At 49.9% G+C, this 57,671-nt stretch carries 41 protein-coding genes and 2 pseudogenes (2 of these 43 only partly in view); 12 read left to right on the top strand and 31 right to left on the bottom strand.

Annotated features, from left to right (window positions below):
* Nucleotides 1-524, top strand: partial view of an ABC transporter substrate-binding protein gene (locus Q3H59_RS07200; RefSeq protein ID WP_309834031.1) — the 3' portion only. Its footprint begins 274 nt before the window's first position; the window shows 524 of its 798 coding nt (coding positions 275-798); the start codon falls outside the window, past its left edge; its stop codon occupies nucleotides 522-524.
* Nucleotides 525-636: 112 nt separating this feature from the next.
* Entirely contained in the window at nucleotides 637-1,752 is a 1,116-nt protein-coding gene (locus Q3H59_RS07195; RefSeq protein ID WP_309834029.1) for a M14 family metallopeptidase, read from the top strand.
* 1,261 nt (nucleotides 1,753-3,013) lie between these two features.
* Here the strand turns inward: Q3H59_RS07195 and Q3H59_RS07190 are convergent.
* The 26 genes and pseudogenes from Q3H59_RS07190 to wbaP form a co-directional block, all read right to left on the bottom strand.
* Nucleotides 3,014-4,405 (bottom strand): glycosyltransferase family 2 protein, encoded by a 1,392-nt coding sequence (locus Q3H59_RS07190; protein WP_309834028.1) that lies wholly within the window; start codon nucleotides 4,403-4,405, stop codon nucleotides 3,014-3,016.
* A 93-nt stretch (nucleotides 4,406-4,498) separates the two neighbouring features.
* Nucleotides 4,499-5,836 (bottom strand): glycosyltransferase, encoded by a 1,338-nt coding sequence (locus Q3H59_RS07185; RefSeq protein WP_309834026.1) that lies wholly within the window; start codon nucleotides 5,834-5,836, stop codon nucleotides 4,499-4,501.
* Nucleotides 5,837-5,883: 47 nt separating this feature from the next.
* Complete coding sequence (locus tag Q3H59_RS07180; protein ID WP_309834024.1) at nucleotides 5,884-6,984, bottom strand: acyltransferase; 1,101 nt, start codon at nucleotides 6,982-6,984, stop codon at nucleotides 5,884-5,886.
* Between the two features lie 127 nt (nucleotides 6,985-7,111).
* Nucleotides 7,112-8,524, bottom strand: a complete 1,413-nt coding sequence (gene gndA / locus Q3H59_RS07175) for an NADP-dependent phosphogluconate dehydrogenase (RefSeq protein WP_309834023.1) — start codon at nucleotides 8,522-8,524, stop codon at nucleotides 7,112-7,114.
* A gap of 252 nt (nucleotides 8,525-8,776) precedes the next feature.
* Nucleotides 8,777-9,913 carry a glycosyltransferase family 4 protein gene (locus tag Q3H59_RS07170; protein WP_309834021.1) on the bottom strand — a complete coding sequence of 379 codons (1,137 nt, stop codon included), beginning with the start codon at nucleotides 9,911-9,913 and terminating at the stop codon, nucleotides 8,777-8,779.
* Nucleotides 9,910-10,815, bottom strand: a complete 906-nt coding sequence (locus Q3H59_RS07165) for a glycosyltransferase (RefSeq protein ID WP_309834019.1) — start codon at nucleotides 10,813-10,815, stop codon at nucleotides 9,910-9,912. Before Q3H59_RS07165 ends, Q3H59_RS07170 begins: the two co-directional genes overlap by 4 nt.
* The gene (gene glf / locus Q3H59_RS07160; RefSeq protein WP_309834017.1) at nucleotides 10,812-11,963 is read right to left on the bottom strand and encodes a UDP-galactopyranose mutase; all 1,152 of its coding nucleotides are present in this window, start codon (nucleotides 11,961-11,963) and stop codon (nucleotides 10,812-10,814) included. Before glf ends, Q3H59_RS07165 begins: the two co-directional genes overlap by 4 nt.
* Before the next feature lie 5 nt (nucleotides 11,964-11,968).
* The gene (locus tag Q3H59_RS07155; protein WP_309834015.1) at nucleotides 11,969-13,873 is read right to left on the bottom strand and encodes a DUF4422 domain-containing protein; all 1,905 of its coding nucleotides are present in this window, start codon (nucleotides 13,871-13,873) and stop codon (nucleotides 11,969-11,971) included.
* Nucleotides 13,874-13,884: 11 nt separating this feature from the next.
* Complete coding sequence (locus Q3H59_RS07150; RefSeq protein WP_309834013.1) at nucleotides 13,885-14,622, bottom strand: ABC transporter ATP-binding protein; 738 nt, start codon at nucleotides 14,620-14,622, stop codon at nucleotides 13,885-13,887.
* A complete protein-coding gene (locus Q3H59_RS07145; protein ID WP_064739220.1) occupies nucleotides 14,622-15,389 on the bottom strand; it encodes an ABC transporter permease in 768 nt (255 codons plus the stop codon). Before Q3H59_RS07145 ends, Q3H59_RS07150 begins: the two co-directional genes overlap by 1 nt.
* 309 nt (nucleotides 15,390-15,698) lie before the next feature.
* Complete coding sequence (galE, locus tag Q3H59_RS07140; RefSeq protein WP_222212083.1) at nucleotides 15,699-16,712, bottom strand: UDP-glucose 4-epimerase GalE; 1,014 nt, start codon at nucleotides 16,710-16,712, stop codon at nucleotides 15,699-15,701.
* Nucleotides 16,713-16,760: 48 nt separating this feature from the next.
* Nucleotides 16,761-17,654, bottom strand: coding sequence for a UTP--glucose-1-phosphate uridylyltransferase GalF (gene galF / locus Q3H59_RS07135; protein ID WP_101763372.1), 894 nt, complete (start codon nucleotides 17,652-17,654; stop codon nucleotides 16,761-16,763).
* Between the two features lie 326 nt (nucleotides 17,655-17,980).
* Complete coding sequence (locus Q3H59_RS07130; protein ID WP_008104858.1) at nucleotides 17,981-19,321, bottom strand: MOP flippase family protein; 1,341 nt, start codon at nucleotides 19,319-19,321, stop codon at nucleotides 17,981-17,983.
* Nucleotides 19,318-20,541, bottom strand: coding sequence for a glycosyltransferase (locus Q3H59_RS07125; RefSeq protein WP_192411955.1), 1,224 nt, complete (start codon nucleotides 20,539-20,541; stop codon nucleotides 19,318-19,320). Before Q3H59_RS07125 ends, Q3H59_RS07130 begins: the two co-directional genes overlap by 4 nt.
* Before the next feature lie 4 nt (nucleotides 20,542-20,545).
* Entirely contained in the window at nucleotides 20,546-21,808 is a 1,263-nt protein-coding gene (wcaK, locus tag Q3H59_RS07120) for a colanic acid biosynthesis pyruvyl transferase WcaK (protein ID WP_101763371.1), read from the bottom strand.
* Nucleotides 21,809-22,040: 232 nt separating this feature from the next.
* Entirely contained in the window at nucleotides 22,041-24,251 is a 2,211-nt protein-coding gene (locus Q3H59_RS07115; protein WP_192411531.1) for a phage tailspike protein, read from the bottom strand.
* A gap of 57 nt (nucleotides 24,252-24,308) precedes the next feature.
* Complete coding sequence (locus tag Q3H59_RS07110) at nucleotides 24,309-25,343, bottom strand: glycosyltransferase (RefSeq protein WP_101763369.1); 1,035 nt, start codon at nucleotides 25,341-25,343, stop codon at nucleotides 24,309-24,311.
* A gap of 50 nt (nucleotides 25,344-25,393) precedes the next feature.
* Nucleotides 25,394-26,146, bottom strand: coding sequence for a glycosyltransferase family 2 protein (locus Q3H59_RS07105; protein ID WP_110866651.1), 753 nt, complete (start codon nucleotides 26,144-26,146; stop codon nucleotides 25,394-25,396).
* A 73-nt stretch (nucleotides 26,147-26,219) separates the two neighbouring features.
* Nucleotides 26,220-27,137, bottom strand: a complete 918-nt coding sequence (locus tag Q3H59_RS07100; RefSeq protein WP_101763367.1) for a glycosyltransferase family 2 protein — start codon at nucleotides 27,135-27,137, stop codon at nucleotides 26,220-26,222.
* Nucleotides 27,138-27,211: 74 nt separating this feature from the next.
* Complete coding sequence (locus Q3H59_RS07095; protein ID WP_101763366.1) at nucleotides 27,212-28,390, bottom strand: acyltransferase; 1,179 nt, start codon at nucleotides 28,388-28,390, stop codon at nucleotides 27,212-27,214.
* 24 nt (nucleotides 28,391-28,414) lie between these two features.
* On the bottom strand, nucleotides 28,415-29,137 hold the full coding sequence (locus tag Q3H59_RS07090) for an SGNH/GDSL hydrolase family protein (protein ID WP_192411529.1): 723 nt from the start codon (nucleotides 29,135-29,137) through the stop codon (nucleotides 28,415-28,417).
* Between the two features lie 15 nt (nucleotides 29,138-29,152).
* Nucleotides 29,153-30,289: an EpsG family protein gene (locus Q3H59_RS07085; RefSeq protein WP_137386120.1), complete on the bottom strand. Its 1,137-nt coding sequence runs from the start codon at nucleotides 30,287-30,289 to the stop codon at nucleotides 29,153-29,155.
* A 181-nt stretch (nucleotides 30,290-30,470) separates the two neighbouring features.
* Nucleotides 30,471-32,649: pseudogene (gene wzc / locus Q3H59_RS07080) on the bottom strand (tyrosine-protein kinase Wzc).
* Nucleotides 32,650-32,661: 12 nt separating this feature from the next.
* Nucleotides 32,662-33,096, bottom strand: coding sequence for a protein tyrosine phosphatase (locus tag Q3H59_RS07075; protein ID WP_101763362.1), 435 nt, complete (start codon nucleotides 33,094-33,096; stop codon nucleotides 32,662-32,664).
* 9 nt (nucleotides 33,097-33,105) lie between these two features.
* Complete coding sequence (locus Q3H59_RS07070) at nucleotides 33,106-34,236, bottom strand: polysaccharide export protein (RefSeq protein ID WP_101763361.1); 1,131 nt, start codon at nucleotides 34,234-34,236, stop codon at nucleotides 33,106-33,108.
* Between the two features lie 273 nt (nucleotides 34,237-34,509).
* Nucleotides 34,510-35,943, bottom strand: coding sequence for an undecaprenyl-phosphate galactose phosphotransferase WbaP (gene wbaP / locus Q3H59_RS07065; protein WP_101763360.1), 1,434 nt, complete (start codon nucleotides 35,941-35,943; stop codon nucleotides 34,510-34,512).
* Nucleotides 35,944-36,729: 786 nt separating this feature from the next.
* Between wbaP and Q3H59_RS07060 the strand changes: the two genes are divergently transcribed.
* On the top strand, nucleotides 36,730-38,286 hold the full coding sequence (locus Q3H59_RS07060; protein WP_110866646.1) for a TerC family protein: 1,557 nt from the start codon (nucleotides 36,730-36,732) through the stop codon (nucleotides 38,284-38,286).
* 36 nt (nucleotides 38,287-38,322) lie between these two features.
* Here Q3H59_RS07060 and asmA read toward each other — a convergent pair whose 3' ends face one another.
* The 3 genes from asmA to udk form a co-directional block, all read right to left on the bottom strand.
* Nucleotides 38,323-40,122 carry an outer membrane assembly protein AsmA gene (gene asmA, locus Q3H59_RS07055; protein WP_309833997.1) on the bottom strand — a complete coding sequence of 600 codons (1,800 nt, stop codon included), beginning with the start codon at nucleotides 40,120-40,122 and terminating at the stop codon, nucleotides 38,323-38,325.
* A gap of 76 nt (nucleotides 40,123-40,198) precedes the next feature.
* Nucleotides 40,199-40,780 (bottom strand): dCTP deaminase, encoded by a 582-nt coding sequence (gene dcd, locus Q3H59_RS07050; protein ID WP_007888946.1) that lies wholly within the window; start codon nucleotides 40,778-40,780, stop codon nucleotides 40,199-40,201.
* Nucleotides 40,781-40,852: 72 nt separating this feature from the next.
* Entirely contained in the window at nucleotides 40,853-41,491 is a 639-nt protein-coding gene (gene udk, locus Q3H59_RS07045) for a uridine kinase (RefSeq protein WP_008104883.1), read from the bottom strand.
* 230 nt (nucleotides 41,492-41,721) lie between these two features.
* Between udk and Q3H59_RS07040 the strand changes: the two genes are divergently transcribed.
* The 3 genes from Q3H59_RS07040 to yegD all read left to right on the top strand — a co-directional run bounded on the left by Q3H59_RS07040 (nucleotide 41,722) and on the right by yegD (nucleotide 46,489).
* Nucleotides 41,722-42,333, top strand: coding sequence for a phosphatase PAP2 family protein (locus Q3H59_RS07040; RefSeq protein ID WP_101763357.1), 612 nt, complete (start codon nucleotides 41,722-41,724; stop codon nucleotides 42,331-42,333).
* Between the two features lie 161 nt (nucleotides 42,334-42,494).
* The gene (locus Q3H59_RS07035) at nucleotides 42,495-45,059 is read left to right on the top strand and encodes a diguanylate cyclase (RefSeq protein ID WP_280171867.1); all 2,565 of its coding nucleotides are present in this window, start codon (nucleotides 42,495-42,497) and stop codon (nucleotides 45,057-45,059) included.
* 77 nt (nucleotides 45,060-45,136) lie between these two features.
* On the top strand, nucleotides 45,137-46,489 hold the full coding sequence (yegD, locus tag Q3H59_RS07030) for a molecular chaperone (protein ID WP_309833989.1): 1,353 nt from the start codon (nucleotides 45,137-45,139) through the stop codon (nucleotides 46,487-46,489).
* 56 nt (nucleotides 46,490-46,545) lie between these two features.
* Here the strand turns inward: yegD and Q3H59_RS07025 are convergent, their stop codons facing one another.
* Nucleotides 46,546-47,880: a carbohydrate porin gene (locus tag Q3H59_RS07025; RefSeq protein WP_309833987.1), complete on the bottom strand. Its 1,335-nt coding sequence runs from the start codon at nucleotides 47,878-47,880 to the stop codon at nucleotides 46,546-46,548.
* 218 nt (nucleotides 47,881-48,098) lie between these two features.
* A complete protein-coding gene (locus tag Q3H59_RS07020) occupies nucleotides 48,099-49,061 on the bottom strand; it encodes an aldo/keto reductase (protein ID WP_309833985.1) in 963 nt (320 codons plus the stop codon).
* A gap of 240 nt (nucleotides 49,062-49,301) precedes the next feature.
* On the opposite strand from Q3H59_RS07020, the gene Q3H59_RS07015 reads away from it, so the two are divergent.
* The 6 genes and pseudogenes from Q3H59_RS07015 to mdtD form a co-directional block, all read left to right on the top strand.
* Nucleotides 49,302-50,522, top strand: a complete 1,221-nt coding sequence (locus Q3H59_RS07015) for an MdtA/MuxA family multidrug efflux RND transporter periplasmic adaptor subunit (protein ID WP_222212064.1) — start codon at nucleotides 49,302-49,304, stop codon at nucleotides 50,520-50,522.
* Nucleotides 50,522-53,645, top strand: a pseudogene (locus Q3H59_RS07010) (MdtB/MuxB family multidrug efflux RND transporter permease subunit). Before Q3H59_RS07015 ends, Q3H59_RS07010 begins: the two are co-directional and overlap by 1 nt.
* On the top strand, nucleotides 53,642-56,713 hold the full coding sequence (gene mdtC / locus Q3H59_RS07005; RefSeq protein ID WP_309833982.1) for a multidrug efflux RND transporter permease subunit MdtC: 3,072 nt from the start codon (nucleotides 53,642-53,644) through the stop codon (nucleotides 56,711-56,713). Before Q3H59_RS07010 ends, mdtC begins: the two are co-directional and overlap by 4 nt.
* A gap of 71 nt (nucleotides 56,714-56,784) precedes the next feature.
* Nucleotides 56,785-57,018, top strand: coding sequence for a type II toxin-antitoxin system VapB family antitoxin (gene vapB / locus Q3H59_RS07000; RefSeq protein WP_217548658.1), 234 nt, complete (start codon nucleotides 56,785-56,787; stop codon nucleotides 57,016-57,018).
* Nucleotides 57,018-57,416, top strand: coding sequence for a tRNA(fMet)-specific endonuclease VapC (vapC, locus tag Q3H59_RS06995; RefSeq protein ID WP_217548660.1), 399 nt, complete (start codon nucleotides 57,018-57,020; stop codon nucleotides 57,414-57,416). Before vapB ends, vapC begins: the two co-directional genes overlap by 1 nt.
* Nucleotides 57,417-57,432: 16 nt before the next feature.
* Nucleotides 57,433-57,671, top strand: partial view of a multidrug transporter subunit MdtD gene (mdtD, locus tag Q3H59_RS06990; protein WP_309833978.1) — the beginning only. 1,168 nt of this gene lie beyond the right edge of the window; only the first 239 of its 1,407 coding nucleotides appear in the window; the start codon lies at nucleotides 57,433-57,435; the stop codon falls past the right edge of the window.

The following is a 57,671-nucleotide window of genomic DNA, read 5'->3' as shown; positions in this document are numbered from 1 at the left end:
ACGCCATCTTGTCGGATATGGGTATCACCGAAGAACGTCTGAAGCAGATTGATTTCACCGTGCCGCTCTACGACACCCATACCCAGCTGATTGCGCGTAAAGGTTCTGGCCTGCTGCCAACTGCTGAATCGCTGAAAGGCAAAACCGTGGGCGTTGAGCAAGGCACCGTGCAGGAGCGTTATGCGTTGGCCAAATGGCAGCCGCATGGCGTGCAGGTTGTACCTTATGGCGATCAGGCACAAGTTGAGAGCGATTTGATTTCGGGTCGTCTTGATGTGGTGTTTACCGATGCTGCTCAAGCCGCCAATGGTTTCCTGAAACATCCGCAGGGCAAAGATTTCGAACTGGCCGGCCCGATTGTACAGGATCCGATTATCGGTCCGGGCACCGCGATTGGTCTGCGTAAAGGCGACACCGAACTGAAAACCGCACTGGATAACGCGTTTGCCGAACTGAAGAAGAACGGCACTTTCGATAAAATTCAGAAACAGTACTTCGCGACGGACATCTCCATCCAGCAGTAATCTTTTGGGCGGCTTTTTTGCCGCCCTTTTTGCACTCAGCACTATAATTCCATCAGAAAATGCATCTGGCGTCGCTGAAAGCGTGCCACGAATAAAGGACATCGATAGCGTTATGCAACAACAACATCATCCTCTATTAAGCGCCTCGCTGGGCACGCAACGCGAAATTGTTAGCTTCCACTTCGGTACGGATTCACAGCAACGCGTCTACATTCAGGCTGCATTGCACGGCGATGAGCTGCCGGGCATGGCGGTGGCATGGTACTTGAAACAGAAACTGCTGGCGCTGGAATCTGCCGGACAACTCAAATCCAAAATCACGCTGGTTCCGGTGGCGAATCCTTTAGCCATGGGACAGCATTGGCATGGTAGCCATTTGGGGCGTTTCCACACGTTATCAGGACAAGACTTTAACCGCCGCTTCCCGGCATTGGGTGAAGCGCTGGTTGAAGAGCTCGCTGGCTCACTGACGCAAAGTGAATATGAAAACAAGCGCCTGATCAGGGAAGCGATTGATCGCCATTATCGTGACCGCATTGCCCGCACCGAACTGGATGCCCAGCGCTTTACGCTGATGCGTATGGCGAGCCAGGCCGATTTGATGATTGATCTGCATTGTGACTGGGATGCGCTGCCGCACCTCTACACCACGCCGCACGCGTGGCCGGACATTGAACCTTTGGCGCGTTGGTTAGGCAGTGAAGTGCAGTTGTTGGCGCAGATATCTGGCGGTGAACCGTTTGATGAGGCTTGCTGTGAGCCGTGGCTGACGCTGGCAGAACGCTTTGGTGATGAGTATCCAATGCCGCGCGGCTTGCTGCCGGTGACGCTGGAACTGCGTGGTGTGGCGGATGTATCGCCTGAGATGGCGGAGAAAGATGCCGACGCGATTATCAATGCGCTGATTGAGGGCGGATATATTGCCGGTGAAGTGGGTGAATCCCCTGCCCTGATTCATCTAGCGACGGCGCTGGCGGGATGTGAGTATATTCATGCGGCGCAATCTGGATTGGTGTTTTACCGACGTAATTTGGGCGAGTGGATTAAGGCTGGGGAAGTGGTGGCTGAGGTTGTTGATCCGATCACTGACCAGGTGATGCCGCTGGTGGCAGAGTTTGGTGGCGTGTTGTATGCGAGGAATTTGACCAAGTTTGTGACGGCGGGGATGTTGGTGGTGAGGCTGGCTGGGGGGAATGCTGGGAGACGGGGGGAGTTGTTGGTGGGTTGAAGCTAACGCGTATGAATTAACAAGTGAGAACTAATCGTTAAAAAACTGCTGCAAAATAGCCATAACACTTGCTTAATTTACAAAAGTATCTTACAGAACCTTTTCAATTTATTGACGATTACTGGTTATAAATTTTTGGGGTTTGACGAAACAAAGATTACTTGAGCTTGATGGTTGTAGCTGGACACTGATTAGGGAGTAGATTTGGATGGGGGGACGTTAACTTTTCACATCCATATATATCCGTGGATGCTTTCTTTGTATAATTAGGAATTGTTCTAAGTTATATAGTGAAAAAATAAAAAAATCATCTTCACCTTTCAAGGCGTATATTCTTCATGGAATAGCTAGATTATATCCTTTACATGTATTAACAATGTTTTTAACTTTCTTAATCTATTTCTTTCTTTTCCCAACAGTCCCTTTTGAAAACCCGTAGGAAACTGCTTTTTATAACATATTTTTTATACACGGTCTTGGATTTGCGAATTCCTAGAACTGGAACGACCCAGGCTGGCCGATTTCAGTTGAATTTTACACTTGTTTATTATTTTTCCCAATATTGATTCAAATGAAGAACGTGCAATTATTTATATTATCTATTATGGGTTATGGCTTAGTTTATTTTAAGCACAATTCTTTACAAGCAGCAACGGATTTAAATCTACTTATTTTTTTCTTTAGATTTTTTCAAAATGCATAGCAGGCATGTCTTTGGGGGTAATAATATACAACTTTAGCAACATAAAGAATGAACTTAAGAATACACATGTAATATTTTCCTTTCAGCTATTATCCCAGCGATAATAAGTTATTTCATATATACATCAAAAAAAAACAAACATCCATACATCATCATTATTGCGGCATTTCTTTCCTGTTTTATTCTTTAATTAGATATACCCCCCCCTTGAGCGACTTTTTTAACAATGTATTCCTTACTTATTTTGGCGCTATAAGTTTCTCTATGTATCTCATACACACTCCACTTATGCTTTCATTAGATCATATTAGTGCATTAAGAGCGCAAAGTGTTCTTACACAAACAATGATATTTTCTTTAAAATTAATTGTATTATCGCCATTTTCATATGAAATCTTTGAGAAGCAAGTTTATAAGAAATTAAATAATTAGCGGACAATAAGCACCTTGTTCCTGCAAATAAAAAATAAAAAAATCTTTTGCATTTATATATATAAAAGAGACTCATAATTGTATGCGTCTCTATTCATTGATAAAAGTAAAAGACTATTTCCTTTATTACTTTAACAATCTATTTTTGCTAGCATATGCATTGAGAGACTTTAAAGTAAGCATAATTTCTTTCTCCAAAAAAATTAGTGTGCGATCTAAACTGTCAAATCGCTCATAGTCAGTACTTTCTAAAGAAATTTGACCCTCACACTCTTTTTCAGGTTTTTTGAAAAAATCTGATTTTTTTGATACAGTCAATTCTTCGAATGTCTGAATATCTTCTTGAACAATTGATTTTTTACATTGATATAAAAAAGTGCTCATTTCAGAGAGTTTTGCAGATAAAAACTCAAATTTCAAATCATAATTATTTAGCCTGCTGGCAAAATCTTCATTGACTATCGAAAGATTATCCAACAAAATCAACCTCTCATTTTTGTTGGAAAGTTCTGCCTGTAACCTTTTTTTCAGATCAAATAAATAATCTTCAGAATCAAAATGTGATATACGTTCAAAAGCTTCTTTTAGGAAATGGTCATTGAAACAAGAATCATCAACTTCAAATGATAATAGAAAAGCCTTCACATCATCATACAAGTTGTGAAAAACTTTATTGTTTAAACTGTTGATGTTCCATTCCAAGAAAAAAATGTCGTTTCTGCAATAGTTAAAAAAATCCTTACGGTACTTATCGAATAAATCTTTTTCGATCAAAAAAGAGAGAAGTTTTTTTATTGCTAGCAACGCACATTCGTATGAAAATTGTCTGGAGTTTTCTAAAGAACTCCCTCTCATTACGGTATGGTGAATTAAAACATCATTTACTACTGATATTCTATTTGCAAGAAGTAACTGGGCACAAATAAAAAACAAATCATTGCTAGTGCGTATTTCTTGAAAAAGAACATGATTAGACAATACATATTCACGCTTAAAAAGCTTATCCCACGGCCACCAAGTAAAAGCCCTAAAATAGTCTCTATTTATTTCATTGCCAGAAAAAACATCAGTATTTGGCAATAAATCATCTCTAATAGTCCATGGGGTCTCAGTGATATTTTTTGTGCTAAAATTTATAAAATCAGAACGACATACGACAACTTCCGCGTCTAGTTTTTCGGCGTGATGATAAAGTTTAAAAATCATATCTTTTTCAATATGATCATCATCATCTAAAAAAATAACGTATTTACCTGTTGCTAAAGAAAGACCTATGTTTCTGGATGCTCCTGCTCCTAGATTTTGATCATTAGATATAAGCTTTATTCTACTATCGAAAATAATATTATTTTTGATAATTTCTTTTGAATTATCTGTGGAATTATCATTGATAATAATTAATTCAATTTCACGTAAAGATTGCTGAGTTATTTGATTAATGGTCTCTAATAAATAGCCCTCCGCATTAAAGACAGGCATTACAATTGAAACTAAAATACTTGAATTAATCTCTGACATTATAACTCACCTAAGTTAAATCATTAAAGCTCAGACTTTTCAAAACAGTCAACCTTTGTTTCAAATTAAAACATAAAAAACAATATGCTTATTTTAATCCAACTTATTAATTTTCTCACTAAGTTTCATAAAGCTAAAATTAATATCTGAATAAATATTATAATTTTCTATATTAGAATTTAAAATTCTGACGTCCAACTCATTTAACTTACTTTTTATTTCAACCAATTGTTCATTCATAGTATTAATTTGGGAGGATAATTCATTGGCTTTATCTAAGAGAAGATCGCTTCTCTTTTCTGTTCTTTTAAAAGAAAACAACTTCACTTTGATCTTATAATAAATAATCCTAACAACCATTTTTATAAGACCATTCATTCCCAACTTGTAATAATTGAAAATGATCTTTTCAAAAAAAGATGATGACTGTCTGCCATGCAAGACATCAACAAATAAATCAGGTTTTTCACGAACTATTGCGATAATTAATTCTAGGTTTTTTCTATCATGATATCTTGTTGCAATATTTTTTCGTATATCATGCCGTGAATATTTTTTAAAATGAGGTAGTATAACCTCATAAAAATCTCGTTCAAATTCATGAGAAATACTATGCTGTATCCAGGCAACATGCGAACATAACCAAATAAGTGAATAGTCTTTATAATCATTACATAAATTATTTTTTTCTAAATAGTTATAAATAACTTCATGTTGATGGAAGGCTCCAAGAAGACTCGCCCCTCCGGATGATGTTGTCTGGCCTGCCCGTTTTTTTCTGTGCCAGCAAAGGATCTCATTGACGAATGCAACTTTTTTAGCATTCATAGTTATAAACCAATGAAAACCATTATCTTCGAAGAAATATGGACCTACTGGAAATCTGATTCCATTTTCTTTAAAAAGATTATTTTTATATAATTTTCTCCAAGGTACAGGCAGTAAATCTAGAATTTTTTTCTTGTTACCTGGTGTTTCTATTTTAAATGAAGTTATCCCCTCAAAATCACTCCATGATGGTTCATAGGGAAGCTTATTGTTTTTAATAGTATCTTCAAACTCTTTGTAAGCACACAGTGTAATATCTGCAGAGTTTTCCACTGCCGCGTTATATAGTTTTTCAAACATTGTTTCTTCATAGAGATCATCACCGTCTGCAAATCCAATAAAGTCTCCAGTTGCTCTTTCTATACCAATATTTGCTGCAGTTGCTACTCCACCGATACTATTATGCTGATTCAGTATTGTAATAATTCTTTCATCGTTTGAGGCGAAATTTTTTATTATTTGTTGTGTATTATCTGTTGAACCATCATCTACAATAATAATTTCGATTTCTTTTAAAGACTGATTTATTATGCCATTCAAACACGCTTCAATATAATCCTCAATATTATACGATGTTACAATTACAGAAACTTTAGGGTTCATCTCAATACCTTATAAAATCTTAGAATTTTAAAAATTTAATTGACATTTCATTTAAATTTATTCGCAATTATATTAGCAATCTTAATTGAAGGTAAGTCAACAAATCTTTCAAAGATTGCTGCCACTACCAAGCATGTAATAATAGTTAAAAAAGTAACTGCAACGAATATAGTAAAGCTGACTTCTGGGTTAAATCTATGCAATACATAAGCAAATACATTAATAAATATTGAATGTGTTATATAAAGGGGGAATGATATTTTCCCTAAAAATCGGAAATATTTATAGTCTGCAAAACTTTCAAATAAACCAGAGCCGAGTATTGCGGAAAAAATGAATATACTACCAGTAAGCATTAAATATCGATATACATCTTTATATTCTAAAAAACTAAATATTTGTATGTACTCATATAGCCCACCATAGACTTCAACCCCACTGCGTGGGTAAGGTGAAGTGGCTAGTATTAATCCTACGATAAATAATATTAATCTTTTTGTCTTAGATATATGATATTTACCGCGTGAAAATATATCGCTAAAAATCATTCCAGCAATAAAAAGGCAATAATATGAACCTTGTAAGTATAAAAAAATTAAAACAATAGAATATATCCACAATTTTGTTTCCTTAACACTTACTGAAGCTAACAAACCAAAAACAAGAAAAGAACCATATACTTCAAATGAGATTGTCCACATAGCATAATTAGTAAGAACAACATGTTCGAATGGCACAAAGTATAGTGATTCTTTAATTACATTTGCTATAGTAAGATTACTTCTATAATCAGTGAACAAATTAAAGAGACTGAAAACAGCGTACATCAATATCATTGATGCTAAGACAGGAAGAACGAGCCGTGGGTACCTTTTTATAATACCCTTAAATATGACATCATGCTCATTTACACTGTTAAATTTCAAGCTCAAAACAAAACCGCTCAATATAAAAAAAATGCATACAGGAGCAATTCCGCTATAAATTAAATTTAAAGGACCCCAACCTATTATCCTTCTTATTTCCCCACCGAAACTCGTTAAACTTGTGAATCTTAGATCTGGTTTGAAAGAATTTACGCAATGATCGATTAAAACTATAAAGCAACACATGCCTCTCAATCCTTCGAGGTAATCTATTTTTTTCATTAAGGTCATTACCAGCTAAATATACAAGAGAAAGCAATAGTGCTTCACATGATTAGATTGCCATGCCCGCATTACGCATAAATAAAGCCTCCAAAAGGAGGCTTATCATTATTAAATCAAAGATAATTTATTTTTCAATCCACTCTGTGTGGAAAATACCGTCTTTATCAATTCGCTTATAAGTATGTGCACCGAAGTAGTCACGCTGAGCCTGAATCAGGTTAGCAGGAAGAACTTCCGAGCGATAACTATCGTAATAAGCAATCGCCGCAGAGAAGGTCGGAGTCGGGATACCGTTCTGAATAGCGTAAGACACTACATCACGCAGCGCCTGCTGATACTTATCAGCGATATTCTTGAAGTAAGGATCCAGAAGCAGGTTTGCGATGTTTGCATCGGTAGCATACGCATCAGTGATTTTCTGCAAGAACTGAGCACGAATAATGCAACCAGCACGGAAGATCTTAGCAATCTCACCGTAGTGCAAATCCCAGTCGTTTTCTTCAGACGCCGCACGCAACTGAGAAAAGCCCTGTGCATATGAAACGATTTTTCCTAAGTACAACGCACGGCGCACTTTTTCTACGAACTCAGCTTTATCACCAGTGAAGGCCTTCGCCTGTGGACCTCTTAATACTTTGGAAGCTGCAACACGCTGAGTTTTCAGTGAAGATAAATAGCGGGCAAACACAGATTCGGTGATAAGTGACAGTGGTTCGCCCAGATCTAATGAGCTCTGGCTGGTCCATTTACCAGTGCCTTTGTTAGCTGCTTCATCCAGAATCACATCAACTAGATATTTACCGCCTTCATCTTTCTTATTGAAGATATCTTTGGTGATGTCGATCAGATAGCTACTTAACTCACCGTTGTTCCAATCTGTGAAGGTTTTAGCCAGCTCTTCGTTGTTCAGAGCCAGTGCGCCTTTCAGCAGCGCATAGGCCTCTGCGATCAGCTGCATGTCGCCATATTCGATGCCGTTGTGCACCATCTTCACATAGTGGCCGGCACCATTAGGACCGATGTAAGCAACGCAAGCTTCGCCATCTTCAGCGCGCGCAGCGATCTTATCAAGGATTGGAGCAACCAGTTCGTACGCTTCTTTCTGGCCGCCAGGCATGATTGATGGGCCTTTCAGTGCGCCCTCTTCACCACCGGAAACGCCGGTACCGATGAAGTTGAAGCCTTGATCGGACAGCTCTTTGTTACGACGGATGGTGTCTTTATAGAAGGTGTTACCACCATCGATCAGAATATCACCTTTATCCAGATGAGGAGTAAGGGAAGCTATAGTTTTATCAGTTGCCTCACCTGCTTGTACCATCAGAAGGATTCGACGTGGTTTTTCCAGCGATTGAACAAACTCTTCAACAGTATAGAAAGGCGCAAGTTTTTTACCCTGGTTCTCAGCGATGACTTCATCAGTCTTTTCACGTGAACGGTTGAAGATAGAAACAGTGTAACCGCGGCTCTCAATGTTAAGAGCCAAATTGCGCCCCATAACTGCCATACCTACAACACCGATTTGCTGCTTTGACATTTATCTACTCCTGTCTGTTTGTAAACCGTATATAAACTGTTCATTAAATGTAAACTGAAATATCTTACATCATGATACGGGTAACTTTAAACAATTAAAAATCGCAAGCACTCAAAGCTAAACTATAGTTTAGCTGGAGGAAGGTGCAATAGAAGCAAATGAATTGGTAAATCATTATTAAATCATCATCATAATCACTTACAAAAAAACATCAAACACTAATATAAATTATATTTTCAGCCAATTATGAACTTAATAATTAGCTATTAAATTCTTATAAATCCCCAGCGTAGTTTCAATTACTTTCTTTGAAGAGAAACCATCTACAGCTTTTATACTTGCTCTTTTTCCAAATTCTTTTCTCAGCTCAATATCAACTAGCAAAACTTGTAATTTATCAAGTAATTCTGGAAAGTTACTTTTCTCAATTAAGTACCCAGTTTCATTATTTTTAATTATGCTGCCACAGCCTCCGGTATCGTAAGCTATTGTAGCTCTACCTATAGCTGCTGCCTCAATTAAAATTCTTGGAACGCCCTCCGCATAAACAGAAGGTAAAGCTATAATATTTGATTTTTTTATTAATTCACTCACATTATTTGATTTACCCAACCATCTAATAATGCCTTTACACGACCAATCTTCAATTAAACTTTGCGGGATTGAATCTGGGTCATTTTTAACTATAAAACCAGCCACATCTAATACAAAATCCACGCCCTGCTCGCGGAGAGCAATCTTTGCATCAATAAGATCTTTTAAACCTTTACTCCATATGAGACGACCTGCAAACAGCACGACTGGAATTTCTCTATCATCTTCCTCAACATAATTAAAATCTGATAGATTGACACCCGCACCATTTATTACAAAAGTCTTATTGATATCAATACCAGTTCTATTTACTATTTCACATCTGTCATTTTCATGTTCAAATATGAAGAAAACATTTTTTTTCTTAGAAATCCATGCGTAAAGCTTAGTTACTATTTTCTTTAGAAGCTTGTAAACAATAACTTCTGAAGAAAAGACTCTACCTAACCCAACAAAACTTAGAACTAAATTTTTGTTATATATTTTTGAATATAAGCCGCCAATGATGCATGCTTTGATTGTGATACAGTGAATAATATCAGGGCTAATTTCTTTAAGTATTTTACAAGAGCGATAGACATCCTTCATTAAAAAAAAAGGATTTAATGATTGCTCAGACATATTGGAATTATGTGTGATTAGTCCTAATAGTTCTAATGAGCGTCTTTCATCATCACTTGAAAAATTGCATATTACGTGAACTTGATAGCCACTATCGATAGCAGCTACCGCTCGTTCCTTCCAGTGCAAACTAAAATACCAATCAGAATTTATATAGAAACATAATTTTTTCATTTAATGACACCATCTTTAGATATTTTACTTTTATTCAAAACCCCATCCCATACCCCCATTATAATTGCTTTGAAATATTTCAACTTACTTTCTGAATGAATTGTTTGCAATAAATAACTAAATATCCTAATTAGAATGGAAGTATATCCAAATGGCTTCTTCTTTCCAAAGATGTGCACAGACCAAATAAGATTCCTGACAAGATAATATATTTTCCACGGACTCATCACTGTTTGCCTGTCAGCTATGTCATGTATGAAACTAAGCGTGGGTTCGTATTTTATTTTATATCCCTGCCTGACTAAAAACCATGAATAGTATACATCATCAAAGTAGATAAATAGGCGTTTATCTATATTTTGGTAAGTATTCCTGAGAACGTTTGAGTTAATAAAAACCCCTACAAATGAAAATGAAATTATGCTACAACATTCTTCGCCAACTGCAGTAAATAAATTAGGTTCGGCACGATATTTATTAACATCTCTTATCGTATTCGGAAACTTAATCCACGGTATATTCATCTTGCAACGAATACCTTGTTTATCTACGACTTTTGTTGCTATAGCATCTACGTCAGTCTTATTGGTCAACGCAAAATTGTTAAGCAATTCTATATCTGGATATGCGTCATCATCAAAGAAAAGAACCCAATCTGTAATACAATTTTCAGAAATCCATTTAGCTCCTTTATAGAATCCCCCAGCGCCACCATCATTGGTATCACTATTCAATATATTTATATTAGGTTCGTCAATGGACTCTAGCCAACACTGCGTATCATCAGTTGATGCATTGTTTACTATAACAATCTGGTGAAAAGATAGCAGCCTCGCGGCCGCTACACATTTTTTTAACTTTTCAAGTCGATTGTAAGTGACAATCAACGCAGTAATCTTCATCTCGGATTAACCACAAATGATGGCATTTTTTGATTATCTAATAGTGCCTGACGATATGAACGTACTACTGACAGTGCCTCGGCTATTGTCACATCCATATCGAGGTAACGATAAGTTCCAAGACGACCAATAAATGTAATGTTACTTTCTGATTCTGCTTGATCTAGATACTTTTGAAGCAATGACATTTCACCCATTTGTCTAATTGGGTAATAAGGAATGTCATTCTCATTACAAGAGCGACTATATTCTCTATAGCATACAGTTGAGTCATGCTTTTCCCATGGCGCAAAATACTTGTGTTCAGTAATCCTGGTATAGGGCACATTTACCTCACAATAATTCATTACTGCACAACCTTGATAATCTCCATTGGCAGTAAATTTATCAAAGTCTAGAGTTCTGTATCCTAAGCGCCCTAAACTATAACCGAAGTATCCATCCAACTGACCACTATAAAACACATGGTCATAATTTTCTTTTTCTTGTGGGTTATAATCAGTGTTTAATTCAACAGTAATATTTTCGTGATTTAGAATCGATTCAACAATTGGGGTATAACCCTCTTTTGGCATGCCTTGATACTTATGATTGAAATAGTTGTCATCATAATTAAAACGTATCGGGAGCCTTTTTAAGATAGAAGCTGGCAACTCTTTTGGCTCCATCCCCCATTGTTTAATGGTATAGCCCTTAAAGAATGACTCATATAATTCTTTACCAACAAATCTCAACGCTTGATCTTCAAATGTTTTAGGATCAAGGATTGTTGCATCACCTTTTGATTCAATGAGCTTTTTAGCTTCTTCAGGATTACATGTAGTTTTAAAAAACTGATTGATCGTGTGTAAGTTGATCGGTAAAGAGAAAACCTGTCCATTTACAGTTGCTTTAACTCTATTTACGTATGGCATCATCTCGCAATGCGAACTGATATAATTCCAGACTTCTTCATTATCGGTATGAAATATATGAGGCCCATATGTATGAATCATTACATGAGTTTTTTCGTCTCGCTCGCTATAGCAATTTCCAGCGATATGGGCACGAGAATCAATGATTCTTACATTGTGCCCGTCCTCAGCCAGTTCACGCCCAATCACTGCACCCGAAAAACCAGCACCTACAATTAAAATATTTTTTCTCATTGATATTAACCTAAAATCATCCGACGAATTTTATAATACGTTTTTGCTATATGCTGCCGACGCTTACTACCAACTGGAGCATAGCGATTTAAATATGGCATAAATTTACGCTTTACTTTTGTCTGGAATAACATTTGGTTACTACCTTTATTATTCGCAATTACATTAGCCTTGCCGTATAAGCGGTTAATAACTTCTTGTTGCCAAGGTGTTCCATCAATATATGACATGAAGTTATCAAAGAAATCAACGTGGGGAGCATCCCAGGGCTTGTTTTCACCTGCAAAATGAATCATTTTTGGTTTTTTTCTGGAAGCCAAAAACTGCATGTATGAGGCAAATTTTAGATTTGGGAAGAAATCATCTGTATTGCCATTACCATGATATACATTCCACTCAAATGGCAGATAATGCACCCGGTCGTAAAAAACCTTGTTCATAATGTCTTGGTCTAAAAACCAAAACGATCTGGATTTCATAGTAGCCATTAGCTGAGTGTATGTATTCTCAGCATTCATCTGCGCAACATTGAACAGAATTAAGCCAGCCTGAAAATAACGCTCTGTATCCTTCATTGCCAGAACATTATTTAAGTATTCTTTTGCTGTTTCGTTTTGGCCTTCCTCAGAATGAGCAATAGCGCCGAACTTTACAAAACCTTCCATGACAATATCTTTCACAGCTGCCACAAGGTTATTCTTCATATCAATATGAACTAATTCTGCTACATCACTTTCAACTATAGTATCAGCATCGATAAACAGGACTTTTTCGAAATTTGAAAACAAAGAAGGAATAAATAATCTAGCATAAGTCGCAGCGCTAAAATGCGCACGCGTATAAACACTTTTCATTTCACTGAATGCGTTAACATCAAAAAAGCGTATTGAAAAGTTATTTTTGTTTTTTATTAGCGAAATTAAACGCGACTTATTTCTAGCCGAAACACCATTTTCTAATACAACAATATCGTAGTTATCTTTTTCAGTGCTATTTTTAACTATGGAGTTTATTAATGCTCCACCACTTAATGAGTAATTATCATCAAAACAAATGACAATAGGGATATTTTTTGATTCAAAATTCTGTTTTAACTTCCCGTTAAATGTTTCATTTTTAACAAAAGTTCTTTGAATTTCTTTTTTATTTAACCCGCTAGTTTTTTCTTTATGAATCAGATATATATTGAACAGCCTTTCTGAGATATGGCCTACAACTCTTTTTTCTTGTGCATCATAATTACGGAGCGCGAAATTATTTTCAAGATCTTCAAGTATTGAAAATAACCATTCTGAATAATCTGAAAATAATTCAGATTTCATAACGAACATATTCGTATAATATCCATCGTGCGCAGTATTAAATTCTTTTACTGCTGCAGCATATTCAGGATATAGATACAATAAGCTGTCTATTGCTGACTGGTAATCTTCAATATGTAAATGCTGAGATACTTTATAATGTTCATAATTATTCTTGCTCCCCGCCTGCTTTACACTCCATTTTTTAGGCAACAAGATATCATAATCGGCAATTGCACTAATGATGCTGCTTTCATCTAACCCAAACTTTTTTTCATATTCAGGAGATATAACGTCTTCATTAATTACGCCCCAAATATCTTCATCATAGCTTTGATCTGATGAAAAATTTAAATGCCTCCTATAATGCATAAAGCCGACATAATCTGATGAGAGATCATTCTTCCACACCCAATATTGAGCTGTAAGTTCGCAATAAAATGGATTCTTAAAAGAAATATTTTCTCCAGTATTATCACCTATACAGCAAATATCATTATAGCTATTGGCTTTTCCTACATGTATTGGTTTTATTACATTTGATGATAAAAAGGCGCTGGGCTTATGGTGGCTGGTATATATTTTTACTTTTTCATTGCTAATATTCATTCATTGTTTCCTTACATTGAAGATCGATATTGTTCTAAAATTACAGCCGCATTGCCACTCGCCTTTAATCGGTGGTTCTCAATCCATATAACTCTGTCACAAATCTTTTCAATATCGGTTAAATTATGGCTAACAAAAAGTATCGTTACGCCTTTCTCTTTAAATTTATTAATGGTCTCAATGCACTTTTTTTGAAACGCATAATCACCTACAGCTAAAACCTCATCAATAATCAAAATATCCGGATCGACTTGAGTAATAACCGAGAAACCCAGTTTTGCTAACATGCCACTTGAATAAACACGAATCGGTTCATCAATGAATTCACCAAGCTCAGAAAATTCAATGATCTTATCAATTCGTTCATTTAATTGCTTACGTCTCAAGCCGAGTAGAGTGGCATTTAATCTAATATTTTCTCTACCAGTGAGTTCAGGATGAAAGCCGCCTCCCAATTCTAGCATCGAAGCTACTCGGCCTTTGGTGGTCACACTTCCTGCCGTAGGCTTAATTACACCAGCAACTAAACCTAAAGAAGTGCTTTTACCAGCACCATTTCTGCCTATCAAAGCAACAGATTCCCCTTTATTAACTGTGAAGTTGATATCCTCAATAGCCAGATAGCTTCTACCTGATAAAAGGGTTAATGCTCTTTTCGGGTTAAAAATCAGCTCTTTAATTCCTGAGCCAATATGATGATATAAGGGATAACTTTTAGTTACCGCTTTAAATTCAATTGCGACTTCCATTATAAAATCTCTGCGAAACGGTATTTTAATTTGTTGAAAACCCATGCACCAATGGTAAGCGTCACGATTCCCATACCATAAAGTGAAAGAATTTTTTCATAATCAACATGACCATTCATGAATAATTCTCTCCAGCTTAAAACCATATCTGCGAGAGGATTATAGGTTATTAACCATTGATATTTTTCAGGTATCATATCACTGGCATAAAGTATTGGCGTGCAATAGAACAGCAGCATAATACCCAATGTAATAAACCTTTCTAAATCACGGAAGAAGAGATTCAATGTTGAAAGGAAAAGAGCAATACCATAGGAGAAAATTAATTGTGCAATGCCAATCAATGGGATGCCATAGATCCAATTCCAATGAGGCGTCATGTCATATATCAAAAGGAACACAATGATAACAGGAATGGTACATAGGAAATGCAAGCACTCCATCATGACATTACTGAAAGGAATCACTGATCTTGGAAAAACTGTTTTCTTTATTATTTGTGCATTAGCTATGAACGAAAACAGCGAGTTAGAGGTTGTGCTTGCAAACCACTGCCAGGGAAACAATCCTGTGATAATAAAGATTGTGTAATTCGGGATTTGGACTCGCATGATTAACTTAAAGATAAAGTAGTAAATCATGGCAAAGAGAAGTGGATTAGCTATTGACCATAAATAACCTAGAAAACTGCTTTTATAGCGAACTTTAAGTTCCTTCTCAGTGATTACTGTTATTAAATCAATGAGATATCCCAAACTAAACTTCATACTTTACGCTCTAATTTTAAGCTTACGCTAATGATTATTTAATGTTCGATGATTAGTTCTGCAGACGCTACCGCCCCTGGCTCTATAGCTACCAGTACACTACTAATCAATCCATGTTTCGAAAGTTCGTGCTGCTATTTCCGATAACAAGCTAAACACATAACTTAAATTTTATAATGACCATCCGCACTTTTTGATAAGCGCAGAATGTTATCATTTCCGATAACTACTTAAAAGCCTGTAAAACTCCATGATTTATAAAGCAAAAAAGCCTGTCCGTAGACAGGCTTTGAGCTATAAACAGTATAACTAGCGGAATCCATTCGGATTCTTCGACTGCCAGTTCCACGTATCACGCATCATGGCATCGATCCCGCGCGTCACACGCCAGTCCAACTCAGTATTTGCGAGACTTGCATCTGCCCAGAACGCTGGCAAATCGCCGTCACGGCGTGGCTTAAACTCAAACGGAATCGGCTTACCGGACGCTTTCTCAAACGCCTTGATCATCTCCAGCACGGAGAAGCCCACGCCGCCGCCGAGATTGTAGGCTTTGTAGCCTTCAACTTTGGCTAAGTGGTCCAGCGCTTTTAGGTGCCCTTCTGCCAGGTCGACAACGTGAATGTAGTCGCGCTGTGCGGTGCCATCCGGCGTGTCGTAATCATCGCCAAACACGCCCAGCTTCTCCAGACGGCCAATCGCCACCTGCGCGATGTACGGCAGCAGGTTATTAGGAATGCCGGTTGGATCTTCACCGATTTCACCAGACTCATGCGCCCCAACCGGGTTGAAGTAGCGCAGTGCGATGGCTTTGAAATTCGGATCGGCTTTCGCGAAATCGCGCATCACGAATTCGATCATCAGCTTTGAAGTACCGTACGGGCTAGTGGTACCGCCAATTGGCGTGGTTTCCACGTAAGGAACCGGCGCATCGGCGCCATAAACCGTCGCAGATGAGCTGAAGATGAAGTTCCACACGCCAGCAGCGCGCATCTCTTCCAGCAGCACCACGGTGCCAGCCACGTTGTTTTCGTAGTATTCCAGTGGCATGCGCGTGGACTCACCAACGGCTTTCAGTGCGGCGAAGTGAATCACAGCGCTGATATCGTTAGTGGCAAACAGGTCACGCAGGCAGGCGCGATCGCGGATATCGCCTTCGACGAACACCGCTTTTTTGCCTGAGAGCTTTTCCACGCGGTTGATGGCTTCGCGGGAAGCATTGCAAAGGTTATCCAGGACCACAACGTCGTCGCCGCGCTCTAACAGCGCCAGCACCGTATGGGAGCCGATGTAACCCGCTCCGCCCGTTACCAAAATAGCCATGTGTACTCCTTTAAACCGCGCTAAAGGCGCGGTAGAGAATGAGAAAGCTTATTTCGCCAGTATTTTCTGAATAGATTCGCGGAAATCGCGGCCCTGATCGTTGTTACGCAAGCCGTAAGAGACGAATGCCTGCATATAACCGAGTTTACGACCGCAGTCGTAGCTGGTACCGGTCAGCAGCTGCACATCAACTGGCTTCTTCTTGCTCAGAGAGGCGATAGCATCGGTCAGCTGAATGCGGCCCCATGCGCCCGGCTCAGTGCGCTCCAGCTCTTCCCAGATATCCGCAGAGAGCACATAACGGCCAACTGCAGTCAGGTCAGAGTCGGTAGAACCCGCTTCTGGCTTCTCAACAAAGCTGGTGATGGTGCTGATATCGCCTGGGTTATCAATCGGCTCTTCGGTAGTCAGCACGCCATATTCAGTAAGATCTTCGCCCGGCATGTGTTTCGCCAGCACCTGGCTGTGGCCGGTGTCTTCGAAACGCGCAACCATTGAGGCAAGGTTATAACGCAGGTGGTCAGCGGTGGAGTCATCCAGCAGCACGTCTGGCAGCACCACCACAAATGGGTTGTCGCCAATCATTGGACGCGCGCACAGCACAGAGTGGCCCAAGCCTAACGGGTTGGCCTGACGCACGTTCATGATGGTCACGCCCGGCGGACAGATTGACTGCACTTCGCTCAGCAGCTGACGTTTAACGCGCGCTTCTAGCAGCGCTTCCAGCTCGTAAGTGGTATCGAAGTGGTTTTCCACTGCATTTTTGGAAGCATGGGTGACCAGCACAATCTCCTTGATGCCAGCCGCGACGCATTCGTCAACAATGTATTGAATCATTGGTTTGTCGACAATTGGCAGCATCTCTTTCGGAATGGCTTTCGTCGCAGGAAGCATATGCATACCGAGACCCGCAACGGGGATTACTGCTTTAAGCTTGGTCATATTTATTCCATTTCATGAAGTGAATACGTGGGGTCGATTATGCAGGATCGGCCGGTCGAGCAAGTATAATCTTTATCTGAAAAACCGGCACTAACTCTCTGTCACACCATCAAAAATCGCCAATTTGGCCGGTAAAAACGCCGAAATGCCGATGAGGAACCGATGCGCTAAACCGCTGAAAAATCGTGAAAGGATTTGAGATGACGAGACCAGAGATTGACTGAAAGCTGAGTTGATAATGCGCCATAAATGGCGCCGCTACGGACCGTGTAAACATTGAGTCATCTGTAGCGGCGCGATTCATCACGCGGGTTGGATGTTGATGTCTACAGCCAGCCCTCAAACCATTCCGGCATCACGAACAGGTTGAAGTGGTTTACCAGCATCATCAGCGCAACAAACACCACCGACACCGAAACCCACTGACGTGCATACGGCATAAAGCGGATGCCAATCACCGGCTTGATGAAGAACGGATGGGCAAAGGCCGAAATCAGCACCTGCGAGATCGAGAGCGTCAGCGCCACATACAGCACGTTCGGCCAGATGTAGGTCGTCGCCAGCACCGCAACCACCACCAGGCTCGCCACAATGTTCCAGTAGAACTCAACATTGGTGCGGCCGTTGGCCTGCGAAATCGCGCCGGTTAAGCCGCCCATCGGACGCAGCATGCCAAACAGCAGCATCAGCGGAATCAGATGGTAAACCTGCTCATGTGAAGCGCCGTACAGCACGCGCACAATGACCGGGGAAAGAATGCCAATCGCCAGATACATCGCGCTACTGAACAGCATGATGACGAAAGTGCCTTTCAGGAACAGCTTTTTCAGCTGCTCTGGATCGTGCTGCTTCTCAGCGAAGCGCGGCAATGCCAGGCGGTTAATCACCGGCGAAACCAGCTTCAGCGGTTGCAGAATGAGCTCTTTTGCCAGCGAGTAAATCCCCAGCATCTCCGCACCCATCACTTTACCGACGATCAGCGCATCGGCCTGGGTACGCAGCTGATTGATGGTCTGCGAACCAAGCTGATATACGCCATAACGCACGGCGCTGACGAAGGTTTTGCCGTCGAACTCCCAGGTCGGACGCCAGGATTTCTCGCCGAAGTAGATCATGCAAAGAATGCGCGTGAAGGCGTTGATGAACAGACCAAGAATCGCCGCGGCCACGGTAAGCGAGGTGTAATACAGCATCGCCACGGTACACAGGAACGCAAACAGCTTGGTGGCCATCTCAATCTTCGCCAGCGTTACCATGCGTTTGGTTTTCACATAGTGCGCCTGATACTGCGACAGATGTCCCAGCACCAGGAAGTTGAGGCTGGTGAGCATGATCAGGCCCACCAGCTCCGGCAAGTGATAGAACCACGCCACCGGATAGGCAATCGCCAGCATAATTAAGCCGGTGCAGAAACTGAGCGACACGTTCACCCAGTAAATGGTGCTCTGCTCACGGCGATTAATATCCTGGCGATGCACGATATAGCTGCTCATGCCCATATCCTGCAGCACGGTCGCCACCGCCAGAATCGCATTGATGATCGCCAGTAAACCCAGCTCGTGCGTTTCCAGTTTGCGCGCCAGCACGGCGAGCTGTAACACCTGGAGCAATGCGGCAAAACAGGTACTACCAAACAGCCAAACGGCCTGTTTTTTTAATCCGCTCACACCATGCGCTCCAGAATTTTCGCCAGCTCACCGTAAGCGATGTGCTGATTGAACTCAGTTTCGACTTTCTGCCGCGCAGCGGCGACCACCGGTGCCACATCCACGTCGCCACGCGACAGGCGCAGCAACGTCGCTGCCAGCTCGTCAGGATCGTTTTCGGCCACCAGCCATCCGCTGACGTCATTCTCAATCAGTTCAGGAATGCCGCTGTGATAGGTCGACACCACCGGCAAGCCAACTGCCATCGCTTCCATCAGCGCCACCGGAATGCCTTCCATATCGCCATCTGCGGCGGTTTTAGACGGCAGCAGGAAGATGTCCGCCTCGTTCAGCGCCTGACGAATCTCATCCTGCGGCTTGAAGCCCGGCATGGTGACGTAATCCTGCAATCCAGCGCGCGCGATGTGCTCGCGCATCATGCCATCCTGCTCGCCGTTACCGATGATGGTGAACTGGAACTGGCCGCCATTATTGCGCAGGATTTCGCTGGCTTTCACCGCCACATCCAACCCTTTCTTCTCGGTCAGACGCGCCACTGAGACGATGCGCAGCGGTTGATGGAACGCCTCGCGCGGACGGAAGTTAAACTTCTCCGGCTCGATGCCCATACGCGTGACATGCACCTTGGCACGCGGACAACCCATCTCAATCAGCTTGTTCTCCCACAAGTGGCTGATAGGCAGCATCAGTTCGCTCTGTTTGAACAGGTTGACGTAGTCGAGCTTATGCTCTTCGAGGATGTGACGACGCGAAATATCCGCGCCGTGGAACACCGTCGCCTGCTTGCCTTTCAGCACGCCGAGTTCGCGCAGCTTGTTAGCCAGTGCGCCGGCATAGCCAAAGTGCACAAGAAACACATCGGCGGTGTAAGGCTGTTTAGTGTTGGCGACAATCGCCGGCAGCAGCAGTTTGCTGGCCTGTGCGCCGTAGCGACGCACATTCAGCGACTTGAGCAGCGCGCCTTTGGTGATTTTCGGCAGTATCAACCCGATACGCTGCGTCAGCTTATCAAGGTTGGATACTTTCTCTTCCGGCAGTAAATAGTGGGTTTTCGCTGCCAAATTGTAGTCATCGAACGCGGCGTGGCGATTAATCATATCGCCCGGAAACACGGAGATAATCTCCACGTCGTAGCCTGCATCGATGAAATGCGTCACCTGATTGAGCACAAAGGTCTCAGAGGCAACAGGAAAACGCATGGTGAAAAAGGTCAGCTTCATCACTTCACCCCAGGACGTTGAGAATTTCTGCTGTAATGCGGTTACCAATCTCACGCTCCTGCGCCACCGCGGTATCAACTTTGTGTTTCACGTTGTCGTAGTCGGCCAGCACCGTCTGCACTTTATCAATGAGCGAACCGTCCATCAGGCTCTGCACATCGGTGGCCATCTGCGGCAGGCCAAGCTGTTTCATCACGCCGAGCGACTTGTGCTCGTAGTTGATGGCCACGGCTGGCGTACCAAAGTTCATGGAGATGATGGCGGAGTGCAGGCGGGTACCAATGGTCAGATGACAATGGCTGAGGAGGATGCCGAGTTCGAGGTCGTTGAACTCGTCCATGATGACATGGTAATGCTCGGGATGCTCGACATGATCGCGCAACGTCAGCGCCACCATGCGGTCGTCTTTGGCGTAGCTATCAATACCGGTACAGGTAGAGAAGGCAACCACCTGATAACCTTCGGCAATCATCGCGTTAATCACGCGGCCAAAGGCAGCTTCATACTCTTTCTGTGTTACGCCAAGACGTTTGTCGAACGGCGCCAGTTCACGCACGGTAATCGCAATGGTTTTGCGTGCGCTAATAATCGCCTGCCAGTGCAGCAGGTTATGGCTTGGATTAGCCACTTCACGCGCTTCAACCAGGAACGCGGTATCAACGCCCTTCTTCACTTTGCTGGTGGTCACGCCATCTTGCTTCAGGCGGTCGTAGCTCACCTCTTCGCGCAGCACCAGGCTGTCAACGCGATCAAAGACAAAGTTCGCCAGCGCATTAACGCGCGGGTTCTCGAACGGACCGACCGAGTGACCGACCATATGCAGCGGCTTTTTCGCCATCAGCGCACAGAGCGCGTGATCGAATTGGGTCACGCCGTAGAGATCGACGAAGAACGAGCCGCCAACCTGAATAATCGCGTCATATTGTGCAAGGCTTTGGGTGAACGCCGCCAGATGCGGTGGCACCGAGAAGGATTTGTACACGCCGCCTTTGCCAAGGTGCGCCATCATGATGTCCGGCATCAGGCGGTTCGCCACCTTGCGTTTCAGGCTGCCCACTAACCCTTTGCCCGACTTGCTGTTGTGCAGGAACAGGGAATCCTGCTGGATATCCTGCTGCAGTAAATAGCCAGAGCTTGTTGGATAACGGCTGATCACATCGATATCCAAATCCGCGCGCGCGGATTTCAGTGAATCAATCAGCCCACGTAAAATCGCGCCATCCCCACGATTTCCACAGGTATGGTTTCCTACCAATAAAATCTTCATAAAAAAACTCCGGAAAAATTTTTGTAATTTTTACAAGCCGCCAATAGCTGCACTGGCAAAGTGAACTCTGATTCAAAGGACTGCAATGGGAGTAAACCCCAAAAAAGTGGTGCTAATTGCATTTCTATTCAGTACTGCTTAAAAACTATGCACATTCCGTAGCGGCGCGATGCATCGCGCGTACCTGACATTGGCATTGCGCAATACATTGCGCCGCTACGATCGGTGTGCGTTATGACTTCACGGCGAAATACGGCATAGCCACCTGCTCGCCATTGATCACTACCGAGATGAAACCTTTGGGTTCGCGTGTATCCACCTGTTCCGGCTTCAGCGCGCGCGAGGCCAGTAGCAGATCGCCCTGCTCGTTACCGCCGATGCCAGCTTTGCCGTTGTGCAGGCTAAAACGCTGCGGGGCCTGTTGCGCTGCGCTGCCCGGCGCGCCTTTGTCCATCACGGCGTCAACGCGCGCACAGCGACCGGTCAGGAAGCGATCCTTGGCGGTGCTTTTGATCAGCACAGCGGTGGTCGGCGTCCAGCCCGCTAACTTCACGAACACTTTGGTGTCGGTATCGGTGCGCGGTTCGAAACGTACCTCCACCACCGGCGAGCTACCTTCCGCTGACCAGCTGGCTTCCGCTTTGTTTTTCTTGCGCTGCAGATGAATCACCGCGCGACCGCCGGTGCCTTTACCGTCGATGACATCCATCAGCGGCTGATTGGCGGTGCCGTTATTAAACTGCGACTGACCAAATACCTCGATCTCCCAGCTATCGCCCACCGTTGGCGAGTAGAAGTTGCCGAGTTCAAACCAGGTTTGCTGATCGCTGTTGTTGGTCAGGCGGAAGCGCGAGGTGATGTAGTTGTATTTCAGACTGCCATCAATGGCGACGCCGTAGGATTCAACGCGCGTTGAGCCCATTTCCCAGATGTTCAGCCAGCGCTCGCCTTCCAGCGAGTTATCAATCCAGCTGCCCGACTGCAGATTGGTCTGGCGCATATTAAGGCGCGAGTTACGCGCGTTAAGCGGGTTCTTACAATCCTCAATGCTTAGCGCATCGACAATCCACTGGCCGTTCGAGATGTCGCCAGGGAAATCGCTGTGCTCAATCCAGCCGTTGTGGATGATGGATTGGCTGCAGCGCGGCAGATTCAACACCATGCCGCCTTTACAGTGCTGGGCGTTGAAGTTGGAGAGCTCAATCGCGGTACTGTGATCCCAGGCGCCGGCCTTTTGCCCCGACCAGCTGGCCTTAATCACATCGCCGGTACAGGCGTTGGCGTACCACTGGTCGATTTTGCAATCCAGCGTATCCAGCAGGCTGAGCGAAACGCCGCCCACCTGATTGAAGCGCAAGCAGGCGCCACGGAAGAACTGGCCGCCCGGACAGGTATTGCGGAACAAACCCTGTTTATTCGGACGCTTGTCGGTGTTGCCGTTGAAATTCAGGTTGGAGATTTCCGTCCAGCGCGCATTCACCTGGAACAGGAATTCGGAGCGACCGTCGGAAACCAGCGTGGTCGCCGGGAAATAACCGAAGTTGACCATCGCGCCGGAAATGCGGAAGAAGCGACGTCCTTCGTCACCGAAATCACATTCAGAGACAAAGAAGGTGCCGGCCGGGAATTGCACGCAAATCTGCTGGCTGGCATCAATCGACCATTGATACATGGCTTTGATCGCCGGTGCCGTGTCGGTTTTGCCGTCGGCAATAGCACCGAAATCAAACAGCGTCAGGCGATTAAAATCTTCCACCACGCGACGCCAGGTGAAACCGTTGCCGCTGAAGTTCACGCCGCCATCATCTTTGCCATCGCCGAAGGTGCCGACGAACTCGCCGCCGCCCACTTCCAGCCCTTCGTGCCAGCTTTTCAGCTTGATTTTGGCACCGGCAAACAGCGGACGGGTTTTGCGCAGCTCTTCAACCGATGGGATTTCACCAATCAGCTGGTAGCCGTTCGGCTGCGCCAGACGCTGGCTGAAGTTGCTTTGATTAGGGCGCGAGACATCGCTGATAGAAAACAGCGTATGGCCCTGATCGTCCTCCACCACCATTGAGTGCGCGGGATTGGCGATCAACGCCGCATTGTCGTGAATGAACTGGGCGAAGTTGCCTTTGTTCAGCGCAATCGGCTGGCTGATTTGTGACACTTTGCCATTGGCATCGCGCAGAAACACCGGGATCTGATTGCCGGCCTGGCTGGCATCGCTGCCCGCTTTACCGATCCACAGTTTGCCCTCGAAGTTCTGCCAGAACTGCGGCGGCATGGTATAGACGTTTTCTGGCGTCAGAATCGGCACATCGCCTGCCGGTACGCTGGCAGGATCGACGGATTTTAACGTTGGCTGACCACTTTTTGCGGCGTAGCTGGAAAACGCACTCACTGAGAGCGCAGTAACAATCGAGGAGGCTGCGGCCTGCAAGACTTCTCTTCTTTTCATGCTTCAATTCCCGTGGTTGTGCGGCCAAAAAGGATTCCCGAGGCACGATAATTGTCGCTAAACAAGGGCGAGCCAGCTCTGCTTGATCTGATTACCGTCAAACTTGAGCGCGGTTTCTTTGGTTTTTTCACTCATGGCATAGAACAGGCCATCATCACTGGCGAGCTGCTCCATCCGCTTGATAAAGGTGGTTTTGTCATTCATCGGCACCAGGAAGCCATCTTCACCGTGGTTGATGATCTCCTGCGGCCCGGTTGGGCAATCGTACGCCACCACCGGCAGCGACCAGGATTTGGCTTCCAGCAGCACCAGCGGCAAGCCTTCATAGCGTGAAGTCATCAGCGCCATATCGCTTTCGCGGTAGTAATCATTGATGTTGCTGACTTTGCCGACGAAGTTAACGCTATTAGTGATACCTAACGCCGCAGCCTGATCGTGCAGCTGCTGACGCAGTTCGCCGTCACCGGCAATCACCAGTTTCCATTCGGGATGTTTCTTGCTGAAGTCGGCCCAGATATCCAGCAGCAGGTCGAAGCCTTTCTGGTTATCAAGACGTCCCACCGCCAGCGCCTGACGGCTGCGCGTTTGACGTTGAAACGCTTTGTACACCACCGGATTGGGGATTTGCTGGCTGGCAATATTCCAGCGGTTAAACACCTGATGATCTTTGTCGGTCAGGACGATCACCTGGTCGTAATAGCGCAGCATCAGCCACTTCAGCAGCTTAATCGGCTTGCTGAACGAGTTAATCGCGATGTGTTCGCAGGCATACGCCTTGAAGCGCTTCTTCTTCAGCGCCATCAGGTTCCAGAAGGCGAACATCACGCTCAGGCGGCCCATGCTGATCAGGAATACGCTGTCGAAGCCTTCCTGATGAATGCTGCTAACGGCGCTTTTAATTGGGTTGCTGTGGCCTTCAAAGCTGACAATTTTTTTCACCCGTTCGAACGGATAAAAGGTTTTGCCATGGCCTTCCAGCGAGTAAATGGTGACTTCATGCTGCTCGCCGAGGCACTCAGACATAAAGTTGCAGATGTTTTCCGTGCCCGCATACGAGTAGGCATCTTTAATCACCAAAACGATCTTTTTCATACAATCCTTTCCACCTCAAAAATATAAAAGCAGCTAAATCACCGTTGCGCTTAGCGGTGTTTTAAGGCAAAAAGAACCCCATTCACCATATACCAGACATAATAGTAATATACTTTTAACGGATTGTTTTTATAGATAATTCTTAATAATTCGAGGTGCCACTTCGCCGCTTTATTTTTGTTGCGCGACAGTGAATCGCCCAACTCGTAATAGTTGACCAGGGTTTTCTGGATCACGCGGGCTTGTTTGTAGCGGAGGAACAACTCATAGAGGAACAGGAAATCTTCGTGGCCTTTACGCTGGAAGAAGATGCCCTGTGGAGGACGGCGGAAACACACCGAGGAGAAGCAAACACGATATTGCTTCTTCACGAAGTTTTCCTGCTGCAGGTAGGGTTTGCTGTAGTTGATATCGTGGTCAGCGGTTTTGGTTTTGTAGTGATAATGCGTGATCACGAAATCGTCGCCGGCGGCGATCGCGGCCGTCTGTTCGGCCAGTTTTTCGCGGTGCCATTCGTCATCGCTGTCGAGAAACGCGATGATCGCTTCTTTCGCTGCGCGCAGCCCCACGTTACGGGTTTCGGCTGCGCCCTGATTGACCTCGTTGTCGAGAATGGTGATACGCGCGTCCTGACAATGTTCACGCACCAAGGCGAGTGAATCATCGGTGGATTTGTCGTTGATCAGGTAAAGATGCCAGTCGCTGTAGGTCTGGTTGATGATCGACTCAACCGCGCGCAGAACGGTATTTCGCGCGTTATACATCGGCATCACAATACCGACGGTGCCAACATGATTTGTCATTTGTCTACCCGGAGTTTCAGGAACCAAAAAATTGCCCCCGTGTAGGGAGCAAGTGAAAGTGTTTAAAAGTGAATCAGGAGACGGCTCTTCTGCCCGAGAAGCGCGACTTCACCTTATCGAGCAGGCGATTCATGAAGTAGGCGCGATTGTCACGGTTGGTGAGGAAGAAGTAGCGTGCAAAGCTGAGGCTGGCCTGCAGCGATTTACCATCCATCTTGTAGCGCAGCGGCAGCTTGAACGCCTTGTAAGTATGGATGTCACGCGTGGTCAGATGCGGCTTCATGGTATCGAGCCAGAAGAAGGAGTATTTGACCGATTCGCCTTTGTGCTTGGAACCAAATTTGGTCACCAGATGGTAGGTTGCCAGCGGTTTGTCGATCATCACGAAGGCGTAACCCATGCGGTCAGCGCGGATGCAGAAGTCATAATCCTGATGGCGAATATAGCGCGCGTCAAACTGGATTTGCGCCGCATCTTCGCGCTTCAGCACGATGGTGCTGGTTTGAATAAAGCCGTAACAGCCAAACAGATACTCGGCCACGGTTTCGTTTTTGCCGGGCGGTTGCATCGGCATCACCTTGAGGAAGCTGCCATCCTGATGGATGTTCACCTGACTAAAGATGACGTAGCGCGATTTGCCCTGCGCTTCCAGTTTGGCGATGGTTTCACTCGCCACCAATAACTTGTCCGGATGCCACTCATCGTCGGCATCGAGGAAGCTGATAAAGTCGCCGGTTGCCAGCTCAATACCTTTGTTACGGGCGCCAGCGCCGTTGAGTTTGACCTCAGACAGCTCCAGTTTGATAGCCAAATCCTGATAACGTTCGCTGCGTACCACCTGCGCCAGTTCAGCCGCATCGGCCGATTTGTCATCAACAATAATGACTTCAAAATTGCGATAGGTTTGCGCTTTGACGCAATCTAGCGTCGTGACAATCGATTTCGACGCGTTATACGCGGGAATAACAATTGAGAAGCGAATCTCCTGCATTGCCAGCACCTCATTAAAAAAGTTACAAAATCAATGATATAACTTGTGGGCTCAAAAGAATAATGGGTGATGTCCTAATTTGTCGGCGAGGTCTTCATCGCCACTTTCTTCTTGTTGCTACTGCCGATAAACGGTTTCTCGACAAACAGATACGTCAATTTCGCCACATAGAAGGAGGCGACAAAGAACAACGTTGAAAGCAAGGTGTAGAACAGGAACGAATGCGGATAGAGCGTTTCCGGGATCTGCTTGATGAAATAGAGCACCACACCGTGAATCAGATACAGGCTGTAACTCACCTCACCAATCGACATCAGGGTTTTGTTTTCCAGAATGCCAAACACGGCGTTGCCGCTGCTGACAATAAAGAAGATTACCGTCAGGCAGCAGAGGAAAATCAGATACCAGAAGGTGTTGCTGGTGAACGACAGCGAGAACAGCGACAGCACAATCACCGCAAAGCCGGCCAGGCTGGAGGTTCTGTAGTGCGCAAACATGTCGCGATACTTATACGCCAGATAACCCATGGCGAAGCCCAGCACCGGACGCGGATCGGTATAGGTTTTGCCCCACAGACGCAGGCCAACCGCCACGCAGAAAATCACGCCGATCGAGCCGAGAATCAGCAGCGTTTTGTATTTACCTTTGGTGGCGCGGTTGAGCACGTAAATCAGCGGAATCGACAGGTACAGCAACCATTCGAGGCGCAGCGTCCATTCCACACCGGCGTTGACATCCGCCGTCAGGAAATCACCCATGCGGTAGCTGCCAATAAACAGCAACCACAGCACAGCATCTTTTACTGCCGTGAGGCTATAAGTGAGATCGCCCTGCACCACGCCTACCGCGATGATGACAAAACCGGAGAACCAGAACATCGGGACGATACGGCGGATACGCGACTTCAGCAGCTTGTGCGTCAGCTGCCCTGGCGTCAGGGTTTCATTATCCAGCCAGCGATAGAACAGGAAGGCGGAGATCATGAAGAACAGCAGTACACCGAATTTACCGGAGTTAACGAAGAAGTTGCCTTCGGAGAACCAGGCAAAATAGTCTTTATCGAACACCCACTGACCATCCAGCGAATAGATGTAGTGCGCGAAATGTGAGAACGCCACGATGCTGGCCAGCAGCGCGCGCATGCCAGAGATACTTTTAATACCGCTACTGTTGTACACGCCTTTGTGGAAGGAGAATACTCGCAGAATGATTAGCGCCAGACAAAATGACAGCACCATGATTAATACATACATGTCAGCTCCTGAATCTGAGTTGGGTTAGCTGCTGTGCCGCGACAAAACGCTATCGAAAGTGCTGCTTAAGACGTTGAAGGTTCTTTCTGCTTTCTGCTTATAAAGCATCTCGTTCGGGTGAATGCAATCAGGCGACATCTCAGATTGCCAGTCACGGTTCTGCTTGATGGCGCTGTACTGCTTCACAATCGGCACCTGCTGCTCTTTAGCCACTTCATTTAACTGATAAACATACGGCCAGACGTTCCAGCGCTCGGCTTTGCCACAAATGGGATTCGGTTCCTGTAACACCACCAGCTTGTTATTCGCCTTCGCGCCTTTGACCAGCTCGGTGATGATGCGCTTATACTCTTGCGGCGTTTCAATGCGCTCGCCTTTGTCTTTGAAGAAGTTGATGCGCGCATCGTTGATCGCATAGTTAATCAGAATCATGTTGGCATCGGATTTCGCCATGCGTTCTGACCAATCCATCGGCGTATTGTCTTTGTCGTAAACCAGCACCGAAACCTGTGCGCCCGGCATGCCGTGGTTCTTCACCTCAATGTTGTTGCCGTATTTCTCACGCAACATCTGCTGCAAAAAACTCACTTCATTATTTTTACTGAGGATATTGCGATTGCCCGACGCGGTAACGCCAGCGGTGGTGGAGTCACCGTAGGCGGCGATGATGAAGGTGCCGGGATGATCCTCTGCCTGCGCCAGTAGCGGCGCAGAGGTGATCAGAATTGCCAGTAAAGTCTTCCGCATATTTCCTCTCATCGGTTAATGAAACAATTTGAATTCACGAGCAACTTCATAGCCCACAACGGCCTGCTTCAGTGAGATCGTGTTGTAGTAGAGGTAATAAACAAGGAAGAAAGCGAACATCGCAAACATCGCGGGTTTCAGTACGCGTTTTGACTGGAAGATTAGCGATGTCAAAATAATCGGTTCGACCTGCAGCAGGTAGTTCGACAGGCGCGCACCCGATGAGTAGTTGTAGAAGAAGATCCTGATACCGCCGCCGATGGCAAAAGTGAGAATCAACAGATAGTTCAGCTTCCACACGTCGTACTGTTCACGCTTGAGCTGGTTGCTCAGCATGAAGTAGACAAAGATAAACACCAGCATGATGTTTTTCAGGTTGGACACTGACACCACGCTGCCGTCACCGGCATTCGAGGCTTCGTTACTGTAGCCTGCGGCCCTCTCGCCCATCGATCCCAGATGTCCGGCGATCAAGGCAATAAAGCCGGTCCCGCCCACCACCGAAAGTGGCACACTGAATATAATGATGGCCACCGGCCACCAGCGCGATTCCCGAATAAACAGGAACGGAATGATGGTCACCACCATTACTGCGGTGTTGTGGCTGAGGAAGGACAGAATAAAGAAGGCAAACGCCCACCAGTATTGCTTGAGGTAAATAGTCCAGATCACGCCAAGGAACAGCGCCGAGCTCAGGCCAAAACGAATCTGGTTTACGTCTTTGTTGATAAAGATATGCGCCGAGTAAAGCGCCAATGCCAACACCGGATACGGTGACATCTTTTTGAAAAAGATGGCGTTGGTTGAAACTGCCAGAATACTGAACACAAACAGGAACACGCTGGCATTGTGTGAAAACAGGCTGGTGATCCACGCGATAGCAAAAATCAGCGGTTCATAACGGAAGAAGGCGACGGTGTTGGCAAAACCGTTGACCTCAATACGGCGGACGAAGTCGGCAAAGAAGCTGCGATATTGATAGTCGTCCATCCCGGTACCGAGACCGCGAATACCGGCGAAAATAATCAGCGTGACCGTGGCGATGCACAGCAGGTAAGTCAGAATATGGGTGGTGCGTTCGTCTTTCTTCAACAGGATTTCGACCAGCGCAAGCAACAGCAAAAACCCTGATAAATACCAATATGGAGCCATGGTGTGATTCCTTAATTCCACAAGTTCTCGTGCCAGCGGTGGCTTTTAATGGCGTTATAGAGAGAATCACCTGTGTAAATCGTTGCGTGTCGTCATTCAAACGGTGCGATCAAAAGGGGCGGTCAACCCGCCCCTTTCTTCACCGGATTACCCTCATCATTAACTGTGAATGACGGGCAAATTAACTTTTGGTCGGTTTGCCATACTCGTAGTCGTAATAGTCGTAACCGTAACCATAAGAGTTGGCGGCTTTACGCACCACGGCGTTAAGGATCACACCTTTAATCTCAATACCGTTCTGGGCAAAGCGCTTGAAGCTGACATCCAGTTCTTTCGGCGTGTTAGTTTCGAAACGCGCCACCATCAGCGACGTACCGGCCAGCTTACCGATGATAGACGCATCGGTGACCGCCAGAATCGGAGGCGTATCAATCAACACCAGGTCGTAGTTCTTGCTCGCCCAATCCAGCAGCTCACCCATGCGACGATGCATCAGCAGTTCAGATGGGTTTGGTGGCACCTGACCGCGTGGCAGGAAGTCAAAACCGTACGGGCCTTTCTGAATCAGCGCCGGGCTGAACTCGGTTTTGCCTGACAACACGTTAGACAGACCGGATTTGTTATCGGCTGACAGCAGTTCGTGGGTGTAACCGCGACGCATATCACCATCGATGAACAGCACACGTTGGCCCGCTTTGGCGACCAGCGTTGCCAGGTTGGCACAGATAAAGGTTTTACCAATACCTGGGCTGGCGCCGGTGATCATCAGGATGTTGTTTTTCGCTTCCATCATCGCGAAGTGCAGGCTGGTACGCAGGCTACGAATCGCTTCGATTGACAGATCAGTTGGATTGCCCAGCGCCAGCAGCGTTTCGTGGGGATCGGTTTTCACCTTGTTGCCACGACGCGCCAGTGCTTCGGTATCTTTCTTACGTTGCCATTCTGACAGCGGTACGCTGGCATAGACGTTCATGCCCAGCTCTTCCAGCTGCTCTGGATTTTCGATGCCGTGATGCAGCAGCGCTTTCAGCAGCACCAGACCAACAGAAACCATCAGACCCAGAATCACGCTCGCCGCGATGATCAGCAGTTTCTTCGGTGCCACCGGGCTGTTGCCGGTTGCTGCGCCATCGATGATGCGTACATCACCCACGGTGCTGGCTTTACTGATACCCAGCTCTTGCTGACGGTTCAGCAACTGCATGTAGATTTCCTGACCAGACTGCACATCACGCGTCAGACGCAAGATCTCTTGCTGCGTCTGTGGCATCTGAGAAATCTTTTTATTCAGCTGCGCCTGCTCACCTTCCAGCGTTTTGGCGTTTTTCCAGCAAGGCGCGGTAGGTTGGGTGATCTTTAGTAAACAGCTGAGACACTTCGGCTTCACGGAAGGTCAGTTCGTTCAACTGGCTCTGCACGCTGACAGAAGAATCCAGCGCCGATTTGGCTTCCAGCGACAGGTCAACCGACTCGTTCTGGCGACGGAAGGTATTCAGCTTGTCTTCGGCATCATCCAGTTTGCCACGCACTTGCGGCAGCTGGTTGCGCAGGAATTCCAGGCTCTTTTCCGCTTGCTCAGATTTACGTTCAACGTTCTGCAGCAGGTAGTTATTGACGATTTGGTTCAGCACTTTACTGATCTGCTCTGGATCTTCACCCAGATACTCCAGACCCAGCACGCCCGTGTCTTTACCTTTATCCGCAACGGTCAGGTTGGCCAGCACGGAGTTAATCGCCTGCAGCTCGTTCAGTTTGGTAACGCTGAAGCTGGTGCCTTCATCGGCATTGATGCCGCTTACCAGCATGGTCACATCACCGTGCGTTTCCAGCTGACCAACTTTACCTTTGAACAGCTCATCACCGTCCGCTGACACGGTATACGAGTCAGGACCGGTCACTTCCAGTTCAACGGTACGCTTATCGATGGTGCGTGGAATTTCCAGGCGGGAGATGGCGACGGTTGATGGCTTGTTACCCATCAAACGCGACAGACCTTTACCAATCACCGGGAAATAGTTCTGGGTGACAACGGTGTCCAGACCCAGATCGTCAACGGTTTTACCGATAACCATGCGCGATTCCAGAATCTGAATCTCGGTATCGGACGCCGGCGTTGGCGGCAGAATGCTGTCTAACTCATTCAGTACTGAGCTGGCATTCTTCTGTTCAACCTGGACTAACGCATCCGCGCTGTAGATTGGTGTAGCAAACAGTGTGTAGAGCGTGGCTACCAGCATGAAGAAGGCGGTAACGGCAACAATGATCCAGCGATGATCAATCAGCTGTCCCACAAGATGCGCCAGATCCCATCCATTCGAATCTTCCTTTGGCGCGGTCATAACCTTGTTTTTGATATTCATGGATATTCCCAACTATCGGCTTAATACGTTGACCCATTTCTGGGTAGCGTTTTCCAGTAACCCGTAGACCTCTTCAAAGGCCTCGCGACTTTTTTTGTACGGATCCGCAATTTCCTGCTGATTGAGCCAGTGGCCAAGCAGCATGGTCTTTCCGCGTGCGGCTGGATCGATGCGATTCACCTGTTCAATATGGCGCTTTTCCATTACCAGAATCAGGTCATAGTCACGGCACATGCTGGCCGTTAATTGCTGAGCCTGATGCCCTTCCAGCGACACGCCGTGTTCGGCGGCCACAGCCAGGGCTTTCTGGTCCGCCGGATAGCCTTGCAGCGCGCTGAGCCCTGCGGAGGCAATCCGGATGTTTGGTAGCGCGCGTTTGAACAGACGCTCCCCGGTGGGGGAGCGGCAGATATTGCCGACGCAGACGACTAACACGGACTTAATCATGGCGAACCCTTAGTTCGACCAGTTGCGGAAACGAAGGGCCGAGGAGCTGGCATCGTCAATACCTACGATGGTCGGCAGCAGGCCCGAAATCACACGGTTCCAACGGGTGATTGGTGTCGCGGTGACATAGACGATGTCGTACGGCTCCAGTTGGAATTCGGTGCCCATCACCATCGATGCCGCATCTTTGGTATTCAATTGATAGATGTTGGCGATCTTGGTGCGGTTGGCGCCGCGAATCGGACGAATCACGAACACGCCGGTGGCATCAGAGGTGGTCTGATCCATACCCTGCGAGTTGCCCAGTGCTTCGGCCAGCGTCATGCCGCTGCGGTCCATCTTCAGCGTTGACTGCTGCTTCACTTCACCCATCACGAAGACTTTGAGATCGTCGTTACGTGGCACGTAAAGGATGTCGCCCGGATAGAGCAGATGGTTTTGGCTCAGGTCGCCGTTTTGCATTAGCGCCTGCAACGAAAGGCGTTGTTCTTTGCCGTTGTGCGTCAGCACCACGTTGCGCCAGTCAGCGTCAGCCGCTAAACCGCCGGCGGCGTTGACGGCATCCAGCACGGTCAGCGGCACGTTAGTGATCGCCTGTTGTCCGGAGGTGGTGACCGAACCGGTCACGTACGCTTTCTGCGAACGGAACGAGGCGACGTTAACGTCAACCTGCGGACTTTCGATGTATTGCGCCAGACGACGCGCCACTTCGCTGCGGATCTCGGTAACCGTTCGGCCTGCTACGCGCACTTTACCGATGTACGGGTAGAAAATGGTGCCATCTGCCTGTACCCAGTTACCAGTGTCGCTGGCGCTACGGTACTGACCGGCAGGTGTGGTCAACTCTGGGTGATCCCAGACGGTGACGTTAAGCACGTCGCCGACACCGATACGGTATTCGTAGCTCTGAATTTCATTTTGCAGCATCGGGTTAGCCTGCGCGACTAACGGCTTCGGACGCATCTGTTCAACCAGACGCGGCGTCAGCGGGAAGACGTTGACATATTTGTCGATGTCATAGTTGCTATCCTGTTGCTCTATGACATCTTTTCCACTGGTGGAAAGGTGAGAACCCGGCTCAATGGTGCATCCGGAGAGAAAAGTCGCGGATACCAGTAAAGGTATCAATTTAATTTTCATTATCATCTGATTCTTCGCTATCAGTTATTGATTGATAGAGGCGAAATCGCCCGCTGTGTAGCGTCTTACAAAAATGGAATGTGACGGGTTAAACACTGAAACTGTGGGTCATTATTATGCGCTCCCTTGGTTTTATGTTGTCACCGAGTCTAAAGACGACATCAATTAAAATGGTTATACAGACTCAATCAGTGCAGCTGTCTAATAACGACACACCCAGCACCCGCAGTTTTCAACCGGGGAGCTTGCTGCCCTCCCCGGCTTCGCTGTCTATCAATAGGCGCCATCGCGTTTCAGCACTACGCCAACCGTCTTAAACAGAATCGCGATGTCATTCCACAGCGACCAGTTCTTGACATACCACGAGTCGAAATAGACGCGTGTTTCATAGTCAACGTCGTTACGACCGCTAACCTGCCACAATCCCGTCATGCCTGGTTTCGCCATCAGGTAATAATCGACATCACCGGCATAACGGCAGAGCTCATCTTCAATCACCGGGCGCGGCCCCACCAGGCTCATATCGCCACGTACCACGTTCCACAGCTGCGGCAGCTCATCCAGACTGGTTTTACGGATGAAATGGCCGACTTTGGTGATGCGCGGATCGTTCTTCAGTTTGAAATCTTTATCCCACTCGGCGCGGGCTACAGGATCGGTACGCAGTACCTCTTCCAGCACCTCTTTCGAGTTAATCACCATTGAGCGGAATTTTAGGCATTTGAACTTACGGCCGCCTAAGCCCACACGTTCATGACCGTAAATCGGTGGTCCGCCATCGCGGCCAACCATAAATCCAAGGACCAGCAACGCCGGGGACAGCGCGAGGATAATGCTCAGCGCGCCGACGATATCGAATGCACGCTTAAGGAAACGTGACGTGCGCTTCGCCAGATTGTTATTCACACGCAGAATCATCACTTCATGGCTAAAGATGTAAGCCATGTCGGTGCCGTACAGCGGTACACCGCGCAGTGTTGGAATAACAGAAACCGAGCGGCAATTGTGCATCGCCAGAGTTTTCAGCCAGTGGTCGCGGTGCTGGCTCTGTTCGAACTCAACCGCCACGATGAATTGGGTTTCGCTGTTGGTCAGCTGCCACAACTCTTGTTCATTATGCAGCACAGGCACGCCTGAGATGCTGGCCTGTGGGCTGCTCTTATCGACATCGAAGAAGGCGATAACATCGAAGCCCATCACCTCTTCGCTCTGCAGCGCCTGCCAGGCTTCCTGGGCATTGCGGCTGCTGCCGATGATGATGGTTTGCTTCTTCCACATGCCATAATGATTCAGCACACGCTTAGAGATGGCGCGCGCTAAAGGAATCATAATCAACGCCAGAACCCAGGTCGCTACCCAGACAAAGCGCGACATTTGCCACTGTGAAAGGGCTGAAATTGACAAATCGATGACAGAGAAAATAAGAATGGTACGAAAGATCTCTTTGAGCTCGAACCAGAATGGCTTGCGATAGGTATAATGACGCAGGCGAACCCAGAACCAGCCCACGCAAATAACGGAAAGCGCAATGTGCGTAGCAATTTTTAAATGCAGGTATTTTTCAGATATATCTGCCAGTGGAGAATGGGTAAACGAATTAATCAATGCCATCGCAATAAATAATGCTGCGTTGAAACAAATTAAATCCGAGCACGCCAGTAAAATTTTTGTCAGAAGACTTTTATATGTAATTTCGTTATCGCGCATAGTTAACTCTTTTATATTATTTCTTTAATCCCTAATGCCTCAACGCTGTTTGATAAATGAGCGAAATATTCACTGCATTTGTTGAGGCAATCTGCGGTAAATTCTCTGAGGCCAAATCAATTCTCACAATAGTAAGCAAGAGAATTGTGATTAATACCAACAGATTAGTCCGACTTCCCTTACCACAGTGGCAGACCATTAAACCAAGAGAAAGGCGCTTCAGGCACGCTACCGCCCTTGGCTGTCGCTGCCAATACCGCTTTCATCCTAATTACAACTTGTTTTATGCGGCATTTTTGCGCTAATTACTGGCCGTGGTCCGCGTGCGATCACAGTTCGCAACATTAAGAGGCTAAGGAGCACGCTATAAACAACTTTGGCGCAGACATTTACTAACACGTTGCTATACTAGTTATTACTGGCTTGTTTACAAGTAGGCCCCGTGTTCCCTGCACTATTTTAGGAAAAAGACTACCAGCGATAAGTATTGATGCCAGCCCTTTCAGGCCATTCCCCTGCAAAATTCAGATTAATTCGATACTCAACCACGCAATAGACTGCATTAAAAATGCACGTGGTTATCTGCTGAAAAAAAATAATTGTCTCTTTCATTCAGGTGCAATCTTTATCCATACTTTCATCTTATCGGTGCAAATCGGCAATCAGCGATATTCTTCTCTCGTGGCTGACCCGCCAATTGACCGAGTCAGCGGCTATTTACAGTCTTAACGCCGTTTCACTATCATCAGATTAAGCGCATAACACAGACATTAAGGTGATTAACACATGTTGGAGTGGATCATTGATCCGTCGCTGTGGGCAGGATTAGTAACGCTAATCGTTCTGGAGCTGGTGTTGGGCATTGATAACCTGGTTTTCATTGCCATCCTCGTCGAAAAGCTGCCGCCGAAGGAACGCGACCGTGCGCGCATTATCGGCCTGCTTCTCGCGCTGGTGTCGCGTTTAGCGCTGCTCGCCTCACTTTCCTGGCTGGTAACCCTGACACAACCGCTGTTTACTCTGTTGCACCACGACTTCAGCGCCCGCGATCTGCTGCTGCTGTGCGGCGGCTTCTTTCTTCTTTATAAAGCCACCACCGAGTTAAACAGTCGCCTGGAAGGCGCTGACGAGGAAACCGGTCAAAATAAAAACGGTGCTAAATTCTGGCCGGTGGTGGCGCAAATAGTGGTGCTGGACGCCATCTTCTCGCTGGACTCGGTGATTACCGCCGTTGGCATGGTCAACGATCTGCCGGTGATGATGGCGGCAGTAACGATAGCGATTCTGCTGATGCTGCTGGCGAGTAAGCCGCTGACGCGTTTCGTTAACGGCCATCCGACCATCGTGATTCTCTGTCTGAGCTTCCTGCTCATGATCGGCTTCAGCCTGGTGGCCGAGGGGTTAGGCTTCATTATTCCGAAAGGGTATCTTTACGCGGCGATTGGTTTCTCTATCGTCATTGAGATACTCAATCAGTTGGCGATGTTCAATCGCCGCCGCTTTCTCACTGCCGGCCGTCCACTGCGTCAGCGCACGTCAGAAGCCGTTTTGCGCATTCTGCGCGGCGAGGCGCAGCGTGCGGAACTGGACGCCGATACCGCGTCACTGGTCAGCGACAGCGAAGAGGGCGCGCTATTTAACCGTCAGGAACGGCGCATGATTGCGCGCGTGCTGGGGCTGGGTCAGCGCCAGATTAATAGCATCATGACGTCGCGCCACGACGTCGAGCATATCGACCTCACCGAAGATCCGGCGGAGATCATGGCGAAGCTCGATCGCAATCAACACACGCGTATTCTGGTGACCGAACAGGGCCGCGACCCGCTCGGTGTGGTGCATGTGATTGATCTCCTGCATCAATCGTTGCACAGCAAATCACTGGATTTACGCTCGCTGATTCGCCAGCCATTAATCTTTCCTGAGCGCGTCACCTTATTACAGGCGCTGGAACAGTTCCGCAACGCGCGCACCCACTTCGCCTTTGTGGTGGATGAGTTTGGTTCGGTGGAAGGCGTGGTCACGCTGAGCGACCTGATGGAAACCATCGCCGGCAATCTGCCGAATGAAGGGGAAAAAATCGATGCGCGCTATGATATTCAAGTGCTGCCCGACGGCGGTTGGGTGGCGAATGGTCATATGCCGTTAGAGGATTTAGCCGTCTACGTGCAGCTGCCACTTGATGAAAAGCGCAATTACCACACGCTGGCAGGATTACTGATGGACAGCCTGCAACATGTGCCGCAGGAAGGCGAAGAGTTACAGATCGGTGATTATCTGCTGCGAACGTTGCAGGTAGAAAATCACCGCGTGCAGAAAGTGGAAATAGTGCCGATAGCACCGTAATTAACCAGGTCGCCATAAATGGCGACCTGGTTTCAGTTACGGCTGCTTCGCCGGTTGTTGGCGATCCAGCCACTGATTGAGCCGCGACTTCGCTTCGCTTTGCAATTGCTGACGCACCACGTCATCCACCGGCAACGAGTACTGCAGATTATTCCAGCTGCCGTACATGCGCAGCGGAATAGTTTGCTGATTCAGCAGCGCAGCTAATTTATCGTCGCCCTGCCAGCCGCGCAGCATCATATTAATGGTGACGTCGAGCTGCTGTTTAACCATATCGACATTGCCTTTGGTTTGCACCGCCAGACGACTATTGCCGCCCTGCAGATCCGGCAGGCTGAAGATGCCTTGCTTGAGACTCACGCGCCCACTCAACTGCTGAATGCCCTGGTCGTCGGGTTGATCGTTGGTGACACGATTACTGACGCGCGCCACCGCACGGCGCACCATCTGCTGCAGATTCAGCTGCGAAAGCTGCAAATTAGTGGCTTCCAGATCCGCACTGCCCTGCCAGTTACGTTTTGCCTCTTCAATGCTCAATCCAGCGCCGCTCACATCGCCTTGCAGTGAAACCGTGCCTTGCAGCGTTTCTGGCAGTTCTAATGCTTTCAGCAGCGGCGCAATGGCAATGTTATCCAGCTCAGGCTGGAATGCCACTTGCGTCACCGGTTTGCGGATATCCACCGAACCAGGAACGGAGAAATGGCCTTCGCCAAATTTGCCTTGCAGCTTACTTAGCGTCATCAAACCTTGCTGATTGCTGGCATCGATCTGCAGGTTGGTCAGCGTCAGGCCGCGCCACACGCTGCTATCGGCGGTGAGATTGAGCGTCAAATCCAGCTGATTCAGCGGCGAGTTGCTGTTATCACGCATTCGCGGTTCAGCAATCACTGGCGTGCTCACCACATTGGCTCGCTGCGGCGCGCTGCTATCCGTCACCGGTGCATTCGCCATCAACGCGTCGATGTCTAAACGGGTGGCGTGTAGCGCCAGATTAAGCTGCTGCGGCAGCGCCAGACGCCCCTCGGCGCTGCCATCCAGTGCGCTGTCATTGGCGGTGAGCTGCATCTTCTGTAGGGAGAAACGCTGATTGTCACCGTTCCATTCGCCCTGACCGCTCAAGGTGCCTTTGATGCCCTGCGTCGGCAGATTGGCGCCGTCGATGGCGTAATTCAACTCATCCAGCTGTCCGACCAGACGATGTGGGTATTGCGCCACATTCATTTGCCCTTTGAGATTGACGCTAACATTGCGCTGATTACGCGAAATTCGGGTAGCCAGGTTGATGCTAGCCTGTTTGCTGACATCCTGATCGAGGTTGAGATTGAGGTCGCGGAAATTATACTCGTCGCCGTCGGGCTGCTGCCAAATCAGCAGGCTGTCGGCGAGACGCAGTTTGCCAATGGTGAATGACCAGCCGTTATCGCTGCTGCTCACTGGCTCGGCATCACCCGGGCCTACTGGCGCGCCGCTCGGCTTTTGTGCGGCGCTGTCTGGCGTGACGCGGATGATGGCGTTTTTCAGCATCACCTGGCTGACGCTCAGCTGATGCGACAACAGCGGCCAGAGATGGACATCCAGGCGCATGTTATCGGCGGTGACCATCGGCTGCGTCGCGCCAGGCGCGGTCAGACTCATGCGTCCGGCGAGAATGCTAAGCTGCGGCCAGACGTGCCAGCGCAGATCGCCGCCTACCTGAAGCTGATAACCACTGCGCTGTTCTACCTGCTTTACCATGTAGGTGCGAAAGTCGTTGGGATTGACCAGCAACACCAATGCCGTCATGCCCGCTACCACCACCACTAACAGGATGGCCAGCGTTGTTATCACTCTTCTCATCACATCCTCATTGCCTTCATACTTCACGTTGCAGCAGCGTTGGCTGCGCTCGCTCACCCCGGTCACTTACTGATAGTCAGTCTTTGTCGATGCGGCTGGCATCCGCGCCCTGCTGACCACGATATTTGGCATCTTCGCGACGGTTATACGGTCGCGCAGCCGGGCCCGACAGCGGCTCAAAGCTCAATGCACCAATTAACATACCTGGACGCAGCGCCAGCGGCAGTTTGCCTGAATTATAGAACTCCAGCACGATGCGGCCTTGCCAGCCCGGATCGATACGGTGCGCCGTGACGTGCACCATTAAACCCAGGCGTGCCAGCGAAGAGCGGCCATCCAGCCAGCCGACCAGATCGTCAGGAATGGTGACCGATTCCAGCGTCACCGCCAGCGCCAGCTCGCCAGGATGCAGGAAAAAGGCTTCGCCTTCCGGCAGCACAATCTCGTCGCTCATCACACGGTCCAGCGCGGCACTGACTTCATGCTTTGGACCACTCAAATCAATAAACGCCGCCGTATGACCGCTAAAAGTGCGGAACTGATTGCCGAGGCGCACATCCACCGTGGCGCCGTTGATGCGTTCCACTGGCGGGCGCGGCTCAATCGCCAACTTTCCGTTGTCCAGCCAGGCTTCAATATCGCGATCGCATAATCTCATCGCAGGTACTCCATGAATTAAGTGTAGCGAATGGCTACGACAGCGCGTCACGCCGGGGCGGACGCCATGTCGTCAAAGATACTGATTAATCTTGGCCTTGAGGATATCAATGGCGATACGGTTTTTTCCGCCGCGCGGCACAATGATGTCAGCGTACTGCTTGGAAGGTTCGATAAATTGCAGGAACATCGGACGCACGGTCTTCTGATACTGGCTCATCACCGAATCCATGGAGCGACCGCGCTCATTCACATCGCGCTTCATGCGGCGCATCAAACAGATATCCAGCGGCGTATCGACGAAGATAGAGAAATTCATCTCCTGACGCAGGCGGGCATCGGTTAACAGCAAGATGCCTTCGAGAATGATGACTTTCTTCGATTTGAGATGAATACAGTCGCTGGTGCGGGTGTGCTCAACATAGCTGTAAACCGGCAACTCAATTTCCTGACCAGCTTTAAGCGCGCGCAGATGCTGCAACAACAGATCATGATCCATCGCACTCGGATGGTCATAGTTGGTTTTCACCCTCTCTTCCATAGTGAGGTGGCTCTGATCTTTATAGTAGGCATCTTCGGGGATCACACCGATATGCTCGTCACCGACCTGGTCACGGATTTCACGATAGAGCGTGCTGGCGATAAGACTTTTTCCGGATGCGGATGCACCTGCGATGCCAACGATCACGCACTGATGAGACTTGTCAGTCATACTTTTTTAAGACCTGATAACTGGAGCCTGCCTAAGCCGAAGCTGCAACGGGCCGAATGAGAGGGTTAGTTGGCGGCAATTATAGGTATTTCACCGGGTTGATGCCAGAGAAATGGGCCAACGGCTTTTCAGAATATCCCCTTTTGCAGCCAGACGCTTAATCGATACACTGTTCATCTGCCAACACTGCAGCTGGCGTTGGCACTCCGAATATAGCCGCAAGGAAAAGTATGAGCTGGAAAACCCTGACCTATTTTGGCGACAGCATGTTGCTGATCCCGACCGCGGTGATCATCGCGCTGGTCTTGCCATGGAAAAGCGACAACCGCCAAACCGTCTGGTATTGGGTGCTGGCGTTTGGTCTGGCTGGCCTGGTGGTGAGCGTCTCGAAAATCCTGTTTCTCGGCTTTGGCATTGGTAGCGCCCGATTCAACTTTACCGGCTTCAGCGGCCACAGCGCGATGTCGGCCACGCTCTGGCCGGTGATGATGTGGCTGATCTCCGGCCGCTGGTCGCCGCGCTGGCGCCTGTTTACCATTGGCATCGGCTATCTGATCCCGTTGATGGTTGGCCTGTCGCGCCTGGTCATCCACGCGCACTCCAAAAGCGAAGTGCTGGCGGGCCTGATGCTTGGCTTTACGCTTAGCACCGCATTCCTGCTGACGCAGCGCCGCACTTCACTAAAGGGCTTTAGCCTGCCGCAGATTGGCGTCGCGCTGCTGGTGCCGCTGTTGCTGCTGAGCCACGGCCGCGTCGCCACCACGCAACAGTTCCTCGAACGCTTCTCTGCCAATCTTGCCGGCTTAGAAAAGCCGTTTACCCGCGCCGATCTTTTTCGCTAATCCCGTTTGGCCCTTTGCGCGCAAAGGGCCAATCAATTCAGTGAATAACGACTAAAGTCGAATTCCCCGCAGACATCTCAAACAGATGTGCTAGCATGCAAAATAGTGATTGATTGGCGCATTTTCCATCGTGAATCAGGTGCGCGCTGCTGGATTCTTGCATGACCCTCGAGATACTAACTTCACAGGAAAGGCCACAGCGAACCTGGCTCAATGCCTTGCTCATTGGCGGGCTCACTTTTCTACTGACGCTATTTTGCCTGGAACTGATTGTTGTCAGTGGCCGTATTTCGCCGCTTTGGTACTCCACCGCGCTGATGACGGTGATCGTGTTTCGTGCCCACTCCAAACACGTTCCCTTACTGCTGCTTGCCTGCGTACTGGGTACCGCGTTGGCCAATCTGATCATTATTGGTCCCGCACTCAGTAACATTAAGTTCGCCATCTTAAATATGGTACAGGCGATTCTGGGCGGCGTGATGCTGCGCGCGCTGCTCGATCGCCGCGCCCCGCTCAATTCGTTACTCGACTGGGTGCGCTTTGCCCTGTGCGCCGGCCTGATTGCGCCGCTGTTAGGTGGCGTCGTGGCATTGTGGATGCTGCATGTGGGCAGCAATGCGTCACTGCCCTTCTTCTCGACGTGGGTGATTTCTGAGGTGATCGGCGTGCTGGCGTTTGGCCCGGTGTTATTGCTGTGGCCAAATAAACCGCTGCGCCAGATTTTGACGCCAGGCCGTCAGTTGGAAACCGGCCTGACGCTGCTTGTCACGCTGCTCGCCAGCTATTTGTCGCTGCGTTTTCTGCCGTGGCCCTTCACTTTTATTGTGGTGATTCTTTTTTGGTGCTCGGTGCGGCTACCCAAGTTCGAAGCGTTTCTGCTGTTCTTCCTCAACGCCAGTTTCATCTCGATTCTGCTGGCCTTTAACTGGGTCAACCTGGCGCAAAACGGCATGCTGCTCGGCCAGGTCAGCACATGGCTGCCATTTCTGTTGGTGCTGCTGCCGAGCCACGTGATGGCGCTGGTGATGGATGCCTTCCAGCGCGAGAAGCATCATATCAGCGAGAGTGAAACCCGCTTCCGTAACGCTATGGAATACTCCGCGATTGGCATGGCGCTGGTTTCGCCGAATGGCGGTTGGCAGCAGGTCAATCATTCGCTGTGCCAGACGCTGGGTTTCCCGGCCGATGAGCTGAAAAAGCTCACCTTCCAGCAAATCACCCATCCCGACGATCTCAACAACGATTTACAGCAGCTGGAGCGATTGGTGGCGGGTGAAATCATGACCTACACCATGGAGAAGCGCTATTTCCGCAAGGATGGCGAAATCGTCTGGGCGCGCCTGACGGTATCGATGGTGCGCGACGCCGCGCAACAGCCGCACTACTTCATCGCGCAGATTATCGATATCTCCGAATTGAAGCAGAGTGAGCAGATTAATCGACGCTTGATGGAGCGCATCACGCTGGCCAATGAAGCTGGCGGCATTGGCGTCTGGGAGTGGAATCTGCTGACCGGCGAGATGTTGTGGGACAAGCGCATGTATGAGCTATTTGGCTTAAGTCCGCACCAGACGCCCACCTACGATCTGTGGGTGCATCTGCTTGATCCGGCCGAGCGGGAAACCGCCACGCTTGCGGTGCAGCAGGCCATCGAACGCCGCAGCGCTTTCCAGCTGGAATACCGGATTAATTTACCGGAAGGCCCGCGCTACGTGCGCTCTGAGGCCAACCGCATTCTGAGTCAGGATGGTCAGATTGAACGTATGCTCGGCATCTGTCAGGACATCACGCCGCTGCGCGCGCTGAATGAAGCGCTGTTCCAGGAAAAAGAGCGCATGGCGATCACCCTCGATTCCATCGGTGAAGCGGTGATCAGTACCGATGATGAAATGCGCGTCACCTTTATGAATCCGGTGGCCGAAACGCTGAGCGGCTGGCCACAGGAAAAAGCCGCAGGCGTACCCATTACCGAACTGCTTAACATCACGCGCGGCGCGAGCGGCCCGCGCGTCGATAATTTGCTGTTGTGCCAGCTGCCGGACGAAAAAATCTCTCCCGAACTCGATGAAGAGCTGGTGCTGCATACACCAGACGGCACGCGCGTGGAGATCCACTACAGCATCACGCCGCTGAAAACCCTGACCGGCGCCAGCATCGGCGCGGTGATGGTTATTCAGGACGTCAGTGAATCGCGCAAGGTGATGAAGCGCCTGAGCTACAGCGCTTCACACGATATGCTGACGCGCCTGCCAAATCGCCACAGCTTCGAGCAGCGTTTGAAGCAGTTGGTGAACGATGCGGCGGCCAACCACACCCATCACGTCTTGGTATTTATCGATCTGGATAAATTCAAGGCGGTGAACGATACCGCCGGGCATGCCGCCGGTGATGCGCTGCTGCGCGAACTGGCAGAGCTGATGCCGCATCATCTGCGCAGCAGCGATATGCTGGCGCGTTTGGGCGGCGACGAATTTGGCGTGCTAATGCCGAATTGCGAAGTGGATCAGGTGCGCGACGTGGTGCAGCGTATCGTCACCGCCGTGAGCGAATATCGCTTTATGTGGCAGGAGCAGACTTATCACGTCGGCGCGAGTGCCGGCATCACGCAAATTGATCAACGTAACTGCATCAGCAATGTGGTGATGTCACAGGCCGATGTCGCCTGTTACAGCGCAAAACACGCGGGCCGTGGTCAGTATCACGTTTATCAGGAAGTGCAGATGTAATCTGCCACGTCTGCCCATTGCCAGCCCGTGCTGGCTGCGCTAAAGTCGCCCCCTTTTTTCCGGCATGGGGGATAAATATGTTTATCGGATTCGATTACGGCACAGCAAACTGCTCAATTGCGGTCAGCGATAATGGCACGCCGCGCCTGCTGACACTGGAGAATGGTCAGCGCTTGCTTCCCTCCATGATTTGCGCGCCAACGCGTGAAGCGATCAGCGAATGGCTGCATCGCCATCATCAGGTGCCAACGCCCGACAGCGAAGGCACCGCCTTATTGCAGCGTGCGCTGCGCTATAACCGCGAAGAAGATATCGACGTCACGCCAGGCAGCGTGCAGTTCGGTTTGACCGCGCTGCAGCAATATATGGTCGATCCCGAAGAAGTGTGGTTCGTGAAGTCACCGAAATCCTTCCTCGGCGCTAACGGCCTGAAGCCACAGCAGATCGCCTTCTTTGAAGATTTGGTGTGCGCGATGATGCTGCACATTCGTCAGCAAGGCGAAACCCAGCTCGATCGCCCGATTGAGCAAGCGGTGATTGGCCGCCCGATTAACTTCCAGGGTTTAGGCGGCGAAGAGGCTAACCAGCAGGCGCAAGGCATTCTGCTGCGTGCGGCACAGCGCGCCGGTTTTCGTGATGTGGAGTTCCAGTTTGAGCCGGTGGCGGCGGGCCTCGATTTCGAAGCCACGCTGCAGAAAGAGACGCGCGTATTAGTCGTCGATATCGGCGGCGGCACCACCGACTGCTCGATGCTGCTGATGGGGCCGGAATGGCGTCATAAAACCGATCGCCGTGAAAGTTTACTTGGCCACAGCGGATGCCGCGTGGGCGGAAACGATCTCGACATTATGCTGGCGTTTAAAACCCTGATGCCGCTGCTGGGGCTCGGTGGCAATACGCAGAAAGGCACCGCGCTGCCCGCGCTGCCGTGGTGGAATGCGGTGGCGATCAACGACGTTCCGGCACAAAGCGACTTCTATTCCGCGGCCAGCGGCAAACTGCTGCGCGATTTGATTCGCGATGCTGAACACAGCGACAAAGTGGCGCACCTGCTGAAAGTGTGGCAGCAGAAGCTGAGCTATCGTCTGGTGCGTGCAGCGGAAGAGAGCAAGATTGCGCTGTCGGAGGTGAAAGAGACCGATACCTCGCTGGCGTTTATCGCCGCGCAATTGCAGGCGCAAATTAGCGCTGCGCAGCTGGAAGAAGCGATTAATCAACCGCTGGAGCGCATTCTGGAGCAAGTGCATCTGGCGCTCGCCACCTGCGAAACCAAGCCGGAAGTGATTTATCTCACCGGCGGTAGCGCACGTTCTCCGGTGTTGCGTGCGGCGTTACAGCAGGCGCTGCCCGATACGCCTATCGCCAGCGGCGATGACTTCGCCTCGGTGACCGCCGGCCTCGCCCGCTGGGCTGAAGTGATGTTCAGATAATTCCCTCACCCTGCCCTCTCCCAAAGGGAGAGGGCAAAGTCACACATTCTGCCAGATTAGAAATTCACGTTCGCACTGATCCCACCCACAAACGCATCTTTCACTTCACTTACCGCCCCCGGCGCCACCACATATTGCAGGTTCGGACGCAGCTGCAGCCATTTGGTCAGCTGCGCGTTGTAGTAGATCTCATAGTTGTACTCTGAGCCATCCTGAATCGGCAGGTAGGTTGGGCTATTGAAGTCGGTCTCGCCGTTCGCGTTGTTCTGCTCACGCTGCGAACGCGTGTAAGCGCTGTTAACGTGAATACGTGCCGCACCCACACCAATCTCATCCTGCGGACGCGCATCAAACGGCCCTTTCCAGGTGAAGCTCACCGACTGATAATTATCCGTTTTCGAGGTTTTGTGGTCGTTCATCACCGCTTGAACGGTGACGCCCAAACCACGGCTGGCATCGCCGCCCTGCGCGGTCAGTTGCTGTTGCAGCAGCACGTAGCCGCCGTAAGCGTGATTCTGGCTCTGATAAGCCCCATCGCGCCAGCTGCCGTAGTTATCGCCGTTAGCCGAAGAGTAGTAATAGCCGATACGGTAATTACCCGGCAGCTTGTCGGCGCCTAACGTCGGTTTCCAGCCCAACTCTACCGGCACCAGATTGCCTTCGGAGTTGCTGGTATCAAGACGGAATCCGTCGCCGCGATCGTAGTTGGCGCGGTTCTGGTTATAGAAGCCCACCTGGAAGAACACTTCAGGTGTGATATTCACCTTCACGCGGCCGCCCCATTGGGACACCGGCCAGTTGAACCAGCGATCGCCACGCCAGTTACCGGCCTGGCCGCTACCGAACGCCAGGTTCTGGAACTTACTGTCAAAGTTATCGAAATCTTCACCGACGGTAACGCGACCGGCTTTCAGGTTCACGGTGTTATCGAACAGACCTTTGCTTAACCAGAACTGGGTTAAACGCCAGGTTTGGCCGCGTCCGTACACTTCCTGAGTGGAGGACAACATGCCGGTGCGACGATCGGCGACCTGGTCGGAAATGTTCTGACCATTACGATCGGTAATCGTCATCTGGAATTGCGCATCCTGCCAGTTGAGCAGTTTTTCCAGGTCGAAGTTAGCGCCAAACGCCCACTGATCGCTGTAGCGCATTGAGGTGTTGGTATCGGCGCCGCCCGCCAGATTGGAGCCGCTTTCCATGGTGTAGTTAACGTCGAATTTTATGCCGTCATTTTCCAGCTGCGTTCGGTAACCGCCCCAATCACCAAACATATAGGGAGAGTCGTAACTGAAAGCATCAGCGGCCAGCGCAGATGCACTCAGCATCGCAAACATCAGAGTTCCCGCTGCCAGGCGGGGTAAATGCTGCACTGCTTCTTTTCTGTTCATGATGGTTATTCTTATATGAAGTTACTGGAATGGATCGAACAGAGGATAGTGCTGAGGATTTGTCAGTTTTTGCAAATATGTGCGCAGTTTACCGCAGGATGATAGTGCGTTAGCGCAATTGTGACGTCTGTCGATGATTGAAAATCTTTTGCGGGAAATGGCATTTTTTGTGAGGCAGAACGGGAAAATAGCGGGACGCCGCAGCGTCCCTGAAAACCTTACAGTTTGCTGGCGCTCGCCAGCTCTTCGATCTCTTGCTTGCTGAGCTCGAGCTGGGTGGCTTTCACCAACTCATCCAACTGCTCCAGCGACGTGGCGCTGACAATCGGGGCGGTAATGCTCGGACGGGCAATCTGCCACGCCAGCGCCACCTGCGTTGCCGACACATCGTGCGAGGCGGCGACATCTTCCAGCGCTTCAACAATGCGCTTACCGCGTTCATTCAAGTACTTGTCGACGATGCCCTGCCCGCGCTGACTTTTGCTGGCATCCTCTGGCTTTTTGTACTTACCGCTGAGGAAGCCGCTGGCCAGCGAATAGTAGTTAATCACGCCGAGGCCATTTTTCACCGCAACCTGCTCCAGACCGCTTTCATACTCCTGGCGATCGTAGAGATTGTATTCCGGCTGCAGGGTTTCATAGCGCGCCAGGCCATGTTGCTTGCTCACGTCCAGCGCTTCCTGCAGACGTTTAGCGTCGTAGTTAGACGCGCCAATGGCACGCACTTTGCCCTCCTTGATCAGCGAATCAAAGGCTTTCAGCGTCTCCAGCAGCGGCGTCGCGTCATCATCGCGGTGCGCCTGATAAAGATCGATGACGTCGGTTTGCAGGCGGCGCAGCGAATCTTCTACCGCCTGACGAATGTAAGCCGGCTTGAGGCCGGTTTTCTCCGGCGACAGCTCCATGCCGACTTTGGTGGCCAGCACGATGCTGTCGCGCTTGCCGCTTTTCTTCAGCCATTTACCGATGATGGTTTCCGATTCGCCACCTTCGTTACCCGGCGCCCAGCGCGAATAAACGTCGGCGGTATCGATGAAGAACAAGCCCTTCTCCACCAGCGCATCAAGCAGGGAAAATGAGGTTTTCTCATCCACCGTCCAGCCAAACACATTGCCGCCAAAGGTGAGACGGGGAACTTCAATACCGCTGTCGCCGAGCTGGCGGAGTTTCTGTTGACTCATTTTGTTCTCCTTATTCAAACGAGACAGGTCTGTATTGAGCTTAGCAAAGGAAATTGCCGCGCTTATGCCTATTGCTGGCAGAATATTTACAGAATATGAATACTTACCTTCAATGGGGCGATATTCTTATTTCCTTCAATTTTTGCCCGGTCCGGGCGACTACAATCATTCGTTTGCGAAATGGCTATTTTTATATTTCGCATTGGGGAAAACGAAAAATGCTGGAGAGCACACGCCTTGATGAACCGTCGAATTAAAACAAGCTTACTGGCCGTAGCCGTGATTGCCGTACTGGCGGGCGGCTATTATTGGTGGCAGCATCCAGCGGAACCGAATAAACAGCCGCAGGCCGAAGGTCAGCAGCAGCGTGGTCGCGGCGCAGGTGGCAAACGCCCCTTAGCGCCAGTGCAAGCCGCCGCTGCCACCACCCAAAGCGTGCCGTATTTCCTCAGTGGCCTTGGCACCGTGACCGCCGCCAACACCGTTACGGTGCGCAGCCGCGTTGACGGCCAATTGATGGCGCTGCACTTCCAGGAAGGAGAGCAAGTGACCGCTGGCGCGCTGCTGGCGGAAATCGATCCGCGCCCTTATCAGGTGGCATTAACTCAGGCGCAGGGCCAACTGGCAAAAGACCAGGCTACGCTCGCCAACGCGCGCCGCGATCTCAGTCGCTATGAAAAACTGGCGAAAACCTCGCTGGTGTCGCAGCAGGAACTCGATACGCAACGTTCGCTGGTAAGCGAAACGCTCGGCACCCTTAAAGCTGATGAAGGCAACGTCGCCAGCGCCCAGCTCAATCTCACCTACAGCCGCATTACTGCGCCGATTGGTGGACGGGTCGGCTTGAAGCAGGTGGATGTCGGCAACTACATCACCTCCGGCGATACCACCGGATTGGTGGTGATCACCGAAACGCACCCCATTGACGTGGTGTTCAGCGTCGCCGAGAACAACATCAGCCAAATCCTCAAAGCGCAGAAAAGCGGACAGCCGCTGATCGTCGAAGCCTGGGATCGCAGCAACAAAACGCTGCTGACCAGCGGCACGCTGTTGAGCCTCGATAACCAGATTGATGCCACCACCGGCACCATCAAACTCAAAGCACGCTTCAGCAACGAAGATGACACGCTGTTCCCGAATCAGTTTGTCAATGCGCGTCTGAAAGTGGACACCTTGCAGGATGCGGTGGTGATCCCCACCGCCGCGTTGCAGATGAGCAACGACGGTCACTTTGTCTGGGTGGTCAACAGTGATAACAAAGTGAGCAAAAAACGCGTCACCGCTGGGTTACAGGATAGCCAGAAAGTGGTGATCAGCGCGGGCCTCGAAGCAGGCGAACGCGTGGTGACCGACGGGCTCGATCGCCTGACGGAAGGTGCCACCGTTGAAGTGGTGGCACCGCAAAGCGCCGCGACCCACAGCACGCGCGCTGCGCAGCCCGCACGCGGAGAGCGTCAATAATGCAGGTGATGCCTCCTGACAGCAGCGGTGGACCTTCGCGCCTGTTTATTCTGCGCCCGGTCGCCACCACGCTACTGATGATCGCCATTCTGTTAGCCGGCGTGCTCGGCTACCGTTTTCTGCCGGTCTCCGCGTTACCTGAAGTCGATTATCCGACCATTCAGGTGGTTACGCTCTATCCCGGCGCTTCTCCCGATGTGGTGACCTCTTCCATTACCGCGCCGCTGGAACGCCAGTTTGGCCAGATGTCCGGCCTGAAGCAGATGGCGTCGCAGAGTTCGGGCGGCGCGTCGGTAGTGACATTGCAGTTTCAGCTGACGCTGCCACTGGATGTTGCCGAGCAGGAAGTGCAGGCAGCGATCAACTCCGCCACCAATCTGCTGCCGAGCGATCTGCCAAATCCACCGGTCTACAGCAAAGTAAATCCGGCCGACCCGCCGATCATGACGCTCGCCGTCACCACCACCAGCATGCCGCTCACGCAGGTGCAGGATATGGTGGAAACGCGCGTGGCGCAGAAGATTTCTCAGGTTTCGGGCGTGGGTTTAGTCACGCTGTCGGGCGGGCAACGTCCTGCGGTGCGCGTGAAGATGAACACCCAGGCGCTGGCCGCGCTCGGCCTGACCAGCGAATCGGTGCGCACCGCCATTACTAACGCTAACGTCAATTCGGCGAAAGGCAGCCTCGACGGCCCAACGCGCTCAATTACGCTGTCGGCTAACGATCAGATGACCTCGGCGGAAGACTATCGCAAGCTGATCATCAGCTATAACAACGGCGCGCCGGTGCGACTGGGCGATGTGGCGACAATCGAACAAGGTGCCGAAAACAGCTGGCTGGGCGCCTGGGCGAACCGTCAGCAGGCGATTGTGCTGAACGTGCAGCGCCAGCCCGGCGCTAACATCATCGCCACCGCCGATAATATTCGCGCCATGCTGCCCGGATTAACCGCCACGCTGCCGAAATCGGTGGAGGTGAAACTGCTTACCGACCGCACCACCAACATCCGCGCGTCGGTCAGCGATACCCAGCACGAACTGATGCTGGCGATGGGTTTGGTGGTGATGATCATCTACCTGTTCCTGCGTAACGTTCCGGCGACCCTCATTCCCGCCGTCGCCGTGCCGTTGTCGCTGGTCGGCACCTTTGCCGCGATGTATTTCCTGGGCTTCTCGATCAACAACCTGACGCTGATGGCGCTGACCATTGCCACCGGTTTTGTGGTTGATGACGCCATCGTGGTGATCGAGAACATCTCGCGCTATATCGAAAAAGGCGAAAAGCCGCTGACGGCGGCGCTGAAAGGCGCGGGCGAGATTGGCTTTACCATTATCTCCCTCACCTTCTCGCTGATTGCGGTGCTCATTCCGCTGCTGTTTATGGGCGATGTGATTGGCCGCCTGTTCCGCGAATTCGCCGTGACGCTGGCGGTGGCGATTTTGATCTCCGCCGTGGTGTCGCTGACGCTGACGCCGATGATGTGCGCCCGCATGTTAAGCGCTGAATCGCTGCGCAAGCAGAACCGCTTCTCGCGGGCCAGCGAAGCGATGTTTGACCGCATTATTGCCCGTTACGGACGCGGCTTAAACGCGCGTGCTGCTGCATCCGTGGATCACCTTATCGGTAGCGCTCGGCACCTTGCTGATCACCGTGTTGCTGTGGATCGTGATCCCCAAAGGCTTCTTCCCGCAGCAGGATAACAGCATTATTCAGGGCACCTTGCAGGCGCCGCAGTCGGTCTCTTACGCCAACATGGCAGAGCGCACGCGCGATGTCGCCTCGATCATCATGAAAGATCCGGCGGTGCAGAGCATGACCTCGTTTGTCGGCGTCGATGGCACCAACGCCGCGCTCAACAGCGCGCGCCTGCAAATCAACCTGAAGCCGCTGGATGAGCGTGACGATCGCATTCCGGCCGTGCAGCAGCGTCTGCAACAGGCGTTAGCCAAAGTGCCCGGCATTTCCCTATGGCTGCAGCCGGTGCAGGATTTGACCATTGATACCCAGGCGAGTCGCACGCCGTACCAGTTCACGCTGCAATCTGGTTCGCTGGAGTCGCTGAGTTTGTGGGTGCCGAAATTGCTGGAGCAACTTAACACGCTGCCACAACTGAGCGACGTCAGCAGCGACTGGCAGGATCAAGGTCTGGAAGCCTTTGTAAGAGTCGATCGTGACAGCGCCAGCCGCCTCGGCATCAGCATGGCCGACGTGGATAACGCGCTGTATAACGCCTTTGGCCAGCGCCTGATCTCCACCATCTACACCCAGGCTAATCAGTATCGCGTGGTGCTGGAGCAGAACAGCGACGCCACGCCAGGACTGGCGAGCCTCGACGGCATTCGCCTGACCAGCAGCGACGGCGGCAGCGTGCCGCTTAACGCCATCGCGCAGATTGAGCAGCGCCACGCCGCGCTCAGCATCAACCATCTCGACCAGTTCCCGTCGGCGACCTTCTCATTTGATGTCGCGGAAGGGTATTCGTTGGGCGATGCGGTGAAAGCGGTGAGCGCAGCGGAAGATCAGGTAGGCATGCCCGCCGAAATGATGACGCAGTTCCAGGGCAGCACGCTGGCCTTTGAAGCGGCGCTGTCCAGCACCGTGTGGCTGATCGTGGCGGCGGTGGTGGCGATGTATATCGTGCTCGGCGTGCTGTATGAGAGCTTTATCCATCCCATCACTATTCTCTCGACGCTGCCCACCGCCGGTGTCGGCGCGCTGCTGGCGCTGATGCTGAGCGGTAATGAGCTGGATATCATCGCCATTATCGGCATTATTTTGCTGATCGGTATCGTGAAGAAAAACGCCATCATGATGATCGACTTCGCGCTGGCAGCGGAACGTGAGCAAGGCATGCCGCCGCGCGAGGCGATTTATCAGGCGTGCTTGCTGCGTTTCCGCCCGATTCTGATGACCACATTGGCGGCGCTGCTCGGTGCACTGCCGCTGATGCTGAGCACCGGCGTTGGCGCGGAGTTGCGTCATCCGCTGGGCATCGCCATGGTGGGCGGTTTGGTGGTGAGCCAGGTGCTGACGCTGTTCACCACGCCGGTGATCTATCTGCTGTTTGATCGCCTGTCGCACGCCACGCGCCGTCGCTTTAAGCGCCCGGAGGCGCAGTCGTGAAGTTTTTCGCGCTGTTTATCCATCGTCCGGTCGCCACCACTTTGCTGACGCTGGCGATTGCGCTGGCCGGTATTCTCGGCTTCCGTCTGCAGCCGGTGGCGCCGCTGCCACAGCTGGATTTCCCGGTGATTTTGATTTCGGCTTCGCTGCCCGGTGCGTCGCCGGAAACCATGGCGGCATCGGTGGCAACGCCGCTGGAACGCTCGCTGGGACGCATCGCGGGCGTCAGCGAAATGACCTCCACCAGCTCGCTGGGCAGCACGCGCATCATTCTGGTGTTCGATTTTGATCGCGACATCAACGGTGCGGCGCGCGATGTGCAGGCGGCGATCAACGCCGCACAAAGTCTGCTGCCAACCGGCATGCCGAGTCGTCCCAGCTATCGCAAAGCCAACCCTTCCGATGCGCCGATCATGATCCTGACGCTGACCTCGGACATTTATAATCCCGGTCAGCTGTATGATTACGCCTCAACGCAACTGGCGCAGAAACTGTCGCAGATTGAGGGCGTGGGCGATGTGACGGTCGGCGGCAGTTCGCTGCTGGCGGTGCGCGTTGAACTCAATCCGCAGGCGCTGTTCAACCAGGGCGTATCACTGGATGCGGTGCGCACCGCCATCAGCAACGCCAACCAGCGCCGTCCGCAGGGCGCGATTGACGATGTACAGCAGCGCTGGCAGTTACGTACCAACGGAGAATTGCAAACCGCCAGCGAATATCAGCCGCTGGTGGTGCACTACAACAACGGTGCGGCGGTGCGCCTCAGCGATGTCGCTAACGTGCAGGATTCGGTGCAGGATGTGCGCAACGCCGGGATGACCAACGGTAAAGCGGCGGTGCTGCTGGTGGTGCGTAAATCGCCGGAAGCCAACATCATCGATACCGTCGATCGCATTCGTGGCGAATTGCCGGAACTGCACGACGTGATCCCCGCCGCCATCGATCTGCAAATTGCGCAGGACCGTTCGCCAACGATTCGCGCCTCGCTGCATGAAGTGGAGCAGTCGCTGATCATCGCCGTCGCGCTGGTGATTCTGGTGGTGTTTGCCTTCCTGCGTGACTGGCGCGCCACGCTGATCCCCGCCGCTGCGGTGCCAGTTTCATTGATTGGCACCTTCGCCGCCATGTATCTGTGTGGCTTCAGCCTGAATAACCTGTCGCTGATGGCGTTGACCATCGCCACCGGTTTTGTTGTCGATGACGCCATTGTGGTGCTGGAGAACATTGCGCGCCACGTCGAAGCGGGCATGAAACCGCTGCAGGCGGCGCTGACCGGCGTGCGCGAGGTCGGTTTTACCGTGCTGTCGATGAGCCTGTCGCTGATTGCCGTGTTCCTGCCGCTGCTGATGATTGGCGGTATTATTGGCCGCTTCTTCTCGGAGTTCGCTATTACGCTGTCGGTGGCGATTCTGATCTCGCTGTTTATCTCGGTCACGCTGACGCCGATGATGTGCGCTTATCTGCTGAAACCGCAGGTCAAACGTAACCAGCCACGCATCCGCGGTTTCGGCAAGCTGCTGATGAAGGTGCAAAACGGCTACGCGCGCTCATTGGGCTGGGTGCTGAATCACGCCATTTGGGTGCTGATGTTGCTGCTCGGCACCGTGGCGCTCACCGTTTGGCTGTTCATCTCGATCCCGAAAACCTTTATGCCGGAACAGGATACCGGCCGCTTACAAGGTTTTATCTCGGCGGATCAGAGCATTTCGTTCCAGGCGATGCGCGGCAAGCTGCAGGATTTCATGAACATCATCAAAGCCGATCCGGCGGTGGATAACGTCACCGGCTTTACCGGCGGTTCACGCACCAACAGCGGCTCGATGTTCGTCTCGCTCAAGCCGCTCTCCGAGCGCAGCGAAAGCGCGCAGGAAGTGATCGCCCGGCTGCGTATCAAGCTGGCGAAAGAGCCCGGCGCCAATCTCTATCTCAACGCGGTGCAGGACATTCGCATTGGCGGACGTGAGTCCAACGCCAGCTATCAGTACAGTTTGCTGTCGGATAACCTGAATGATTTGCGCGAATGGGAGCCGAAAATCCGTCAGGCGTTCGCCGCCCTGCCCGAGCTGGCGGACGTCAACTCGGATCAGCAGGACAACGGCAGTGAAATGAACCTGACTTATGACCGTGAAAGCATGGCGCGGCTCGGCATTGATGTCTCTGCCGCTAATGCCCTGCTGAATAACGCCTTTGGTCAGCGCCAGATCTCCACCATTTATCAACCGCTCAACCAGTACAAAGTGGTGATGGAAGTTGATCCGCGCTACACCCAGGACATCAGTTCACTCGATCAGATGTTTGTGATTAACAGCGACGGCAAAGCGATTCCGCTGAGCTGGTTTGCCAAGTGGCAACCGGCCAACGCGCCGCTATCGGTGAACCACGAAGGCTTGTCGGCGGCGTCCACCGTTTCCTTCAACCTGCCGGAAGGCGTATCGCTGTCGCAGGCGTCTGAAGCTATTGACCGCACCATCACCGCGCTTGGCGTGCCTTCCAGCGTGCGCGGCAGCTTTGCCGGCACCGCGCAGGTGTTCCAGCAGTCGCAATCCAATCAGCTCTACCTGATGCTGGCGGCGATTGCGGCGGTGTATATCGTGCTGGGCATTCTGTATGAGAGCTACGTGCATCCGCTGACCATTCTCTCCACGCTGCCGTCGGCGGGCGTCGGCGCGCTGCTGGCGCTGGAGCTATTCAACACGCCGTTCAGCCTGATTGCGCTGATCGGCATTTTGCTGCTGATCGGTATCGTGAAGAAGAACGCCATCATGATGGTCGACTTTGCGCTGGATGCCGAGCGTAACGGCAATCTGTCGCCGCGCGACGCGATTTTCCAGGCGTGCCAGCTGCGTTTCCGCCCGATACTGATGACCACGCTCGCCGCGCTGTTTGGCGCACTGCCGCTGGTGCTAACCAGCGGTGACGGCGCGGAGCTGCGTCAGCCGCTCGGCATCACCATCGCCGGGGGGTTGGTGATGAGCCAGCTGCTGACGCTCTACACCACGCCGGTAGTCTATTTGATGATGGATAAGCTGCGGCGGCGTAAGAAAAAGGTTCAACTGATAGCTGAATGACTTGCTACACACGCTTGCTATGTAGCACCAAGAGCGTAAACTTTGACCAGTTCAATACTGAGGAGGTTTATATGTCACAAGGTACCGTGTTTACCAGCAACAGGACGCAAAACGTTCGCATTCCAGCAGACGTTCGTTTTCCTGATGATGTGAAAAACGTCACTGTGAGAGCAATCGGCAAGGAGCGCATCCTCACGCCCATAGAGAACGCCTGGGACAGTTTTTTCCTCGACGGTCCGACGGTGAGCGATGATTTTATGGATGAGCATGCTTCGCAGGAACAATCTGAGCGGGAAGCGTTTTAATGCATCGCTACATGCTGGATACCCATATTGTTATCTACGTCATCAAGCGGCGGCCGATTGAAGTGCTCGAACGTTTCAACGCCAATGTCGGCCGGATGGTTATCTCGACGATCACCCTGGCGGAGCTGTTTCATGGCTCAGAAAAGAGCGCCTTTCCAGAGCGGAACTTACGTACCGTTGAAGATTTTGTCTCACGCCTTGATGTGCTGAATTACGATGCCAAAGCCGCTTTCCATTATGGCGCTATCCGCGCAGAACTGGAGAAAAATGGCACGCCTATCGGTCTGAACGATCTTCACATCGCCGCTCATGCCCGCAGTGCCGCCCTGACGTTGGTATCGAACAATTTGCGTGAGTTTTCACGCGTGAATGGGCTGATCTGCGAAAACTGGATCTGACATAACGGGTACCTGCATGTCACCTCAAAACGCCACCGTGCGCTGGCAGCTGTGGATCGTCGCGTTTGGCTTCTTTATGCAGGCGCTGGATACCACCATCGTCAATACCGCGATCCCGTCGATGGCGCGCGATCTCAACGTCAGCCCGCTGAATATGCACTCGGTGATCGTCTCTTATGTGCTGACCGTGGCGATTACGTTGCCGATCAGCGGCTGGCTGGCGGACCGTTTTGGCGTGCGCAATATCTTCTTCTG

Origin of the sequence: Pantoea sp. SORGH_AS_0659 (assembly GCF_031453915.1) — a bacterium.
Classification (GTDB): domain Bacteria; phylum Pseudomonadota; class Gammaproteobacteria; order Enterobacterales; family Enterobacteriaceae; genus Pantoea; species Pantoea leporis.
The sequence above is the reverse complement of the archived record's forward strand: the minus strand, read 5'-3'. Positions and strand labels throughout refer to the sequence as shown.

Excerpts from the sequence above, each read along its gene's own strand:
- udk (WP_008104883.1), bottom strand. The coding sequence starts at position 41,491 with ATGACTGACAAGTCTCATCAGTGCGTGATCGTTGGCATCGCAGGTGCA.
- dcd (WP_007888946.1), bottom strand. The coding sequence starts at position 40,780 with ATGAGATTATGCGATCGCGATATTGAAGCCTGGCTGGACAACGGAAAG.
- Q3H59_RS07025 (WP_309833987.1), bottom strand. The coding sequence starts at position 47,880 with ATGAACAGAAAAGAAGCAGTGCAGCATTTACCCCGCCTGGCAGCGGGA.
- Q3H59_RS07015 (WP_222212064.1), top strand. The coding sequence starts at position 49,302 with ATGAACCGTCGAATTAAAACAAGCTTACTGGCCGTAGCCGTGATTGCC.
- Q3H59_RS07035 (WP_280171867.1), top strand. The coding sequence starts at position 42,495 with ATGACCCTCGAGATACTAACTTCACAGGAAAGGCCACAGCGAACCTGG.
- Q3H59_RS07100 (WP_101763367.1), bottom strand. The coding sequence starts at position 27,137 with ATGCAGGAGATTCGCTTCTCAATTGTTATTCCCGCGTATAACGCGTCG.
- Q3H59_RS07110 (WP_101763369.1), bottom strand. The coding sequence starts at position 25,343 with ATGAAAAAGATCGTTTTGGTGATTAAAGATGCCTACTCGTATGCGGGC.
- Q3H59_RS07170 (WP_309834021.1), bottom strand. The coding sequence starts at position 9,913 with ATGAAAAAATTATGTTTCTATATAAATTCTGATTGGTATTTTAGTTTG.
- Q3H59_RS07190 (WP_309834028.1), bottom strand. The coding sequence starts at position 4,405 with ATGTCAGAGATTAATTCAAGTATTTTAGTTTCAATTGTAATGCCTGTC.
- Q3H59_RS07060 (WP_110866646.1), top strand. The coding sequence starts at position 36,730 with ATGTTGGAGTGGATCATTGATCCGTCGCTGTGGGCAGGATTAGTAACG.
- Q3H59_RS07040 (WP_101763357.1), top strand. The coding sequence starts at position 41,722 with ATGAGCTGGAAAACCCTGACCTATTTTGGCGACAGCATGTTGCTGATC.
- Q3H59_RS07165 (WP_309834019.1), bottom strand. The coding sequence starts at position 10,815 with ATGAAGATTACTGCGTTGATTGTCACTTACAATCGACTTGAAAAGTTA.
- glf (WP_309834017.1), bottom strand. The coding sequence starts at position 11,963 with ATGAGAAAAAATATTTTAATTGTAGGTGCTGGTTTTTCGGGTGCAGTG.
- Q3H59_RS07180 (WP_309834024.1), bottom strand. The coding sequence starts at position 6,984 with ATGAAAAAAATAGATTACCTCGAAGGATTGAGAGGCATGTGTTGCTTT.
- wcaK (WP_101763371.1), bottom strand. The coding sequence starts at position 21,808 with ATGAAGATTTTATTGGTAGGAAACCATACCTGTGGAAATCGTGGGGAT.
- Q3H59_RS07195 (WP_309834029.1), top strand. The coding sequence starts at position 637 with ATGCAACAACAACATCATCCTCTATTAAGCGCCTCGCTGGGCACGCAA.
- Q3H59_RS07075 (WP_101763362.1), bottom strand. The coding sequence starts at position 33,096 with ATGATTAAGTCCGTGTTAGTCGTCTGCGTCGGCAATATCTGCCGCTCC.
- vapC (WP_217548660.1), top strand. The coding sequence starts at position 57,018 with ATGCATCGCTACATGCTGGATACCCATATTGTTATCTACGTCATCAAG.
- Q3H59_RS07090 (WP_192411529.1), bottom strand. The coding sequence starts at position 29,137 with ATGCGGAAGACTTTACTGGCAATTCTGATCACCTCTGCGCCGCTACTG.
- Q3H59_RS07085 (WP_137386120.1), bottom strand. The coding sequence starts at position 30,289 with ATGGCTCCATATTGGTATTTATCAGGGTTTTTGCTGTTGCTTGCGCTG.
- Q3H59_RS07155 (WP_309834015.1), bottom strand. The coding sequence starts at position 13,873 with ATGAATATTAGCAATGAAAAAGTAAAAATATATACCAGCCACCATAAG.
- asmA (WP_309833997.1), bottom strand. The coding sequence starts at position 40,122 with ATGAGAAGAGTGATAACAACGCTGGCCATCCTGTTAGTGGTGGTGGTA.
- Q3H59_RS07145 (WP_064739220.1), bottom strand. The coding sequence starts at position 15,389 with ATGAAGTTTAGTTTGGGATATCTCATTGATTTAATAACAGTAATCACT.
- Q3H59_RS07185 (WP_309834026.1), bottom strand. The coding sequence starts at position 5,836 with ATGAACCCTAAAGTTTCTGTAATTGTAACATCGTATAATATTGAGGAT.
- gndA (WP_309834023.1), bottom strand. The coding sequence starts at position 8,524 with ATGTCAAAGCAGCAAATCGGTGTTGTAGGTATGGCAGTTATGGGGCGC.
- Q3H59_RS07125 (WP_192411955.1), bottom strand. The coding sequence starts at position 20,541 with ATGAAGCTGACCTTTTTCACCATGCGTTTTCCTGTTGCCTCTGAGACC.
- Q3H59_RS07105 (WP_110866651.1), bottom strand. The coding sequence starts at position 26,146 with ATGACAAATCATGTTGGCACCGTCGGTATTGTGATGCCGATGTATAAC.
- galF (WP_101763372.1), bottom strand. The coding sequence starts at position 17,654 with ATGACCAAGCTTAAAGCAGTAATCCCCGTTGCGGGTCTCGGTATGCAT.
- Q3H59_RS07115 (WP_192411531.1), bottom strand. The coding sequence starts at position 24,251 with ATGAAAAGAAGAGAAGTCTTGCAGGCCGCAGCCTCCTCGATTGTTACT.
- Q3H59_RS07020 (WP_309833985.1), bottom strand. The coding sequence starts at position 49,061 with ATGAGTCAACAGAAACTCCGCCAGCTCGGCGACAGCGGTATTGAAGTT.
- Q3H59_RS07150 (WP_309834013.1), bottom strand. The coding sequence starts at position 14,622 with ATGGAAGTCGCAATTGAATTTAAAGCGGTAACTAAAAGTTATCCCTTA.
- Q3H59_RS07070 (WP_101763361.1), bottom strand. The coding sequence starts at position 34,236 with ATGAAAATTAAATTGATACCTTTACTGGTATCCGCGACTTTTCTCTCC.
- vapB (WP_217548658.1), top strand. The coding sequence starts at position 56,785 with ATGTCACAAGGTACCGTGTTTACCAGCAACAGGACGCAAAACGTTCGC.
- yegD (WP_309833989.1), top strand. The coding sequence starts at position 45,137 with ATGTTTATCGGATTCGATTACGGCACAGCAAACTGCTCAATTGCGGTC.
- wbaP (WP_101763360.1), bottom strand. The coding sequence starts at position 35,943 with ATGCGCGATAACGAAATTACATATAAAAGTCTTCTGACAAAAATTTTA.
- galE (WP_222212083.1), bottom strand. The coding sequence starts at position 16,712 with ATGGCTATTTTGGTAACGGGCGGAGCGGGTTACATCGGCTCCCATACG.
- Q3H59_RS07095 (WP_101763366.1), bottom strand. The coding sequence starts at position 28,390 with ATGTATGTATTAATCATGGTGCTGTCATTTTGTCTGGCGCTAATCATT.